This window comes from Clostridium cadaveris (assembly GCF_020911725.1).
In the GTDB taxonomy this organism is placed as follows: domain Bacteria; phylum Bacillota; class Clostridia; order Clostridiales; family Clostridiaceae; genus Clostridium_X; species Clostridium_X cadaveris.
This window is the reverse complement of record NZ_CP076620.1, coordinates 2407993-2465663: the sequence shown is the minus strand read 5'-3', so window position 1 is coordinate 2465663 and position 57671 is coordinate 2407993. Positions and strand designations below refer to the sequence as shown.

58 protein-coding genes (2 of these 58 only partly in view) are annotated in these 57671 nt (G+C 30.7%); 49 read left to right on the top strand and 9 right to left on the bottom strand.

The window, feature by feature from the left end; genetic code table 11:
- Positions 1 to 502 carry the 3' portion of an RluA family pseudouridine synthase gene (locus KQH81_RS11770; RefSeq protein ID WP_027639148.1) on the top strand. Its footprint begins 455 nt before the window's first position, so only the last 502 of its 957 coding nucleotides appear in the window; its start codon lies off the left edge, out of view; the stop codon is at positions 500 to 502.
- Between the two features lie 18 nt (positions 503 to 520).
- Complete coding sequence (locus tag KQH81_RS11765; protein WP_027639147.1) at positions 521 to 2143, top strand: putative polysaccharide biosynthesis protein; 1623 nt, start codon at positions 521 to 523, stop codon at positions 2141 to 2143.
- A 109-nt stretch (positions 2144 to 2252) separates the two neighbouring features.
- Here the strand turns inward: KQH81_RS11765 and spoVB are convergent, their stop codons facing one another.
- Positions 2253 to 3740: a stage V sporulation protein B gene (gene spoVB, locus KQH81_RS11760; RefSeq protein ID WP_035770859.1), complete on the bottom strand. Its 1488-nt coding sequence runs from the start codon at positions 3738 to 3740 to the stop codon at positions 2253 to 2255.
- A gap of 155 nt (positions 3741 to 3895) precedes the next feature.
- On the opposite strand from spoVB, the gene KQH81_RS11755 reads away from it, so the two are divergent.
- The 16 genes from KQH81_RS11755 (at position 3896) to KQH81_RS11680 (ending at position 20148) form a co-directional block, all read left to right on the top strand.
- Entirely contained in the window at positions 3896 to 5194 is a 1299-nt protein-coding gene (locus tag KQH81_RS11755; RefSeq protein WP_027639146.1) for a hypothetical protein, read from the top strand.
- Between the two features lie 66 nt (positions 5195 to 5260).
- Positions 5261 to 5887: a hypothetical protein gene (locus KQH81_RS11750; RefSeq protein ID WP_230028324.1), complete on the top strand. Its 627-nt coding sequence runs from the start codon at positions 5261 to 5263 to the stop codon at positions 5885 to 5887.
- Entirely contained in the window at positions 5811 to 7430 is a 1620-nt protein-coding gene (locus KQH81_RS11745) for a B12-binding domain-containing radical SAM protein (protein WP_230029279.1), read from the top strand. The genes KQH81_RS11750 and KQH81_RS11745 overlap by 77 nt, the downstream gene beginning before the upstream one ends.
- A gap of 146 nt (positions 7431 to 7576) precedes the next feature.
- Positions 7577 to 7903, top strand: a complete 327-nt coding sequence (locus KQH81_RS11740; protein WP_027639144.1) for an ATPase — start codon at positions 7577 to 7579, stop codon at positions 7901 to 7903.
- Complete coding sequence (locus KQH81_RS11735; RefSeq protein WP_027639143.1) at positions 7890 to 9848, top strand: V-type ATP synthase subunit I; 1959 nt, start codon at positions 7890 to 7892, stop codon at positions 9846 to 9848. Before KQH81_RS11740 ends, KQH81_RS11735 begins: the two co-directional genes overlap by 14 nt.
- A gap of 11 nt (positions 9849 to 9859) precedes the next feature.
- Positions 9860 to 10336 carry a V-type ATP synthase subunit K gene (locus KQH81_RS11730; RefSeq protein WP_027639142.1) on the top strand — a complete coding sequence of 159 codons (477 nt, stop codon included), beginning with the start codon at positions 9860 to 9862 and terminating at the stop codon, positions 10334 to 10336.
- A 28-nt stretch (positions 10337 to 10364) separates the two neighbouring features.
- Positions 10365 to 10961 (top strand): V-type ATP synthase subunit E, encoded by a 597-nt coding sequence (locus tag KQH81_RS11725; protein WP_027639141.1) that lies wholly within the window; start codon positions 10365 to 10367, stop codon positions 10959 to 10961.
- Between the two features lie 17 nt (positions 10962 to 10978).
- Entirely contained in the window at positions 10979 to 11983 is a 1005-nt protein-coding gene (locus KQH81_RS11720; protein ID WP_027639140.1) for a V-type ATP synthase subunit C, read from the top strand.
- Positions 11970 to 12284: a V-type ATP synthase subunit F gene (locus tag KQH81_RS11715; protein WP_177192679.1), complete on the top strand. Its 315-nt coding sequence runs from the start codon at positions 11970 to 11972 to the stop codon at positions 12282 to 12284. Before KQH81_RS11720 ends, KQH81_RS11715 begins: the two co-directional genes overlap by 14 nt.
- Positions 12285 to 12301: 17 nt before the next feature.
- Positions 12302 to 14074 (top strand): V-type ATP synthase subunit A, encoded by a 1773-nt coding sequence (locus tag KQH81_RS11710; RefSeq protein WP_027639138.1) that lies wholly within the window; start codon positions 12302 to 12304, stop codon positions 14072 to 14074.
- A complete protein-coding gene (locus KQH81_RS11705) occupies positions 14067 to 15449 on the top strand; it encodes a V-type ATP synthase subunit B (protein ID WP_027639137.1) in 1383 nt (460 codons plus the stop codon). The genes KQH81_RS11710 and KQH81_RS11705 overlap by 8 nt, the downstream gene beginning before the upstream one ends.
- Positions 15450 to 15451: 2 nt before the next feature.
- Positions 15452 to 16111 carry a V-type ATP synthase subunit D gene (locus tag KQH81_RS11700; RefSeq protein ID WP_027639136.1) on the top strand — a complete coding sequence of 220 codons (660 nt, stop codon included), beginning with the start codon at positions 15452 to 15454 and terminating at the stop codon, positions 16109 to 16111.
- A 130-nt stretch (positions 16112 to 16241) separates the two neighbouring features.
- Positions 16242 to 16769 (top strand): hypothetical protein, encoded by a 528-nt coding sequence (locus tag KQH81_RS11695; RefSeq protein ID WP_027639135.1) that lies wholly within the window; start codon positions 16242 to 16244, stop codon positions 16767 to 16769.
- A gap of 239 nt (positions 16770 to 17008) precedes the next feature.
- The gene (gene helD, locus KQH81_RS11690; protein WP_027639134.1) at positions 17009 to 19300 is read left to right on the top strand and encodes an RNA polymerase recycling motor HelD; all 2292 of its coding nucleotides are present in this window, start codon (positions 17009 to 17011) and stop codon (positions 19298 to 19300) included.
- Positions 19301 to 19459: 159 nt separating this feature from the next.
- Positions 19460 to 19735 (top strand): DUF1292 domain-containing protein, encoded by a 276-nt coding sequence (locus tag KQH81_RS11685; RefSeq protein ID WP_027639133.1) that lies wholly within the window; start codon positions 19460 to 19462, stop codon positions 19733 to 19735.
- Positions 19736 to 19749: 14 nt separating this feature from the next.
- Positions 19750 to 20148 carry a hypothetical protein gene (locus tag KQH81_RS11680; RefSeq protein WP_035770855.1) on the top strand — a complete coding sequence of 133 codons (399 nt, stop codon included), beginning with the start codon at positions 19750 to 19752 and terminating at the stop codon, positions 20146 to 20148.
- Positions 20149 to 20201: 53 nt separating this feature from the next.
- Here the strand turns inward: KQH81_RS11680 and KQH81_RS11675 are convergent, their stop codons facing one another.
- The gene (locus KQH81_RS11675) at positions 20202 to 20372 is read right to left on the bottom strand and encodes an aspartyl-phosphate phosphatase Spo0E family protein (protein ID WP_081670306.1); all 171 of its coding nucleotides are present in this window, start codon (positions 20370 to 20372) and stop codon (positions 20202 to 20204) included.
- A gap of 387 nt (positions 20373 to 20759) precedes the next feature.
- Here KQH81_RS11675 and KQH81_RS11670 point away from each other — a divergent pair, with 387 nt between their 5' ends.
- The 5 genes from KQH81_RS11670 to KQH81_RS11650 all read left to right on the top strand — a co-directional run bounded on the left by KQH81_RS11670 (position 20760) and on the right by KQH81_RS11650 (position 24390).
- Positions 20760 to 20933, top strand: coding sequence for a DUF896 domain-containing protein (locus tag KQH81_RS11670; protein WP_074845870.1), 174 nt, complete (start codon positions 20760 to 20762; stop codon positions 20931 to 20933).
- A 30-nt stretch (positions 20934 to 20963) separates the two neighbouring features.
- A complete protein-coding gene (hprK, locus tag KQH81_RS11665; RefSeq protein WP_027639131.1) occupies positions 20964 to 21875 on the top strand; it encodes an HPr(Ser) kinase/phosphatase in 912 nt (303 codons plus the stop codon).
- Complete coding sequence (locus KQH81_RS11660) at positions 21865 to 22416, top strand: 5-formyltetrahydrofolate cyclo-ligase (RefSeq protein ID WP_027639130.1); 552 nt, start codon at positions 21865 to 21867, stop codon at positions 22414 to 22416. The genes hprK and KQH81_RS11660 overlap by 11 nt, the downstream gene beginning before the upstream one ends.
- Positions 22417 to 22500: 84 nt before the next feature.
- The gene (locus tag KQH81_RS11655) at positions 22501 to 23904 is read left to right on the top strand and encodes an aminopeptidase (protein WP_027639129.1); all 1404 of its coding nucleotides are present in this window, start codon (positions 22501 to 22503) and stop codon (positions 23902 to 23904) included.
- Between the two features lie 204 nt (positions 23905 to 24108).
- Complete coding sequence (locus KQH81_RS11650) at positions 24109 to 24390, top strand: hypothetical protein (protein ID WP_027639128.1); 282 nt, start codon at positions 24109 to 24111, stop codon at positions 24388 to 24390.
- A gap of 13 nt (positions 24391 to 24403) precedes the next feature.
- On the opposite strand, the gene KQH81_RS11645 is transcribed toward KQH81_RS11650, so the two are convergent.
- Positions 24404 to 25243 (bottom strand): PHP domain-containing protein, encoded by an 840-nt coding sequence (locus tag KQH81_RS11645; RefSeq protein WP_027639127.1) that lies wholly within the window; start codon positions 25241 to 25243, stop codon positions 24404 to 24406.
- 143 nt (positions 25244 to 25386) lie between these two features.
- Between KQH81_RS11645 and KQH81_RS11640 the strand changes: the two genes are divergently transcribed.
- Positions 25387 to 26298, top strand: coding sequence for a radical SAM protein (locus KQH81_RS11640; RefSeq protein WP_035770851.1), 912 nt, complete (start codon positions 25387 to 25389; stop codon positions 26296 to 26298).
- A gap of 71 nt (positions 26299 to 26369) precedes the next feature.
- On the opposite strand, the gene KQH81_RS11635 is transcribed toward KQH81_RS11640, so the two are convergent.
- A complete protein-coding gene (locus KQH81_RS11635) occupies positions 26370 to 26846 on the bottom strand; it encodes a DUF4883 family protein (RefSeq protein WP_027639125.1) in 477 nt (158 codons plus the stop codon).
- 112 nt (positions 26847 to 26958) lie between these two features.
- On the opposite strand from KQH81_RS11635, the gene KQH81_RS11630 reads away from it, so the two are divergent.
- A complete protein-coding gene (locus KQH81_RS11630) occupies positions 26959 to 27423 on the top strand; it encodes an N-acetylmuramoyl-L-alanine amidase (protein ID WP_027639124.1) in 465 nt (154 codons plus the stop codon).
- Between the two features lie 249 nt (positions 27424 to 27672).
- On the top strand, positions 27673 to 28308 hold the full coding sequence (locus KQH81_RS11625; protein WP_027639123.1) for a M48 family metallopeptidase: 636 nt from the start codon (positions 27673 to 27675) through the stop codon (positions 28306 to 28308).
- A gap of 31 nt (positions 28309 to 28339) precedes the next feature.
- On the opposite strand, the gene KQH81_RS11620 is transcribed toward KQH81_RS11625, so the two are convergent.
- Positions 28340 to 28810: a YbaK/EbsC family protein gene (locus KQH81_RS11620; RefSeq protein WP_027639122.1), complete on the bottom strand. Its 471-nt coding sequence runs from the start codon at positions 28808 to 28810 to the stop codon at positions 28340 to 28342.
- A 487-nt stretch (positions 28811 to 29297) separates the two neighbouring features.
- Here KQH81_RS11620 and KQH81_RS11615 point away from each other — a divergent pair, with 487 nt between their 5' ends.
- From KQH81_RS11615 to KQH81_RS11590, 6 genes are all read left to right on the top strand, one after another.
- A complete protein-coding gene (locus tag KQH81_RS11615) occupies positions 29298 to 30362 on the top strand; it encodes an AEC family transporter (protein ID WP_027639121.1) in 1065 nt (354 codons plus the stop codon).
- 97 nt (positions 30363 to 30459) lie between these two features.
- Complete coding sequence (locus tag KQH81_RS11610; RefSeq protein ID WP_027639120.1) at positions 30460 to 31461, top strand: 2-hydroxyacid dehydrogenase; 1002 nt, start codon at positions 30460 to 30462, stop codon at positions 31459 to 31461.
- 151 nt (positions 31462 to 31612) lie between these two features.
- Positions 31613 to 33166, top strand: a complete 1554-nt coding sequence (locus tag KQH81_RS11605; protein WP_027639119.1) for a sensor histidine kinase — start codon at positions 31613 to 31615, stop codon at positions 33164 to 33166.
- Positions 33167 to 33169: 3 nt separating this feature from the next.
- Positions 33170 to 33850, top strand: coding sequence for a response regulator (locus KQH81_RS11600; RefSeq protein ID WP_027639118.1), 681 nt, complete (start codon positions 33170 to 33172; stop codon positions 33848 to 33850).
- Positions 33851 to 34107: 257 nt separating this feature from the next.
- On the top strand, positions 34108 to 35172 hold the full coding sequence (locus tag KQH81_RS11595; protein ID WP_027639117.1) for an AEC family transporter: 1065 nt from the start codon (positions 34108 to 34110) through the stop codon (positions 35170 to 35172).
- Positions 35173 to 35205: 33 nt separating this feature from the next.
- Positions 35206 to 35643 (top strand): GNAT family N-acetyltransferase, encoded by a 438-nt coding sequence (locus tag KQH81_RS11590; protein WP_027639116.1) that lies wholly within the window; start codon positions 35206 to 35208, stop codon positions 35641 to 35643.
- A gap of 129 nt (positions 35644 to 35772) precedes the next feature.
- Here the strand turns inward: KQH81_RS11590 and KQH81_RS11585 are convergent, their stop codons facing one another.
- Both KQH81_RS11585 and KQH81_RS11580 read right to left on the bottom strand, forming a co-directional pair.
- Complete coding sequence (locus KQH81_RS11585) at positions 35773 to 36249, bottom strand: AAA family ATPase (RefSeq protein ID WP_027639115.1); 477 nt, start codon at positions 36247 to 36249, stop codon at positions 35773 to 35775.
- A 212-nt stretch (positions 36250 to 36461) separates the two neighbouring features.
- The gene (locus KQH81_RS11580; RefSeq protein ID WP_230028322.1) at positions 36462 to 37400 is read right to left on the bottom strand and encodes a (4Fe-4S)-binding protein; all 939 of its coding nucleotides are present in this window, start codon (positions 37398 to 37400) and stop codon (positions 36462 to 36464) included.
- A 211-nt stretch (positions 37401 to 37611) separates the two neighbouring features.
- On the opposite strand from KQH81_RS11580, the gene KQH81_RS11575 reads away from it, so the two are divergent.
- From KQH81_RS11575 to KQH81_RS17680, 5 genes are all read left to right on the top strand, one after another.
- A protein-coding gene (locus tag KQH81_RS11575; protein ID WP_230028321.1) for an IS3 family transposase occupies positions 37612 to 39035 on the top strand; the annotation gives its coding sequence in 2 pieces (ribosomal slippage) (positions 37612 to 38137 and positions 38137 to 39035; 1425 coding nt in all).
- Between the two features lie 356 nt (positions 39036 to 39391).
- Positions 39392 to 40444, top strand: coding sequence for a solute carrier family 23 protein (locus KQH81_RS11570; protein ID WP_035770632.1), 1053 nt, complete (start codon positions 39392 to 39394; stop codon positions 40442 to 40444).
- A 13-nt stretch (positions 40445 to 40457) separates the two neighbouring features.
- On the top strand, positions 40458 to 41024 hold the full coding sequence (locus tag KQH81_RS11565) for a phosphoribosyltransferase family protein (protein ID WP_027638525.1): 567 nt from the start codon (positions 40458 to 40460) through the stop codon (positions 41022 to 41024).
- 133 nt (positions 41025 to 41157) lie between these two features.
- A complete protein-coding gene (locus KQH81_RS11560) occupies positions 41158 to 41736 on the top strand; it encodes a flavodoxin family protein (RefSeq protein ID WP_326839245.1) in 579 nt (192 codons plus the stop codon).
- Complete coding sequence (locus KQH81_RS17680) at positions 41658 to 41978, top strand: 4Fe-4S binding protein (RefSeq protein WP_326839244.1); 321 nt, start codon at positions 41658 to 41660, stop codon at positions 41976 to 41978. The genes KQH81_RS11560 and KQH81_RS17680 overlap by 79 nt, the downstream gene beginning before the upstream one ends.
- Positions 41979 to 42031: 53 nt before the next feature.
- On the opposite strand, the gene KQH81_RS11555 is transcribed toward KQH81_RS17680, so the two are convergent.
- Positions 42032 to 43471, bottom strand: coding sequence for an alanine/glycine:cation symporter family protein (locus tag KQH81_RS11555; protein ID WP_027638527.1), 1440 nt, complete (start codon positions 43469 to 43471; stop codon positions 42032 to 42034).
- Between the two features lie 275 nt (positions 43472 to 43746).
- Here KQH81_RS11555 and KQH81_RS11550 point away from each other — a divergent pair, with 275 nt between their 5' ends.
- The 11 genes from KQH81_RS11550 to KQH81_RS11500 all read left to right on the top strand — a co-directional run bounded on the left by KQH81_RS11550 (position 43747) and on the right by KQH81_RS11500 (position 56391).
- Positions 43747 to 44232: a C-GCAxxG-C-C family (seleno)protein gene (locus KQH81_RS11550; RefSeq protein WP_027638528.1), complete on the top strand. Its 486-nt coding sequence runs from the start codon at positions 43747 to 43749 to the stop codon at positions 44230 to 44232.
- Positions 44225 to 45172 carry a TDT family transporter gene (locus KQH81_RS11545; protein WP_027638529.1) on the top strand — a complete coding sequence of 316 codons (948 nt, stop codon included), beginning with the start codon at positions 44225 to 44227 and terminating at the stop codon, positions 45170 to 45172. Before KQH81_RS11550 ends, KQH81_RS11545 begins: the two co-directional genes overlap by 8 nt.
- Before the next feature lie 292 nt (positions 45173 to 45464).
- Positions 45465 to 46184 carry a LytR/AlgR family response regulator transcription factor gene (locus tag KQH81_RS11540; RefSeq protein ID WP_027638530.1) on the top strand — a complete coding sequence of 240 codons (720 nt, stop codon included), beginning with the start codon at positions 45465 to 45467 and terminating at the stop codon, positions 46182 to 46184.
- A 12-nt stretch (positions 46185 to 46196) separates the two neighbouring features.
- Positions 46197 to 47501, top strand: a complete 1305-nt coding sequence (locus KQH81_RS11535; RefSeq protein ID WP_027638531.1) for a sensor histidine kinase — start codon at positions 46197 to 46199, stop codon at positions 47499 to 47501.
- Between the two features lie 172 nt (positions 47502 to 47673).
- Positions 47674 to 48042: a hypothetical protein gene (locus KQH81_RS11530; protein ID WP_027638532.1), complete on the top strand. Its 369-nt coding sequence runs from the start codon at positions 47674 to 47676 to the stop codon at positions 48040 to 48042.
- Between the two features lie 158 nt (positions 48043 to 48200).
- Positions 48201 to 48932, top strand: a complete 732-nt coding sequence (locus KQH81_RS11525; protein ID WP_035770633.1) for a polyphosphate polymerase domain-containing protein — start codon at positions 48201 to 48203, stop codon at positions 48930 to 48932.
- Between the two features lie 16 nt (positions 48933 to 48948).
- A complete protein-coding gene (locus KQH81_RS11520) occupies positions 48949 to 49617 on the top strand; it encodes a DUF4956 domain-containing protein (RefSeq protein ID WP_081670239.1) in 669 nt (222 codons plus the stop codon).
- A gap of 18 nt (positions 49618 to 49635) precedes the next feature.
- A complete protein-coding gene (locus KQH81_RS11515; protein WP_143081309.1) occupies positions 49636 to 50523 on the top strand; it encodes a ComEC/Rec2 family competence protein in 888 nt (295 codons plus the stop codon).
- A gap of 13 nt (positions 50524 to 50536) precedes the next feature.
- On the top strand, positions 50537 to 51202 hold the full coding sequence (locus KQH81_RS11510; protein WP_027638536.1) for a DUF4956 domain-containing protein: 666 nt from the start codon (positions 50537 to 50539) through the stop codon (positions 51200 to 51202).
- Positions 51203 to 51555: 353 nt separating this feature from the next.
- Entirely contained in the window at positions 51556 to 55968 is a 4413-nt protein-coding gene (locus tag KQH81_RS11505; protein ID WP_051196223.1) for a discoidin domain-containing protein, read from the top strand.
- Positions 55969 to 56025: 57 nt separating this feature from the next.
- Entirely contained in the window at positions 56026 to 56391 is a 366-nt protein-coding gene (locus KQH81_RS11500) for a CoA-binding protein (protein WP_027638537.1), read from the top strand.
- A gap of 153 nt (positions 56392 to 56544) precedes the next feature.
- On the opposite strand, the gene KQH81_RS11495 is transcribed toward KQH81_RS11500, so the two are convergent.
- Entirely contained in the window at positions 56545 to 56889 is a 345-nt protein-coding gene (locus tag KQH81_RS11495; RefSeq protein WP_027638538.1) for a helix-turn-helix domain-containing protein, read from the bottom strand.
- A 286-nt stretch (positions 56890 to 57175) separates the two neighbouring features.
- Here KQH81_RS11495 and KQH81_RS11490 point away from each other — a divergent pair, with 286 nt between their 5' ends.
- Positions 57176 to 57671 carry the 5' portion of a GGDEF domain-containing protein gene (locus KQH81_RS11490; protein ID WP_027638539.1) on the top strand. 395 nt of this gene lie beyond the right edge of the window, so 496 of the gene's 891 nt are visible here — the first part of the coding sequence; its start codon is at positions 57176 to 57178; the stop codon falls past the right edge of the window.

Sequence of the window (57671 nt, the reverse complement as noted above, 5' to 3'; positions counted from 1 at the left end):
AAAGAATTTTGAAAGCTTAAAGCTTTTAAATGAAATGATTAGAGAACGTACTGTAGAAAAGTACTATATGTGTCTTGTGAAAGGTAAAATAAAATCAGGTTTATATAAGGGATATATATGTAAAGATGAAAAGAGCAATATTTCAAGGGTTTATGATAAACCAAAGATAGGTAGTAAAGAAATAGAAATGGAAGTTAATCTTATTGAAACTAACGGATTATTCTCATTGTTAGAAATAAGACTTATAACTGGAAGAAGCCATCAGATAAGAGCTCACTTATCTTCTATGGGAAATCCTATAGTAGGGGATACAAAGTATGGAGATAAAAAACTAAATAGCTTCTTCTTTAATAAATTTGGACTGGATTACCAGTATCTATATGCGTATAAATTAGTATTTAAAGATTGCAAAGGAAGATTGGATTATATGACAAACAAAACCATAGCAGAATCCCTTCCACCTATGTTTAAGAAAATAAAGAAAGATGTCTTTAAATTTTAAAATAAGAAGGAGATAGTTATGAAGGAGCAGTCTACTACCAAGGGATTTGCTGTGCTATCCTTAGCGGGAATAATAGTAAAGATTATATCTTTAGCTTATGTGCCATTTCTTATTAAAGCTATAGGTAAAGAAGGCTACGGCGTATACGCCGCAGCCTATGAAATTTTTACACTTATGTATGTTGTAACTAATTCTGGCATGCAGACCGCCATAAGCAAACAGGTTTCTGAGTTGATAGCTTTAGATAATCCAAAAGATGCACTTAAAACTTTTAAACTCGCCAGATCCATATTGCTTTTAACAGGATTTGCAGTGGCGATGATAATGATAATATTTGCAAAACCATTTGCAGTAATGACTGACAATAATGATGCTGTTATAGCTATAATGAGTCTTGCACCAGCCATAATGATAACATCGGTATTAGCAGCTTATAAGGGGTATTTTCAAGGAAGAAGTATAATGACTCCAACAGCAATTTCACAGATAATAGAACAGCTATTAAATGTGCCAGTGAGTTTATTATTTGCATACGTTTTATATAAACAAGGAGTAGAGTACGGAGCAGCAGGAGGAACAATAGGAACCACTATTGGAGCATTAGCAGCATGTATTTTCCTAATATATGTATACAAAAAGAATAGAATAAAGATTCATAGAAGCAATAATAAAGAATCAGAAGTAAAGGTTGTAAGACATAGCAATAAAGAACTTGTAAAAAGATTATTCAAATATGGAATTCCTATAACTTTAAGCTCAGGACTTCAGTATTTTGGATCAGTCATAGATATGGCTGTGGTAAAAAATCGTCTTAAAGTAGCTGGATTTCTTTTAGATTCAGAAAGAAATATAAAATTTGCAAGTTTAAGCCAATATAGAACGCTTATAAATGTTCCGCTTACTATAATAGCAGCTTTAAGCTCAGCAGTTATTCCTGCTATTTCAAGAGCTGTAGTTTTAAAAGATAAGAAAGAAATGAAAGAAAAGATAACTTTTGCATTCAAAACCAGTTATATGGTTTCAATACCATGTGCAGTAGGCCTTGCGGTTCTAAGCAAAAGTATATATGATTTCATCTACATAGGAGATTCTTCAGGATATGAACTTATGATGTACGGCTCTATAGCTATAGTATTTATGTCAATAGTTCAAATCCAAACGGTAATTCTTCAATGCGTAAACAAGCTTTACGCAGTATTGCTATCTTTAGCAATAGGAATAGGAGCAAAGCTTTTATCAAATTATTTCTTGATAGCAATGCCTTCTGTAAACATAAATGGAGCAATCATAGGAACAATTTTAAGTTATTTAATTCCTATGATTATAAATCATAGGATAATGCAGAACTCATTAAAAATAAGAATTGGAATAATAAGTACTGCTATAAAACCATTTATATCTGCAGCGCTTATGGGTGTTGTGGTGTATATTTGCAACGCAAATCTTTCATGGATTTTCTCGATTATGGGAAATGGATACCTTATGAGAGCTATACCTACCCTAACATCAGTATTCATAGGTGTGGTTGTTTATACTTATGGATTAGTGCTTACTGGAGGAATAACTAGAAAGGATTTAAATTCTTTTTCACCTAGAATTGTAAAGATTATGCCAAAAGGATTAAAAAGGAGATTAAGATAGGGAATAAAAAACACCACTTTCTATTGATGTGATTCCCATAAGTTAGATTTTTAAGTCTAACTTTTGGGGTCGGTACATTCATAAGAGTGGTGTTTTTTTATATTATATTTTAATATTTTTTTGTCTTTAAATTTACCATTGCAAGTGGTGTAAAGGCAAAACCTAAAATTATGAAAAATGGTTTTGGAACTGATGGAAACAATGAAATACATATTCTTAGTGTAAAAAAGCATAATATCCCAAGCAATATTACATATATAAAATTCATTATGCTTATATTTAAAGTTATATTTTTATTTATTTCTTTAAGGTTTAAAATAAGCATCAATATAGCAGAAGCTAATATTGCAATTCCAAAAGCATATACATTTATCTGAGGTATCCCTGCTAATACATATAAAAATACAAGTTCTAAACAAGAAGACATTATGGAGTTTTTCAATACCAAATTTTGTTTGCCAAGTCCATTTAAAATTCCAACTGAGGCATTAGCCACAAATGAGATTGGTGGACATAATGCTGCAAAAGCAATAAACTGTCCTAGGTCTCTTCTCTTAAAAAACATATATCCTAAATCTTCAGGCATATTCCAAGCTACTGCTAGGGTACATAAGCCAAGTATCATAGCAATTTTTAAAACTTCTTTTATTCTATTAGAGGCTAAAAAATAATCCTTTTTATTCATAAGCTTAGAAAGGTTTGGAATAAGGAGGGTTATAAGTGATCCTACCACAAGCATAGGAAATACAACAATATTCATGGACATTCCAGAAAATTTTCCTATGGCATTTAAAGCAGCAGAATATTCTAAACCGGCGGCAACGAGTCTTCGTGGAAGTATTAAAGTTGCTAAAGTGTCTAATACTGTAGTGGATAAACCATTAAGACACAAGGGAAACGATATTATAAGAACATTAAAGGCAAGCTGAACTCTACCTTCTTTGTAAATACAGCCTCCTTTTAAAGGACGTACATACTTTTTGTAGTAAATGTATAAAAAAATAAGACTAACAAATTCGCCTATAACTAATGTTATGTAAGCTAAAGCTACTGAGTTTTCTAATGATTTTACACCGAAGTGAAAAAGGAGTGCTAAAATAACAAAAACTCTTAATGCTTTTTCTCCAATATCTATTATAGCAGGTACTAGAATTTGTGATGTACCATAAAAGAAACCTTTTATTATATTGGATAGACATATGAAAATCATAGCAGGTGTTATGATTCTTAGTGCCAAAATTGTTCTGCTATCTTTTATTAGGTAGTTAGCTATTTGAGGAGCAAATATAAATACTAAAACAGCTACAATTAAAGCCCATATTATATTGAAGGAAAAAGTTGTTCTTATAGTTTTTCTCAAATTATAGTAATCGTGAGTATCATAATAAACAGCAGATAATTTTGAAATAGCTGTTATTACACCTCCACACATGAGACATATAAAAAGATTATATAAGGGCATAACAAGTCCATATAATGCCATACCTTCAGCGCCAAGAAGACGTGAAAGTATTATGGAAAATATAAAGCCTAATATACCTGTTGTGAGGTTTGAAAGAATCAAAAAAAATGAATTCTTATAAAAGTTATCACTCATTAAATCCTCCTTGAAAGTAATACAATAATTAATATTCTTTATATCTAAAGAATATTACAAATAGATTTTTTGCTGCCTTTAGAACATTAAGTAATTATTTTAGAATTATAAAAATATATATAATTAATGTAATAATTGGTGTAAAGGGGTTTACGGTGAAAAAGATATTTTCTAAGATTATAGCGGGTGTCATCATAGTTGGAATGGTATTAGTACTTGGAAAGGCGTATACATCTCCAACAATGAACATAAAAAATAAAGATATGGAATGGAACATAATTTATAAAGGGCTTAAAGATAGTAGGGATTTTACAATTGATGATGAGGATAATACTTTTATAGCTTTTAGAAATAAAATACAAATGATAGATTCTTTAGGACAGAGTAGAATAATATATGAAAACAAAGATTTAGATATATATGATATAGAATATTTTAAAGGTAATATATATATATCTACAGACAATAGAATATTATCATTAAACATTAAAAGTGGAGATATAAAGGAGATACTGAAAGATATACCTAATAAAGGTGATTATAAAAAAATTTCTTTAATTGCATCTGGCAATAAGCTTTATGCATCAATAGGAGCAGCTACTAATTCAGGTGTTGTAGGTGAGGATAATGATTGGATAAAAGATGACCCATATTTCCATGATACAACACCTATAGATATAGTGGTCAGAGGAAAAAATTTTAATAATGGTAACACAGGCGCATATTCATCGTATAATACTAAGGTTAAAGAAGACGACGTTATAAAAGCTTCTATGCCAGCTAATGCTTCATTGATAAGTTATGATTTTTCTACTGAGAAATGGAACCTTTACTGCTATGGAGTAAGAAATATTGATAGCATGGATTATAATTCTAATGGAGAAATATATGGAACAGTAGGTGGAATTGAACCTAGAGGGGTAAGAGGAATAGAAGGAGATAGTGATTATATATATGAGTTTAAAAGTGGAAAGTGGTATGGATGGCCTGATTATAGTGGAGGAGATCCTATAATATCACCAAGGTTTATAAGCAGTACAAATGAAGCTATGGAATATATAATAAAAAAACATCCTACAAAAAATCCAGAGGTGCCATACTATCAACATAGTTCTTTGACTGCGTTAGGAACCATGGCTGTAGATAGAAATGGAATTCTTGGGGAAAAGGACAGTATTTATTTTTATGATAGACAGGATAAAGTTATATATACTTTAGAAAAGAAAGGTACAGCAAAAGAGAAGATAAAGCTTAGTAATGGAGATATAAATGCATTGAAATTTACTGAGGAATCATTAAGAGTTTTAGATGGAGAAACTGGAGTTTTATATGATATAACAAAGGCCAAAAGCAGTATTATAAATCCTATGAATAATTCAACATTGTATGGGAGTATTATTATAATAGTATCTATGATTGTAGCTTTTGCTTGGAAAATAAGGAGAAGAAGATAGAATCAATAGGATAATTCTGGAAGGAATTATCCTGTTTTTATTGAATTAATTAGTAGGGGTGATAGTATGAAAGAATATATAATAGATTTAAGAAACATAAGTTTAAAAGGAAATGTCCTAGATGTTTCAAATAATAATTATGATATAGTATACAGTTTGTTTAAAGAAACTTTTCAAGAGGTATCCGTGGACTATGTTGAGGAAAAGAGTGAACTTGTAGAGGAGGAGTTTTACCATAATGTCATAATGTTTTTTTATCTAGGCAGATTATGGACGAATGGAGACAGAGGTAATATAATCAGAGGTATATTAAAAAATATTAAACCTGAAGGAGAACTGCTTTTATGGGATATAGATAAAAAATATGGAGAAACTTTTAATGGAAAGATAATCACCCTTTTACCAAATGATAAGAAAAAGGAAATTATAGTTAAAGATTATAATCCACTTAAAGAAATCAGAAAGGAAACCGTAGAGAGGCTGATAACTCCATATTTTGATATAGAAGAGCAGAAGTCCTGGGGGGATATATATTATATACGAGCAAAGAAGAAGGGAATTGATTTACATGAAGACATTACTAGTAGGAATAAATTCAAAGTTCATACACAGCAACTTGGCGGTAAGATACTTAAAGGCATACACAAAGAAGCTGAATTACGAATCAGAAATTTTAGAAGTTACAATAAATGATTCCATAGAAAATATAGTTAGAGCTATAATACTAAAAAAGCCTAATATAGTAGGCTTTTCTACATATATATGGAATTTAGAATATGTTGAGAAAATATCTAGAATAATAAAAGAAATAGATAGTAACATAGAGATTTTTTATGGAGGTCCTGAAGTTAGTTATGATAGTTTAAGTTTTCTAAGTAATAGCGCTGGAGATTATGTAATTGAAGGGGAAGGCGAAGAAACATTTTATGAATTTATGAAAAATAAAATAAACGGAGATTCTTTAAATAGTATAAAAGGACTTTATATAAAAAATCAAGATGGAAGTATAAATTATGCAGGTCAAAGGGCTCTTATAGACATGAATTCTATAGTATTTCCATATAATGATAAAGACGACCTAAAAAATAAAATAGTATACTATGAAGCATCAAGAGGATGCCCATTTAGATGCAAGTACTGCCTTTCATCAACAACTCATGGAGTTAGATTTTTGCCCGTTGAAAGAGTGAAAAGAGAACTCAAATTTCTTATAGACCAAGATGTTAAACTAATAAAGTTTGTAGATAGAACTTTCAACTGTAATTCAAAATTTGCCATGGAGATTTGGAGATTTTTAATAGAAGAAGGAAGCAATACATGTTTTCACTTTGAAATATCTGCAGATATATTAAAGCATGAAGAGATAGAACTTTTAGCAAAAGCTAAAAATGGTCAGTTTCAATTTGAAGTTGGAGTGCAAACTACAAACAATGAAGTATTAAAAAATATAAATAGATTTGTGAATTTTGATGACATAAAAGAGAAGGTAATTGAACTTGAATCTATAAAAAATATAAAGCAGCATTTAGATCTTATAGCAGGTCTTCCGGGAGAAGATTTAAACTCTTTCAAAAAATCCTTTGATGATGTATATTCTATAAAGCCTGAAGAGATACAGCTTGGATTCTTAAAACTTTTAAAAGGATCTTCTATGAGAGAAGAAGCTGAAAAATGGGGTATGAAATTTTCTCCGTATCCACCATATGAAATTTTAAGAACAAATGATATAAGCTATGAAGAAATACTTATTTTGAAGAATACTGAAAAGGTAGTTGATAAATACTACAATTCAAGAAAGTTTACTAATATAATAAATTTTCTTATCAAAAAGTGGGATAGTCCTTTTAGATTTTTTTATGAACTAGGACAGTACTTTTATGATAAAGGATATTTTAATATAAACATTTCGAATAATGAATACTATAAAGTATTTTTAGATTTTAATATGGAAATGCTAAGAGAGGATGAAGAACCTTTAAAATCTATAGTTCGTTATGATTATTTAAGTTTTAATAAAAAACGAGGCATACCAGATTTCTTGAAAAGTGATATTACAAAAACCGAAGAGAGAGTGATAAAAGAAAATATAAAAAATGATATAGGCACTTGGGATAATTCGTGGACTATAGACAAATTTGTGATTGACATGGAAGAGTTTGAAAAAAACAAAAAAGTGATTATTAAGAATATTTACACAATTTTTAAAGGAATTGATCGAATCTTTGTAGAATACTAGGAGAGGGTAAAGTTGTTCAAAAAATATTAATTAAATTCTTATTGAACTTAGATTCAAAACGATATATAATATGAATAACTCGTATTCAATACCATATTAAGTATTAATTAATATTGGGGGATTTCAATATAAAGGTGGTGATATATGTGGCATTAGAAGCTATAAAGGACATCAGGCAAACTGAAGAAAAAGCAGAAGAAACTATAAGACTAGCAAGAGAGCAAGCAAAAGACATAATTAAAAATGCTGGAATTAAAGCTAAAGAGAAATATGATGAAATTATATTATCAGGGAAAAATGATGTTAAAGTCATCATAGAATCAAAAGAAGAAGAAGGTATAAAGCAGTCATCGCCTATACTAGAAAAAGGCAATGTTGAAAAAGAAGATATTTTAAATCTTAATGAAGAGAAACTACAGAAAGCTGTAAATTTAGTGGTTGAAAGGATAGTGAATATAAATGGCAATAGTTAAGATGAGCAAATTCACATTATTCACCTTTGAATCACAAAAGGAAGAACTTTTAAGTAAGCTTCAAAACTTTGAAAAGGTTCAGTTCATAGATTTAAGAGAAAAGAGAGAAGATGACTTAAGCTTCTTTAATCCTTTAGATGAGAAAAAAGATCTCTCAGAGGTTCAAGGAGATTTAGCTAAAGTCAAATTCGCACTAGATTCACTTCATCCTTATGCTGAAAAAGAAAATGCATTGAAATCTCTCAAAGAGGGTAAAGAAGAATTTACCTACAATGAATTGAGGGAAAGAGCTGAAAAGAGTAATTGGAAAGATATATATCTTTCTATAAAATCTATGGATGATAGCTTAAATAGTATAAAAAATGAAGTGAGTAAGCTTAAAGGTCAAGGAGAGGAATTACTTCCTTGGGAGAACCTAGATGTATCCTTTGGTGATTTAGGAGCAACAGCAAATATTATTTCCTTTGTTGGAACTATTCCCAAAGCATTTATAGATGGATTTATGGAAAAGTTCGACAGTGAAATTCCTTGCTCATATGTAGAAAAAGTAAGTGAAGTTAAAGGAGAAGGATATCTTATAATAATAGTTCATAAAGACTATGAAAAAGAAGCAAATGAAATCTTAAAAACCTTTAGCTTTAATAAGTCAAGCATATCTGAAAAAGGTGTGCCAAGAGAAATTATAAATGATATAGGGGAGAAGATAAAAAATCTTTACCTAAAAGAAGATGAATTAAAGAATAAACTTAAAGAGGCAAGCTCTAATATAGAGGAATTAGAAGTAGCTTATGAATACTTAAGCAATGAAGAGTTAAAGGTTTCAGCTTCGGAAAATTTCTTAGAGAGTCCAAATGTGGTAGCTATAAGTGGATGGATACCAACAGAAGATAGGGATGAATTTATAAAATCTATCGAAAAGGTAGTTGGAAATAATTATTATATAGAGCTAGAAGAAGCCGAGTATGGTGATACAGAAGTTCCTGTAGCACTAAAAAATAATAAAGTTGTTTCAGCTTTCCAATCAATAACAGAGATGTATAGTACACCAAAATATAGTGAGATGGATCCAACACCTATTATGACACCATTTTATTTATTGTTCTTTGGAATGATGCTTGCAGATGCAGGTTATGGAATATTAATGTTTATAGCATCACTTATAGCTCTTAAAAAGTTTAATTTAGATGAGAAGAAAGCAAATTTTGCTAGATTCTTCATGTATCTTGGAATACCTACTACTGTAGTTGGTATTATATACGGCTCATATTTTGGAGATATATTAAAACCATATGGTGTTAAAGGTCTTGTAGATCCAGCAACTGATATTATGACAATTTTTGCAGCATCATTGGCAATAGGTGTGTTCCAAATATTTGTAGGATTAGGAGCAAAAGCTTATATGCTTATAAAACAGAAGCAATATTTATATGCCTTTTTTGATGTAGGCTCTTGGTACATGACACTTGGTGGAGCATTACTTTTAGCAGGAAGTCTAGTTGGTTTTCCAAGTGGAATAGTATCCTTTGGTAAATGGATTATGATAGCTGGAATGATTATTATCGTTCTAACTCAAGGAAGAGACAATAAAAGTATTGGTGCAAAGTTAGCTGCAGGCTTATATGCATTATATGGATTAAGTGGCTATGTTGGAGATATAATTTCCTATTCAAGACTTATGGCCTTAGGACTTGCAGGTGGGTTCATAGGCTCAGCATTTAACCTTATGATTGGAATGATAGGAAATCCGATTGCAAAAATAATTTTTGGATCTTTGATATTTGTAGGAGGTCATTTATTTAATGTATTGTTGAGTTCATTAGGGGCATATGTTCATACTTGCAGACTACAATATGTTGAATTCTTTGGAAAGTTTTATGAGGGTGGAGGAAAACCTTTTTCACCATTAAAATCTAGAAATAAATTTATAACAGTTAAAAGAGATTAGGAGGAATAGAAATGGAAAATTTATTTAGTTTTTTTGTAGATAACGGTGGGTTAATAATGGCAACATTTGGTATGGCTTTAGCAGTAATAATGCCAGGAATAGGATCAGCAAGAGGTGTTGGTATTGTTGGTGAAGCTGCAGCAGGTTTAATAACAGAAGAACCAGAAAAGTTCGGTAAATCATTAGTTCTTCAATTATTACCAGGTACTCAAGGATTATATGGATTCGTTATAGGACTTATGGTATTTTTAAAACTTGATTTAACTATGAATTTAGGAACTGGATTATATTTATTCTTTGCATGCTTACCAATTGCTTTTGTTGGTTGGAAATCAGCTATAGCACAGGCTAAAACAGCAGCAGCAGGTATATCAATACTTGCCAAAAATCCAGAACACAATACTAAGGGTATCATTTACTCAGCGATGGTTGAGACTTATGCTTTATTAGCATTCCTTATGTCTCTACTTTTAGTATTTAAGTTCTAATAAATTATCTTTTTAAGGATGTGAAGATATGTCAAATTTAAATAACTTAACTTCTAAAATCCTAGAAGATGCTAATTTAAAGGCTGCTGAAATTATAGAGAAAGCCAAGGCTGATGAAACTGCTATAATCAATAAGAGGGCAAAGGAAGCTCAAGATATAAAGAAATCCATGATAGATAAAGCAAACATGGAAGCTGAAATAAGAAAAGAGAGAATTATATCAGGAGCAGAACTTAAAGTTAGAAATGAAAAACTTAGAGCTAAGGGTGAAGTCATAGAAAAAGTATTCATAAAGGCCCTTGAAACTCTAAAAGAAATGCCTTCTGACAAGTTTGTAAATATATTAAAAGGTTATATTACAACTATTGATATAGTTGGAGACGAAGAGCTTATAATTCCAGCAAAATATAAAGAGGCTGTCAGCTTAGCATTAAAGGATATAAATGAAGAATTAAAGAAAAATAATAAATTAGGTGAGATAAAGCTTTATGATGGACATCGTGAAGTTGAAAGTGGATTTATAGTAGCTAAAAACGGAATAGAAGGCAATTATACCTTTGAAAGCCTATTAAATTACTATAGAGATGAGCTTCAAGGAGAAATAGTAAAGACTTTATTTAGCTAATTAAGGAGGATAGCCCTATGGATAGAATGAATTTTACTCAAGCAGTAGCTAGGCTTAGAGTTTTAGAGAAAAGGCTCCTTAATGAACTTAAGTTTGAAAGAATGATAGATGCATCCTCAGCTATGGAGGCTCTAAGAGTACTTCAGGAAACTGAATACAGTGCTTTTATGGGAAATGTGAAAAAGCCAGAGGACTATGATTTGCTACTTAAGGAGGAGCTAAAAAGGGTATATGACCTTATGTACGAGGTGTCTCCAGATAAATCTATAGTAGATATAATGGGTTTAAAATATGATTATCATAATTTAAAAGTACTCCTAAAAGGTAAAATCTTAGGCAAGGATTTAGACTATTTACTTATGGATTCAGGTTCTATAAAAGTAGAAAAGTTAAAGCTTATAATAGCAACGGAAGACTATAAAGCTTTTTCAGAACTTATGAGAGAGGCGTTTTTAGAGGCCGAAAAGTCATTTTCTATAGATAAGGACCCTCAAAAGATTGACATAATAATAGACAGATATATGTATGAGGATTTAGTAAAAAGAGCTCAGTCTTCAGAGTATGAATTTATAAAAGAATATATGAAATCCAACATAGATTTTATAAATGTGAGAACTTATATAAGACTTAAGAAACAGCAAAAACCTTTCAAATTTTTTAGCGAAGTTTATATTGAAGGCGGAGCTATAAAAGAAGAGTTTTTCTTTAAAAATTATGAAAGTTCTTTAGAAAATATTATGGAAGAGATACCTTCATCTATCAAATATAAAGATGTAATAAAGAAGGGAATAGAAGATTATATCTCTACAGGAAGACTTAGTTCTTTTGAAAAGTTATGGGAAGATTACATCATGAAGAAAGCCAAAGAAGCTAAGTATGTTCATTTTGGTCCTGAACCTATAGTATCTTATATTATAGCAAAGGAAACAGAAATAAAGCTTCTACGAATAATTATGGTAGGTAAGATAAATAATCTTCCAATAGATTCCATAAGGGAAAGGCTGCGTGATGTCTATGTATAAAATAGGAGTTGTTGGAGATAAAGATTCTGTTCTAGCATTTAAAGCAATAGGTATAGATGTTTATGATGTAACAGAAAAAGAAGAAGCTAGAAAAACTATAGATAGAATGGCAATGGAAAACTATGCAGTTATTTTCGTTACTGAACAGATTGCTAAGGACTTAGATGAAACTATAGAGAGATACAATAAGGCCATGGTTCCAGCTATCATTTTAATTCCAAGCAATCAAGGTTCGTTGAATATTGGAATTAAAAAAGTTCAAGATAATGTTGAGAAAGCAGTGGGCGTGAATATTTTATAGGAAGCGAGGTAAGTAGCTTGAAGGTTGGAAAGATAGTTAAAGTATCCGGACCATTAGTTGTTGCTGAGGGAATGGATGAAGCTAATGTATATGACGTTGTAAAAGTTAGTGATAGACGTCTTATTGGTGAAATAATAGAAATGAGAGGCGATAAAGCTTCTATTCAGGTATATGAAGAGACAACAAGTGTTGGACCAGGAGAGCCTGTTTATAGTACAGGAGAGCCTTTAAGTGTAGAGCTTGGACCAGGATTATTAGAGGCTATGTTTGATGGAATTCAAAGACCACTAGAAGAATTTCAAAAAATAGCTGGTAATTTCTTGGAAAGAGGTATAGAGGTAACTCCATTAAACAGAGAAAAGAAGTGGCACTTTGTTCCTACTAAAAAAGTAGGAGATTATGTAATTCCTGGAGATATAATCGGAACAGTTCAAGAAACTTCGGTTATAGAACATAGAATAATGGTTCCAGTAGGTATAGAGGGAACAATAAAGTCTTTAAATGAAGGTGACTTTACAATAGTTGAAACTATAGGTACTGTAGAAACAGCATCAGGAGTAAAGGAACTTATGATGATGCAGAAATGGCCTGTAAGAAGAGGTAGAAGATATGCTAGAAAACTGAATCCTATAGAGCCATTAGTTACAGGACAAAGAATAATAGACACTTTCTTCCCAGTTACAAAGGGAGGAACAGCTTGTGTTCCAGGACCTTTTGGTAGTGGAAAGACAGTTGTTCAGCACCAGCTTGCTAAATGGGCAGATGCTGAGATAGTTGTATATGTTGGATGCGGAGAACGTGGAAATGAGATGACAGATGTTCTTATGGAATTCCCAGAGATCAAAGACCCTAAAACTGGTGAATCCTTAATGAAAAGAACAGTTCTTATAGCAAATACTTCAAATATGCCAGTTGCAGCTAGAGAAGCATCAATATACACTGGTATGACAATAGCAGAGTACTTTAGAGATATGGGATATTCCGTAGCACTTATGGGAGACTCTACATCAAGATGGGCAGAGGCCCTTAGAGAAATGTCTGGACGTCTTGAAGAGATGCCAGGTGAAGAAGGATATCCAGCATATTTAGGATCAAGACTTGCTGAGTTCTATGAAAGAGCAGGTAAGGTAATATGTTTAGGATCCGACGAGAGAGAAGGAGCTCTTACAGCAATAGGAGCTGTATCACCTCCAGGAGGAGACTTATCAGAACCAGTTACACAAGGTACTCTTAGAATAGTTAAGGTATTCTGGGGTCTAGATTCATCTCTTGCATATAAGAGACACTTCCCAGCTATACAATGGTTAAACTCTTATTCTCTTTATGTTGATAAGATTGGTGCATGGATGAATGAGAATGTAAATGAAAATTGGAATGATTTAAGAATAAAGGCTATGGCACTTCTTCAGGAAGAAGCCAGTTTAGATGAAATAGTAAGACTTGTAGGTAAGGATTCTTTATCAGAAGACGACAGATTAAAGCTTGATGTAGCAAAGTCTATAAGAGAAGACTATCTAATGCAAAATGCTTTCCATGATGTTGATACTTATGCATCTTTAGAGAAGCAGTATAAGATGTTAGATTTAGTGCTTCAATTCATGGATGAAGCAAGAAGAGCATTAAAGGCAGGAGTATATCTAGATAAGATAATAGATATGCCTATAAGAGAAAAGATCGCTAGAGCAAAATATATCCCAGAAGAAGAAATAGGAAAGATAGATGAAATATCTAAGGAACTTTCTTCTGACATGGATAAATTAATAGCAGAAGGAGGGGTATACGATGCTTAAGGAATATAGAACTGTAAGAGAAGTTGTAGGACCACTTATGCTTATCGAGGGCGTTGAAAATGTAAAATACGACGAACTTGTAGAAATAGAAATACAAAATGGAGACATAAGAAGAGGTAAGGTTCTAGAAATAAATGAAGACAAAGCTCTTGTTCAGTTATTTGAAGGTTCTGCAGGAATAAATCTAAAGAACTCTAAAGCAAAATTCTTAGGCAGACCTCTAGAACTTGGAGTATCTGAAGATATGCTTGGAAGAGTCTTTGATGGACTTGGAAGACCAAAAGATGGTGGTCCAAATATAATACCAGATGAGAGAAAAGATATAAATGGTATTCCTATAAACCCTGTATCAAGAGACTATCCATCAGAGTTTATTCAAACTGGAATATCTGCAATAGATGGGCTTAACACTCTAGTAAGAGGACAAAAGCTGCCTGTTTTCTCAGCATCAGGACTTCCACATGCTGAGCTTGCAGCACAGATTGCAAGACAGGCAAGAGTTTTGAATTCTGACTCAAAGTTTGCAGTAGTATTTGCGGCTATAGGTATAACTTTTGAAGAGGCTCAATTTTTTATAGATGATTTTACTAAAACAGGAGCAATAGACAAGGCTGTTCTATTCATGAACCTTGCAAATGACCCTGCTATAGAAAGAATTGCAACTCCAAGAATGGCACTTACAGCTGCAGAGTATTTAGCATATGAAAAAGGTATGCATGTACTTGTTATAATGACTGATATAACAAATTACTGCGAAGCATTAAGAGAAACTTCTGCTGCAAGAAAGGAAGTTCCAGGAAGAAGAGGATATCCGGGTTACCTATATACTGACCTTGCTACATTATATGAAAGAGCAGGAAAGATAAAGGGACTTCCAGGGTCAATAACTCAAATTCCTATCCTTACAATGCCAGAAGATGATAAGACTCATCCTATTCCTGACCTTACTGGATATATAACAGAAGGACAGATAATCTTATCAAGAGAGCTTTACAAAAAAGGAATTATGCCTCCTATAGATGTATTGCCATCACTATCAAGACTTAAGGATAAAGGTATAGGAAAAGAAAAGACAAGAGAAGATCATGCAGATACTATGAATCAGCTTTTTGCAGGTTATGCTACAGGTAAGCAGGCGAAAGAACTTGCTGTAATTCTTGGAGAGTCAGCTCTTTCTGAATCAGACAAGAAGTTTGCAAAATTTGCAGAAGCGTTTGAAAATGAATATGTATCTCAAGGATTCAATTCAAATAGATCTATAGAGGAGACTTTAGATATTGGCTGGAAGCTATTATCCATCTTACCAAGAATAGAACTTAAGAGAATAAGAGATGAATATTTGGATAAGTACTTGCCTAAAAGAGAGGATGAGTAGCTATGAGATTAAATGTTAATCCTACTCGTATGGAGCTTACCAAGCTTAAGAAGAGGCTGGTAACTGCTACAAGGGGACATAAGCTTTTAAAAGACAAACAAGATGAGCTTATGAGAAGATTTATTGATCTTGTAAAGTATAATAATACTCTTAGAAGAGAAGTAGAAAAAGAATTAAGTGCATCTCTTAAAGAATTTGTAATGGCGAGAGCTGTTATGAATTCGGAAATGTTAGAAGAAGCTATTGTTTATCCAAAGGAGAAGATATCTCTAGAGCTTCATACTAAGAATATAATGAGTGTAAATGTGCCTGTTATGGAATTTAAAAGAGCTTTAGAAGGTGATGAGGGAAGCATATATCCGTATGGCTTTGCATCTACTTCATCAGAGCTTGATGATTCTATATCAAAACTTTACACTATACTACCTAAGCTTTTGGAACTAGCAGAAGTTGAAAAAAGTACTCAGCTTATGGCTGACGAAATTGAAAAGACAAGAAGAAGAGTTAATGCTCTTGAGTATATGACAATACCACAGCTAGAGGAAACAATAAGGTATATAAGAATGAAGCTTGAAGAAAATGAGAGAGGAAATCTTACAAGACTTATGAAGGTTAAGAGTATGATGGAAGAGCAAGCAGCTAAAGCTGCAAATAATAATTAAAAAATATATATACGGGTAGCTGTAATAATGCAGCTGCTCTTTTTTTATAAAAATATTTATAACCTCTTTACAAGTGTATAAAAATATTGTATTCTAGTGTATATACACTAGAATACAGGGGGAAGTACCAATGGGAGATAAAATAAAAAAACTTACTTTTACAGGATTATTTACAGCGCTTGCTATAATCATACCGACTATATTTAAGCCATTTCAAATTGTTATAGGGCCATTTTCATTAACACCAGCATCACACCTGCCAGTGTTTTTGTCCATGCTTATATCACCAACAGCGGCTATGGCAGTAGGACTTGGATCAACATTAGGGTTTTTGATGTCAGGAACGCCTATTCATATAGTTGCTAGAGCTGCAATGCACATAATAGTTGGAGGAGTAGGGGCTTATTTAATAAAAAGAGGGGTATCGTTCACGAAAATGGCTGTGATAACTGCACCATTGCATGCTTTGACAGAAGCTGCAGCTGTGGCTATATTACCAGGATTTGATATAAAGTTTATACTTATGACAGTTGCATTAGGTACTCTAGTCCATCATGGAATTGATGCAGTACTTTCAGGAACTTTAGTAAAAGCATTATCAAAAGCTATGAAAAAAGATATTTCAAAAGGAATGTTTAATTACAATAAGGTAGCTTAATCTAGAAATTATTAAGATAAAATTAATAAAGTAAGATTGATTTTGAAAGCAGTGAAAGAATTTAAAGTTTCTTCACTGTTTTTTATTTGGAATAATTATGTAATAATGTGGGTGGAGTATTTAAAAAAACATGAAACAGTGATATTATATTAAAGTCTATATAATAATGAAAATAAAAATTTATTATATGGATTTTAATATATAAGGTTATTTATAAATTAAGCTTAGGAGGTGGTTGTATGGATAAAATTAAAGAGATGGAATTAGAGAAAGAACATTTAAATGAGACAAGAGAGTGGATACATGAGGAGATAGATAGGATAAATGCTAGAAATGAAGCTTTAAAAACACAGATATCGACTTTAAAGAAATCAGCAAGAGGAAGTTATAGCGAGGAACTCGAAAATTCAAAACTTCTATTTAATATAGTTTCTGAGAGACTTCATAATTATGGTGAAGCTTATCATAAACCATATTTCGCAAGAATAGACTTTAGAGAATACAAAAGAGATAGAGAAAGTTTTTATATAGGGAAATTTGGTATTGGAGATATCGAAAACGGAGATGAAAAAGTAATAGACTGGAGAGCGCCTATTGCTGATCTTTACTACAGTGGAACTCAAGGACCTACAGAATATAGGGCACCAATAGGAATAATAGAAGGTGACTTGTCATTAAAAAGAAAGTTTTTATATAAAGATGAAGAACTTGTAGAGATTTTTGATGAAGGAATAAACGATATAATTTTAAAAAATGTAGGGCAGCAAGAAGAAAATGCGCTTATAGATGACTTTCTAAAAATAACCCTTGAAGAGAGCATAGGGTCTAAGCTTAAAGATGTTGTTGCAACCATTCAAAAGGAGCAGAATGAAATTATAAGATATCCTAAGACCTACGCTGTTTTAGTTCAAGGATCAGCAGGATCTGGAAAGACAACAGTTGCTCTTCATAGGCTTGCATATCTCCTATATAGGTATAGAGAAAACCTTGAAGGAAAAGATATACTTGTATTAGCTCCTAATAAGATTTTTTTAGATTATATAAGTGATGTTCTTCCTAGCTTAGGTGTAGAAGATGTAAGACAAGAGACATTTGAAGATTTTTGTTTAAATATTCTTAAGATAAAGGGTAAATTGTACACAAAGGATATGAAGCTTAGATATATATTAGAAGAGTCGAAAGATGAAGAGTATAAATTTATTATGGGTTCAGCAAAAGTAAAAGGCTCTTTGACTTTTAAAACTATGATGGATAGATATATAAAACTTCTTGAAATAGAAGATGGAAAAATAGAAAGTATAATGGTTGATGACAATGTTCTTGTAGATGCAAAGGAAATAAGAAGATTATTTTTGAAGGATTTAGTTAAATTTTCTGTAAATGCAAGAAAGAGTGAGATAAAGAGGTATCTCTCATTGAAACTTAAAGACAAGATAGAAGCTATGCTTGATAATATAGATTCTCAATATGATTTGGAAATTGTAAAGATAAAGAGAGCAGAAGAGGATAGTAAGCATAGAAGAGGGGTGTTAAGGGGTCTTTATGAAGAGAGAGATAATAAAAAAGAAAGTGCAAAGAAAAACAGCAAAAAGGCTTTCGAAGATTATTTTGAAAAATGGAAAGGCCTAGATGCTAAAGAGCTTTATATGAGATTTTTCTTAGATGAAGATATGTTCTCAATAGCTAGTGATAATAAAATTCCAAAAGAGCTTTCTGATTACATGAGAGAAAAGATACAGGAAAATAAAGAAAAAGGCATAATAGACAGTGAAGATTTAGCACCTATGCTTTATTTAAAACTTAAAATTGAGGACATAGAAGATGAAGTTAAATTTTCTCATGTTATGGTTGATGAAGTTCAAGATTATAGTCCCTTTGAGATAGCTATAATGAGTCTAATAAGCAAAGGAAATTCATTGACATTGGTAGGAGATTTAGGACAGGGTATATATGCATATAAAGGGCTTAAAGATTGGAATAATATAATTCATGGAGTATTTAAAGATGATATGGAATATACTATGCTTACACAAAGTTATAGATCAACCATTGAAATCATAAATTTGGCAAACAGAGTATTGAAGACTCAGGAAAATAGTTTGACTCCAGCTAAACCAGTCCTAAGACATGGAGATGAACCGGAAATCGTAGAATACAGCACCTATAAAGATTTTGCTGATAAAGTAGATAAGATAGTAGATAAAGTACATAATGCTGGCAAAAATTCAATAGCCATAATAGGAAAGAGTAAAGATCAGTGCAAAAAGATAAGTGATAATTTGAAGAAACATAGCAATAGCAGCTGGTCACTTATAAAGGAAAGTGATGATTTAATAAACTTAGAAAACATAATTATTCCATCTTATATGACTAAGGGATTAGAATTTGACTGCTCTATAGTCTTTAATGTAAGTGATGAATTTTATGGCGAAAGTGAGCTTGACAAAAAGCTTTTATATGTTGTGCTTACTAGAGCTCTTCATTATGAATATATATTTTACAAAAATGAAGTGTGTAGTCTTTTAAAATAAAGATGCAATATTTTTATGTTGTTTATGATTAAGAAAATTATATTATAAATGCTTGAAAAACATATATATAACAACTAAAATTAAACTTATAGTTAAGTTATAAGTTTATTAAAAAAACATAGAGCTATGGCAGGTGAAGCCGTGGAGAAGGAGTAATAAATGGTAAATGAAGATATGGAAGTAATGTACTTCAGAGATGAGGAAGGAAATAAAGTAGCTTTTGAACCGATAGCGGAGATATACCTAGATGAAGAAACAGAAAAAGAAAAGCAATATTTAATATTATCTCCGGTAGAAGGAAATAATAATGAAGATGATGCATACATATTTAGAGTGGATATGGTAAATGGTAATAAAGAATTAAATTTTGTAGAAGATGATGAAGAATTTGCAAGAGTAAGCAAAGAGTATAAAAATCTTTTATATAATAAATAAAGGTGGGGATGAATATGATTAACAAGGAAAAATTAATATCATACTTAGAAGAAAACGGAATAGAAGAAATAGAAGAACTAAAAGTTAAAAATGACTTAGTTGTTTTAAGACTTTTTTATGATTTTGATGAAGATGAAATAAAGGCAGCAACAGCTTATGCAAATGATGAAGAGAGCGATGAGGAAAGCGATGAATGGAACGATGAATATTATCTTCCTTATTTAAATGATGTAGCTGTAGATAATGTTGGTTCTATAATAGAAGATTCATTTGAGGAATTTGATATTGAAGGACAATTTGCTTCATATGATGTTGATAAAGAAAATAGTGACTACTGTGAGTTTATAGCAGCTTTCTTTGAAAAGGATAGTGACTACGATTTAGACGAGATTATAGATGAACTTAATTTATAGGAATTAAAAAAAGCTGCTATATTTATATAGCAGCTTTAAAGTTTAGTATGTAATTAAGCATAAGTTGTGCTTTTAATACATTTTTTTTGGTACTTCACAATTAGCTTGTCCAATTCTTTGCTGCATTCAACTACTCGCTGATCAGTAGGATGTTTTTTCCCTAATAGTGTGTACAGCTCATGTCTTAATTCTTCAATATTAATTTGAAGTTCATCGTGGTTCATAAAATCACTCTCCTAATAAAATAAATAATCAACTCTATAGTACTATTTTACCAAATATGACTAATAAATAAAGAAAAAAAATACTCCATATAAATACAAATAATTCTAAAAAACAAAGAAAAAAATTAAAATTATCTCTTTTACAGTTATTGGAAAACCCTTGTAGTTATTGTTATATGTAGAAAGAGAGAATTTGGTAAAAAATAAAAATAAGAATTACGTCGGAAATTAAATTTAATGTTAATAATTATATTTGAAAAAACTTAATTGACTTTAAATTTAAATTGAAAAGCAATATAGATTTATTTTAAATAATGGTAATTTTAATGTTGTTTAAAATCAATGAATAAAGTAAAATTATAGATATAGCTAAGGAGGAAAATTAAGATGGAAATGGATAAAGTTATAGAAAGAATAAATTTTTTATATAAAAAGAGTCAAGAGGAAGGACTTACACCAGAAGAAAAAGAAGAGCAGCAAAAACTTAGAAGACGTTATATAGATTCGGTAAAGAGAAATTTTAGAGCACAGCTTGAGATGGTAGAAAAAAAGAAGAATTAAAATTAGCATAAAGAAAATGGAGGATAGGCTATGGCAGTAAGGGTAAATGAACTTATAGAGCATTTTAAATTAGAAGTATTAGTTGAAGGCGACCCGGAAAATGAAGTTGATATAATAGATTTTAATAGACCAGGACTTCAGCTTGCTGGATTTTATAACTATTTTGCTAATGATAGAATACAGGTTATAGGAAGAGCGGAGTGGAGCTTCTTAGATGACATGCATCCTGATATAAGAAAAAAGAGAATAAAGAAATATATGGAGTTTCATACTCCTTGTATAATTCTAACAAGGGGTCTTGAAGCTCAAGAAGAAATTATACGATATGCTAAAGAAAATAAAAGATGGATATTAAGAACAGATATGATAACAACTAGATTTATAAATAAGTTATCAAATTTCTTAGATGATGCTTTAGCTCCTGAAACAAGGGTTCATGGAGTTTTAGTTGATATATATGGCATTGGAATACTTATAACAGGAGAAAGTGGTATAGGAAAGAGTGAAACTGCATTAGAACTCATAAAGAGAGGACATAGAATAGTAGCAGATGATGCTGTTGACATAAAGCAGATTGATGGTATTTTAAAAGGAACATCTCCTAAAATTACTTTTGGTATGTTAGAAGTTAGAGGAATGGGAATAATAGATATAACTGCACTCTATGGACTTAGCTCAGTACTTCATTCCAAGACTATAAAGATGGTTATTCATCTAGAGCATTGGAGAGATAATGGAGCTTATGACAGACTTGGAATAGATAAAGAATATACAGAAATACTAGGCGTAAAGGTTAGAAGGATGAGAATTCCTATAAGACCAGGAAGAAACGTGGCTGTCATAATTGAAGCAGCAGCAGCAAATTATAGATATAGCACTATGTCACAAATCACTCCCGCGGAGATAATAGATCAAAGGATAGGTGAAATGGGTGGATTCTAAAAGTTATCTTAGAAAAACTTTGATAAAACTTAGAGATGAAATATCAAAAGAACATAGGCAAAATAAAAATGAATCTATATATCATAAGATTATAAATAGTGATTTCTATAAAAAATCACATAATATATTTGTGTTTGTAAGCTATGGAAATGAAGTTGATACTCATAGAATTATAAAGCATTCATTAGAGAGAGGAAAGAGAGTATGTGTTCCAAAGGTTATAAATAAAAATCAGGGGATGAAAGCCGTTGAAATAACATGCTGGTCTGATTTGTCAAAAAGTTATAGAGGGATATTAGAGCCAGAGCTTAAGGAAGATAATGTAATAAGTGAAGAAGAGATAGATCTAGTGCTTGTACCAGGTGTAGCCTTTGACCATAAAGGAGGAAGACTTGGTTATGGTGGAGGATTTTATGATAGATTTTTATTAAAGATTAGTAAGAAATGCAAAATAGTAGCAATAGGATACAAAGAACAAATAGTTAATGAACTTCCAATGGACGAGCATGATGTAAAAATAAACTGTATTATAACAGATTAGTTTGAATTGTGTTTAAATTTCACTTGGAATGAGTTAAAATGGACTTGTTGTTAAAAAAGTTTTTAAGTGATAGGAGGATTTGCAATGGACGTTAAAGAGTTAACTAAAAAATATGAATATGCATGGGAGAAGTATTCTGATGAGGATCTAAAGAAGGTTTTTGATCTTTCTGATAGATATAAAGATTTCATGACTATAGCAAAGACAGAAAGAGAATGCGTTGACGAATTTGTAGCTCTTGCAGAAAAAGAAGGTTATAAAGATTTAAACAAAATCATAGAAAACAATGAGAGCTTAAAGGCTGGAGATAAAGTTTATGTAAATCATATGGGAAAATCTTTAGCATTATTCCTTATAGGAAAAGAAAGCTTACAAAAAGGAATGAGAATTTTAGGAGCTCACATAGACTCACCTAGACTCGACTTAAAGCAAAATCCTTTATATGAAGATACTGATCTAGCTATGATGGAAACTCATTACTATGGTGGAGTAAAGAAATATCAATGGGTTACAATCCCACTAAGTATTCATGGTGTTATGATTAGGAAAGATGGATCATCAGTAAAGGTTGTTATTGGTGAAGATGCAAATGATCCAGTAGTAGGAATTTCAGATCTTTTAGTGCATTTATCAGCAGATCAAATGCAAAAGAAGGTTGCAAATGCAATAGAGGGAGAAGATCTAAATATATTAGTTGGATCTATTCCAATTAAAGATAAGGAAGCTAAAAATAGAGTAAAACTCAACATATTAAAACTTTTAAACGAAAAATACGGAATAGTTGAAGAAGATTTTGTATCAGCAGAATTGGAAGTAGTACCAGCTGGTGCTGCAAGAGATTATGGCTTAGATAGAAGCATGGTTGTAGCATATGGCCATGACGATAGAATATGTGCATATACTTCTTTTGAAGCTATGATGGAGATGACAGAAGCAGACAAGACTTGTGTAACTCTACTTGTTGATAAAGAAGAAGTTGGTAGCATAGGTGCTACTGGAATGCATTCAAAATTCTTTGAAAATGCAGTAGCAGAAATAATGGACAGAATGGGTGACTACAGTGATATAAAGGTTAGAAGAGCCTTATCTAACTCTAAGATGTTATCCTCAGATGTTAGTGCGGCATTTGATCCAAACTATCCAAGTGTAATGGAAAAGAATAATTGCGCATACTTTGGAAAAGGTATAGTATTCAATAAATACACTGGAGCAAGAGGAAAGAGTGGCTGTAATGATGCGAATGCTGAATTTGTAGGTCAAATAAGAAGCATCATGGATAAACATGGAGTAACATGGCAGACTGCAGAGCTTGGAAAGGTTGACCAAGGCGGCGGTGGAACTATAGCATATATTTTAGCTCAATATGGTATGGAAGTAATAGATTGCGGAGTAGCATTACACAATATGCATGCTCCATGGGAAGTTGCATCTAAAGCTGATATATATGAAACTATGAGAGGTTACTACGCATTCTTACAAGAAGCATAAAGTTAAATAATAATATAAAAAATCCTGAGATTTTCATATCTCGGGATTTTTTTTTGTGTAAATCCTAGAAAAACTTAATAGGATTTAAAATTTTAAAAGCCTTAGATAGTTTCTAGAGAATAATTAGTAACTAAATATATATATATGAATATTATGTATTAGAACCAAAGACAATATTTTAAGAAACCAAGGTAGGTGTTTTGTATGAAATATGAAAGATTTAAAAATTATGGATTATGGGTATCTATTTTTTCTTTTATTCCACTATTATTACATGGATTAGGAATAAATATACTTCCAGCTAATTATGAACAGATAGTCACAGCTTTTTTAGGGATATTAGTTATGGCTGGATTATTAAATAATCCTAATACAAATTCTAAGTGGTATGCAGATGATAAAGAATTAAGGGGATCTGATAAAGCTTTAGAAGAAACTTTAAAATCGCCTGATAATGTAAAAGAATCCGAGAAGCCAAAACAATAAAAAATAGGATGCATTAGCATCCTATTTTTAATGCCTCTAAAAATTTGTTTAGATAATCTTCGGTGAACTTTACACTTCCTATAATTCCATGTTTTCCATCTCCATCTATTCCATGGTAGTCAGAACCACAAGTTACAAGTTTATTATAATTGTGAGCTAGAGTTATGAAGTCTGCTTCTTTCTGCTTAGAATTTAAGTAATAAAAAGCTTCTAATCCATCAAAATCAAAAATCCTCATAAGGTCATGAGGAGAATTTTTCTTTAACAGTATAGGATGAGCAAGAACAGCTAAAGCTCCATGTTTATGAAGAAGGGTTATAGCCTCTGAAATTGATACTTTTTTATTTGGAACATAAGCAGGACTTGAATCACTTAGGAATTTATCAAATATATAATTCCAAGAATAATCATAACCAGCATCAATTATTGCCTTGGCAATATGAGGGCGTGCCACAAGACCATTACTGATACTTAAGACTTCATTGTAATCTATTTTTATATTAAAACAAATATTAAGATTTTCTATAAACTTTTCTGCTCTTTTAAGTCTGGCATCTTCCTTGTCCTTAAGAAAATTTATAAGATCCTCATTATGGTATCCATCACCCTTAAAATATCCAAGTATATGCACTGATTCTCCATTATGGAGAGAGGAAAGTTCGATTCCAGGAATCACTTTTACACCAAGTTTGAGACCCTCTGAAATTGCTTCATCTATTCCTTTTAGTGTATCGTGGTCGGTTAAAGCCATTATATGAACATTATTTAATTTGGCTGCTTCTACTAATTCAGATGGAGATTTGCGACCATCAGATGCAGTTGAGTGGGTATGAAAATCAACTTTAAGTTTCATGATTACCTCCATAAAATTGAATTTAAAAATTATAGTACAATTATTATAGCATAGAAAAAACTATTCTAGTGTGATATGATTTTTATTAATAAAACTCAGGAAGAAAATAAAGATTAGTTTTAGCGTAAAGAGGGAGATTGTTTATGGAAAATGAAAATTTAAATTTACTAAAACAGTGTAGAATATGCCCGAAAAACTGTAAAATAGATAGAACTGATGGAGGTTTGGGATTTTGCAAGAGCTCAGACAAAGTAAAAGTCGCAAGGGTATCTCTGCATAAATGGGAAGAACCGTGTATTTCAGGAGAGAAGGGCTCAGGGACTGTATTTTTTTCTGGCTGTAATCTTAATTGCGTGTTTTGTCAAAATCATGATATAAGTCAAGAAGGTGTTGGAAAAGAAATAACTATAGAAAGACTTAGTGATATATTTCTAGAACAGCAGAAGCGTGGAGCCAATAATATAAATTTAGTGACTCCTACTCATTATGCAGTACAAATAGTAGAAGCTTTAAAAATTGCTAAGAAAAAAGGTCTTAAGCTTCCGGTAATATATAATAGCAATGGTTACGAAGCTTTGAATACTTTGGAGATGTTGAAGCGGTATGTGGATGTATTTGTTCCGGATTTAAAGTACTTTAAAGATGAATATGGTATTAGATACTCTAAGGTTCCAAATTATTTTGCTATTGCATCAAAAGCTGTAGAAAAAATGGTGGAGATGACCGGAGAAGTTAAGTTTGATGAAAAAGGAATGATTCAAAAAGGAGTAATAATAAGGCATTTAATGTTGCCTGGATTACTGTTTGACTCGAAAAAGATAGTAGACTATATACATAAAACTTTTGAAAACAAGGTATATATAAGTATTATGAATCAATATACACCTATGTTTAAAGCTTGCAATTATAAAGAAATTGACAGACCACTAAGCAGCAAACATTATGATAGTCTTATAGATTATTGTATTGAGATAGGAGTAAAAAATGCATTTATACAAGAGGAAGGCACCGATGAGAAAAGCTACATACCAGAGTTTGATTTAAGAGGAGTTTAAAACTTAAACATAAAAAGATAAGCTATCTTAGGAAAAGGGGACGGGGAATCCCTGTTCCAAGATAGCTTTTTTTATTTGAAAGTAAAGATATATTTACACAATCCATAAAGATTGTATGCTGCATGAACATCCTTCATAGTGAGAAAGTCTTCTTTAAATATACCATCCCAAGTATGAACTGACAATATGCTGTCATTGTATATGTTAACTACGTATCTAACATTATCTATAGTTATGAATAGTTTATAAGGTGGGATTTCTGGAATACCATTAGGCTTATCTATAAAATCTTCAGCTTTTATATCGTTTATAAAATTCTTTAATACTGGTACAGCTTCTTTGGTGATATCAATCTGTTTATGTAAATCTGATTGAAAAAGAACTACTGAAAAGTCATCAGTTTTATCTATTAAAGAGCATAGATTTTGAGTGTAGTAGTATATATTAGGTTTCTTTTCATTATAGGATATTAGTTGAGCTTTACAACCGCTAAAAATTAGAACCGTAAAAAGTAAAAGCTCAATAAGTATGAATTGCTTTTTTTTCATCTATAAGACCTCCATAATGTACTTACTAAATAAAATATGATAATTTTTATAATTATAGAACATATTATGGAATTATGAATAAAATATTATACAGTACTTTAGGAGGAATTTTATGAAGTATGGTATAGACGCTATGATGAACTGTTTAGAAGAAGAGTTGACGTTAAGTCATTATGTGAAAGAATATATGATAAATAGAATTAATGAGCTAGGGCATATTGCTGTAAATTGTGAAGTTGGTAAAAGCAAAAATTTAGGTGAAAGTCTATATAATAAGGTTAAAATAGCAAATAACGCTAGAGTTGATTTGTTTTTTTCTATAAAAATATCATTAGCTAAAACAAGCAGTGTTGTTTTATATACTAAAGGAGATGCAGCTAAAACTATGGCTGAAGATATTATTAAATCTTTAGATGAACTAAAATTTTCCTCGGGAAACATAGTAAGTGATAGTAAACTTTATTTAATAAAAAATATAAAAGCTGAGGTTTTATTAGCTGAAATAGAAATTAATGACGCCGATGAAGAGATATTAAAGCAGATAAGTGAAAAAATATTGAAAATTATAGTTATTTAAACAATAAAGTTAAATTAAATTTAAAAAAAGTCATAAAAAATTAAAGAAAAATAGTAGCTTTTGTAGAAAAAATGTGTTACAATATGTTTGTAAGTTAATTGGTTTCGAGTTAAGAGCCAAACAATATTTAACCCCTTATTTATATAACCCCTTTTCAGATATTGGTTCCCCCAACCAATATCTTTTTTTGTAAAATAGTTTTGATAGAAGAAGTTTTTAGAATATAATAATTATTAAGGGGGGCGTTACGTGTATAAAATTCAAGTTAAAAGAAAAAAAGTGAAAAACATAACAATAAGAGTTTTAAGCGAAACTCTTGTAACCGTCACTGCACCGATGTATGTAAGTGATGATTATCTTAATAAAGTTATAAAAGAACGATTAAAATGGATAGACGAAAAGATAGAAATTATGAAAACTAAAAACATGGATAAAGAATGTAACTTAAAGTATTTGGGGAGAGTATATGCTATTCATGTAATCTATAGTGAAGATGAAAAAATAATTTTAGAAGACGCAAAGGCGTATATATATGTGAAAAAAATTGATGATATCAAGTATATAAAATATCTTATAAAAGAATGGTATTACAAAGAAGCGAAAAAAATATTTGAAAATCTTATAAGAAGATATGAGGGAATTACAGGTAAAGTAGTATACGCCGTTAGAATAAGGCCTATGAAAACAAGATGGGGGAGCTGTAATACTGTAAAATCGTATATAAATCTAAACTTAAATCTTATAGAAAAGCCTATGGAGTGTATAGAGTACGTTGTTCTTCACGAAATAGCTCATTTGACTTATCCTAATCATAGCAAGGAATTTTGGAATTACGTAGGAACTTATATGAGTGATTTTAAACAGAGAAGACAAAAATTAAAATAAGCATTCACATAATATTGTGAATGCTTATTTTTTACCCCCAAGACTTGCATACATTAATCCATTTAATATAGTTAGAGTATTTTTCAAGTTCAGGTATTGTAAGTTCAATAGCGCTGTTGCTACTTCCGCAAGCAGGAAATACTGTTTCAAAACGCTTTAGAGACTCATCGAGATAAACAAGAACATTTTCATTAATTCCAAATGGACAAACTCCACCAACTGAATGACCTATGAGATTTTCTACTTCATCTGGAGTCAACATCTTTGCTTTACAGCAAAACTCACCTTTGTATTTAGAATTATCAATTTTAGCATCTCCAGCAGTTACTATTAATATAGAATTATCGTTAGCTTTAAAAGAAAGCGTTTTTGCTATACGTTTTGGCTCACAGTGAAGAGCTTTAGAGGCTAATTCTACAGTAGCACTGGAAGCTGCAAATTCTTGAACTCTATTCTCTAGGTTGAATTTTTTAAAGTAGTCTTTAACTTTGTCTATAGACATGTTTTTCTCCTAATAATAAAAATTTTATAAGTTATAGAGCGAGATCATTACTGCTTCTACAGCAATGGAATGTTTTATTAGATGTTCTGTCGTCAGATAATTATGTAAAAGTTCGACTGATGATTTTCTCATATATAATCCTCCTTATGATTTCTGAAAATTATGTATATATTATACAATAAATTTTAAATAGTTCAAAATAAGAATAATTAGAAAATTTCATAAAATTACAAAGTTAGATAAATAACAGTCAATGCTGTTAATTGTATAACATATAAAAAGTAAAATATAAGTGTTATTATCGGGTATATATCAAAAATTACATTGATATTTTACTTAAATAACTTAAATAACTTAAAAAACTTTAATTTATTTTTAATAAATTTAATTAAATTGTAATGAACCTGCCTATTAATTAAAATAATATTAGATAAAAAAATAACAAACTTTTTAAAATGAATATATAAAACGGGAGGAAAGTTTAACGATGTTAGCAATTATACAAAAAACACTAACAGACAACGCTATACTTGGTGCAATATTTTCATCAGTAGCAATTATACTTTTAGGATTTTATTTAAGAAAAAAAGAAATCATTGGATCAAATGCATCAAAGATACTAACTAAAGTAGTTCTTACAGTGTCATTACCAGCATTAGCATTTACATCATTCATGAAAGATATCAACCAAAAAGAATTACAAGAGGGAATAAACATCCTTATATGGGGATTTATTATTTACATAGGAATGATTCTTATAACTAAGTTAATATACGTAAAGGTTAAAGGAGAAAAACAAGATGTTTATAGAGTACTTACAGTATTCGGATCAACTACTTTCTTCGGAACACCAATCGTTAAAGCAGTATATGGTTCAGTTGGAGTTATGTACTCTAATATATTCAATATAGCTTACAGAGTTTTCTTATACTCATACGCATTCATCAAAATGTCTGGCGCAAAGATGGACAAGGAAAACTTTAAAAAGAATATGAAAGAAATATTCTTAAATCCAATAATACTTGCAACTTTCTTCGGATTATTTATATGGATATTCCAAGCTAGTCTTCCACAAGTATCAGTTACAGTTGGAGATAAAGTACAAAGTTTTGCATTCTTAAGAATTGATCAAACTTTACCTTGGTTATATAAACCATTAACTTACTTAGATAAATTAGCATCACCACTAGCTTGGTTAGCAATTGGAGCTACTTTAGCAGAGGTTCCATTTAAGACAGCTATGGCTAAGAAAGATGCTTGGGCATATAGTGCAGTTAAGGTTATGTTAATACCAGCTATCAACTTAGTAGCATTATTTGTATTAACTAAGACTGGAATATTACCAGTATCATTCTTTGGTCTTGCTACAACAGTAATAATGCTTGCAGCACCAACAGCAACAGTTGCGGCATCATATGCAATAAGTTTTGATAAGGAAGCTGTATTTACATCAAACTGTTCTTTATTATCAACAGTAGCTGCAGTAGTTGCAGCTCCAATATGGATAGTAATCCTTGAAATAATAAAGAATATGGGTATATTCGGACTATAATAAGACAATTATATATAAGATGATTTTTAGAAGAGGTCTTCAGCTTTATATTTAAGCTGCAGGTCTCTTCTTATAGAAGGATATGGAGGGTGAAAATATGAGTACAAAAATAGTATGTTATGGTGTTAGAGAAACTGAGGTTCCATACTTCCACCAATTAAATGAAAGATTTGGATATGAACTAGAGTTAATAAGCTCAAATTTAACTCATGAAAATGTAGAAACTGCTATGGGTTCAAAAGCTATAATGGTTAGAGGAAACTGTAAAGCAGACAGACAAAATTTAGAGATATTAAAGAAACATGGACTACAATATGTTCTAACAAGAACAGTTGGATTCGATCACGTGGATTTAGATGCAGCTAAAGAATTAGGATTAGAAGTTGCAAGAGTTCCAGGATATTCTCCAAATGCTATAGGGGAGCTTGCAGTTACATTATCTATGATGCTTTTAAGACATACAGCTTATACTGTAAGCAGAACAAATGAGAGAAACTTTAAAGTTGATCCATTCATGTTCAGCAAGGAAATAAGAAACTGCACAGTTGGAATATTAGGAGCAGGAAGAATAGGTCTTACAGCTGCTAAACTTTTCAAGGGATTAGGTGCAAATGTAATAGCTTATGATGTGTTCCAAAGCGATGCAGCAAAAGAAGTTGTTACATTTATGAGTCTTGAAGAAGTTATGGCAAACTCAGATGTAGTATCTGTACATATGCCATATATTAAAGGACAAAACTATCATATAATCAATAAAGAATTAATTGAAAAAATGAAAGATGGAGCAATCCTTGTAAATACAGCTAGAGGAGAAGTTCAAGATCTAGAAGCTATACTTGATGCTGTAGAAAGCGGAAAACTTGGTGGCTTTGGTACAGACGTAATTGAAGGAGAAGCGGAAATATTCTTTAAAGATTTTGAAGGAGCTGCTTTATCTAATCCAGTATTCGAGAAAATGATGAACCTATATCCAAAGGTTCTTGTAACTCCACATATGGGATCTTATACTGATGAAGCTTTAAGAAATATGGTTGAAATTTCTTATGAGAATTTACAAGAATATTTAACAGAAGGAAAATGCAAGAACGCATTAGTATAATATAAAAAAATGTGTAAAAGAAGTTCGATTTTAAAATTGAACTTCTTTTTTTATGATTTTTAATGTAACATGGCATAAATATTAGGATGATAATAAATATAAAGTGGAATTCAAATTTTACTTATGATATTATTTAAAAGGTGATAGGCAAATGAAGAAAAAAATAAAATTAGAAAATAAATTTATAATCTACGGAATTTTAATAACTTTAATTCCTCTGATATTATCCTATGGTTTTTTCATAGATAATAAGCTTAAAAGTGTAGATGAAAGAATAAAAAATAAACTTAAAGAAGTAGGATTCATAGTAAGTGATACAGAATTCATAAAAGATAAACTTAAAAATAGAGAATTTGACTATTCAATTCAGGGATATACCAAAAAACTTATTGCTCACATTGAAGATGTGGACATAGTAGTTGTTGCAGACATGACTGGAAAAAAATATTCTCATTTAGATGAAAATCAAGTTGGTGCTATTTATGTAAATGATGATAAAAAAGAAGTTTTAGATAAAGGCACAAGTTATTATTCTATTATGGTAGGGTCAATGGGGAAAACATTAAGATGGTTTGAACCTATATATTATCATGGAAAACAAGTTGGATTTGTAATGGTTGGAAAATACTATAAGGATATACAGTATATAAATAACAGCATAAAACTTAATTATGCAGTGCTATTTTTAGTTGTATTTTGTATAACTATAGTCATATCAAAATTGTTTTCAAAAAGGATAAAAAAACTTACTTTAGGCATGGAACCGGAAAATATAACAAGGCTATATATAGAAAAAAAAGCTATATTGGATAGTGTTCAAGAAGGAATAATAGCTCTTGATGAAAAGCATAAGGTAATAGAATTAAATAAAAAATGTGAAGAGATTTTAGAAGATTTTCCATTAGAAAAAGTGCTTAAAAAGTTGAAAAAATATATAGAATTAGAAAAAGATCTTCAAATGAAAGAGTTTATCATAGATAAAACTAGAGTATTTGTTACAATAAATACTATACAGGAAGAGGGGGAATATCTAGGCTGCGTTATTATAATGAATGATAGAAAGAGCATAGATAGAATAGCAAAAGAAATTACAGGAGTAGATGAAATTGTAAAGAACCTCAGAGCGAATGTGCATGAATTTAAAAATAATCTTCATGTCATATTAGGACTGATAAAACTTAAGGAATTTGACGAAGTCACAAAATATATATTGAAGCTGCAAAAAATGCAAGAGTTCAAAACTGTAAAGTTTTCTAATATTGAAGATCATTATGTGAGAAGCATATTAGCAAGTCGTGAGTTAATTGCCAAAGAGAGAAATGTGACTTTCGATCTTAGTAAAGAGTCCTTCCTTTTTAATAATCATGGTTCTGTAGACTCTAATGACATTACAACAATTTTAGGAAATTTGATTGAAAATGCATTTGAAGCTTGTGCAATGAAAGATGATGATGACAAATGGGTTAAAGTTTATCTAACGGAAGATGAAAATCAAATTGATATGAAAGTTGTGGATAATGGTATAGCAATAGATGAAGATATCAAAGATAATATATTTACTTTAGGAATATCAAGCAAGGGAAAAAATAGAGGAACAGGGCTGGCTTTAGTGAAAAACAGAGTAGATCTTTACGATGGAACAATAGAAATAGAGGAAAATGATGGAGACAAGGCTTTCTATATAACTATTTATAAGGGAGAGTAGAAAATGAAGAATGTATTAATTGTAGAAGATGACCCAATGGTTGCTTTAATTAATAAGAGATATCTTGAAAAAGTTGACGGAGTTAATGTACTTGGAATTGTAATGACAGAAGAAGAAATAATAGAATATTTGGATAGAGATGAAGTTGATCTTATACTTTTAGATATATATCTTCCAAAGAAAAATGGCATAGATATACTAAAAAGTCTTAGAAATAAAAATTATCTTGTTGATATAATAATGATTACCGCTGGTAATAGTGTTGAAGAAGTAAAGACTGCTTTTGCTTACGGGGTGGTGGATTATTTAGTTAAACCATTTGACTTAGAGAGATTTGAGGAAGCTATAAAAAGATATATATCCAAAAATAAAATTTTAAAAAACACTGAGAATTTAAATCAAAGAGAGCTAGATAAGCTAAGGAATATAGACAAAAATAATGAGAAGTCAGAGCTTCCTAAAGGTTTGAATGATAGGACGTTAAAAAAGGTTAAAGAACTTTTAAGTATTAATAGACATAGGGTGTGGACGGTTAGAGAAATTTCTAATGAGCTTAATATAAGCAATGTAACCATAAAAAAATATATGGACTTTTTAGAGCAGACAGGTAAGGTAAGAGTAGATAGCACAAGCGGAAATGTAGGAAGACCAGAACTTTTATATGAAATTAATGAAGAATTGTAAGCTGATGAAAAGATGTTCAATATAAGTTGAACATCTTTTGTCATTGAATGATTTTACTGGAAATATAAATTATTAATATGAAAACTTTTATGACTCAAAAAATTAAATTTGATTTATAAAAATAATTACTTTATAATTAGTTATTGTAAAAATCATAAGAATATATATGAAAATGATAATTTATAAAGGTTACTTTAATTATTTTAAAATAATTAAAGGATTTTTATTGTCATAATTAACAAGGGGATGTTTTGTTTATGTTAGAAGTTGTTAAAAGCACATTGACAGATGACGCTATTGTAGGAGCTATATTTTCATCCATAGTGATAATTATTTTAGGAATATATCTTAGAAAAAAAAATTTGCTTGGAGAAAGTATATCTAAAGCACTTAGTGACGTGGTTTTATGTGCATCACTACCAGCCCTTGCTTTCACATCTTTTATGAAAGACATAGATCAAAAGCAGCTGCATGAGGGTATTAGTATACTTATATGGGGATTTGTTGTCTATATAGGACTTATATTTGTAACAAAGATTATGTACATAAGGATGCAGGGCGAGAAACAAGATGTGTATAGAGTGCTTACCATATTTGGATCTACCACATTTTTCGGGATCCCTATAGTAGCATCTATTTATGGAGATGTTGGAGCTATGTACGCGAATATATTTAATATATCATATAGAGTTTTCTTATATTCTTATGCATTTATAAAAATGTCCGGATTAAAAATGGACAGGGAGAATCTAAAACAAAATGTAAAAAACGTAGTACTTAATCCTATAGTTATAGCCACTTTTGTAGGACTGTTTATATGGATATTTCAAGATAAAATGCCTCAAGTAGCAGTTCAAACTGGTGATACGGTACAAAATTATGCATTTTTAAGGATTGATAAAACTGTACCATGGTTATTTAAGCCTTTAACTTATTTGGACAAGTTAGCATCACCGCTTTCATGGTTGTCTATCGGTACAACTTTAGCAGCAGTTCCATTTAAAACTGCAGTAGGAAGAAAAGATGTTTGGGGTTATAGCTTGATTAAAGTTATAGTAGTGCCTATAATATGTTTAGCAGGACTTATGGTGCTTATAAATGTAGGATTAATTAAGGTATCTTTCGTTGGAGTTGCAATGACTGTACTTATGATGTGCTCGCCTACGGCTACAGTTGCAGCTTCTTATGCAATAAGTTTTGACAAAGAAGCGGTATTCACCTCAGAATGTTCTTTCTTGTCTACATTTGTAGCAGTAGTAGCTATGCCTATATTTATAGTAGCATTAGAGGTTATGAAAAATATGGGGTTTATACCTATGTAAAGTTTATAAATAAAAAGAATTTAGGAGTAAATTATGAAATTTAAGGAAATGACTTTAAAAGATATAAAGCTAGTTGCTGAATTGTATGTTAAAACTTTTAATTCAGAACCATGGAATGATAGATGGACTATAGAAACAGCCACGAAAAGACTTACTCAGATGATGGATGCATCAGCAGCATATGGAATAATAGCATATGAAGGTGAAATGATATGTGGAATGATCTTGGGAAGTGAAGAGCAGTATTATAATGGTCCGATGTTTAATATTAAAGAGTTTTGTGTAAGAAATGATATTCGTAAAAGCGGATTTGGGACTAAAATTTTCAAAGAATTTGAATATAGATTAAAGGAAAAAGGAATATCTTCAATAACACTAAACACAGTAGCTGGACATAAAACAGAAGGCTTTTATAACAAGATGGGTATGACAACTTTTTCTGATATGATTGTTATGGAAAAAGAAATATAACATAAAAAGTAGATGATAAGGTTAATTGATATGGTCATGAATGTAAGAAAAGTTTTATTATTTAAACTGTTCTTTACGTTAATACTATCTCAAAAAAGTTTATCATCTGCTTTTATTCTTTTAATAAAATTATTTTATATATTCATCAATTTCTTCTTTTGAAGGTTCTTGGAAAAAACCATCAAATCTTTTTCGCTTTTCTGGAGTCATATAATAACCACGAACACCATCATTTATAGCTTTATTCCTGATTTCAAGATGTTTTGTTATAACTTCATAAGGTGGATTTACATAATGAAGTTTTACTTCTATACCTTTACTTTTAAAGAATCTTTTTGTTTCATCTCTTTCTTCTTTAGACCAAAAACCAAAATCTAATATTACATCTATATTCATCTCTAACATTTCAAGAGCCTGTCCAAATAAAAACTTCTTGCATCTACTAACCATTTCTTGATGTTTAGCAGGACCTATACAATCGTCAAATAAAATGAGCATAAGGTCATCGTAAGATAATATAAAGGTATTTCCTTTAGTTTTTAAACTTTGTGCATAGGTACTTTTTCCACTTCCTACTTTACCACAAAGCATGTGTACTATTGCCATAAATTATCACTTCTTTCATTTATAATTAAGTTATAAAATTGCAAATTATTAATTATATTTATTATACAATGAAATTTAAATAGAGAAAATCTTAGATATGAAAAAAGAACTCCGTGGAGCTCTTTTAAGAATCGATATAAAGTGAAATTTTCTTATTCTTTAAAATTTTAAATTTTGTATTAAAAGATTTTATAAGTTTACTATTAACTAGATTATTTTTGTTCTTTTGGTTTTATAGATAAAGCTAATATTTCATCTTTTCTTTCTATAGTATCATTTGATAAAATCATCTTTTCAATTTTATCATGACCTATTCTTTCTATCATATCCCCAAAACGCTCTTTCTTAAAGGCATTCTCACGGTAAACTAAGATAGCTTTTTCAATTATATCAAGAGCTTCCTCTATACTGTAAATTCCATTTATCTCAGAACCAGGTCTTCCTTGACGACCCCATTTTCCGCCGATTAAAATTTTAACTCCGTGGGCCTTAGAAGATAGACAGTGAAAATAACACTTCTTTATACATTTACCACATCTGTTGCATATATAACGATTTATAGTTATTTTTTTATCTACAACTTTTGGTGCATGCATTAAACAGTTCATCTCAACTGCACATTTAGTGCATCCACGGCATATATCTTCATGTATTTCAGGCATATTTTGTCCAATTAATCCAATATCATTTAAATCAGGTTTTACACAGTTATTAGGACAACCTCCTACTGCAATTTTAAATTTATGAGGAAGTTCTACATTTTTGTATCCAATAAAAAATCTGTCATGAATTCTCTTTGCTATATCAGCAGAATCAACTTGCCCAAATACACAAGTTCCTCCCTTACAAGCTACAACGGGTCTGATTTTATCACCAGTACCTCCAGTTATAAGCCCATGTTCTTTAAGATCAGATATAAGAGCATCGATTCCTTCATACTTTACGCCCTGCATCTCAACTGTCATTCTAGAAGTAAAGGCTACTTTTCCATTGCCGTATTTTCTTGCAGCTTCTGCAATAGTTTCCAAATCTTCGCTGGTAAGAGTACCATTTTCAGTGATAACACGACAATTAAATTCATCTTCTGTACCCCTGTTGTATAAAAATCCTAAAGATTTTACACGCTTGATGTCATCTGGTTTTACTTTCATAAATACAACTCCTTAAATTTATAGCAAGCAATAGGTGTGCTATTTTATTTCCACATACTATTTTATAAAATTCTAATAATAATGTAAAATTATAAATTCTTATTTATATATAAGATTATATTATGGTGGATTTATAGTATAAAAAAGCTGGACTTTGAACCGACCCCCAAAAGTTAGACCAAAAATCTAACGAATTGGAGGTCGATTTTTTATGGCAAAATACAGTTATGAACTTAAGAAAAAGGTTGTTGATGCATATTTAAATGGTGAAGGCGGATATTCGTATCTTGCCAAGACTTATGGTATTCCTGCGTGGAGTAACATTAAGAAGTGGGTATTATCTTATTCCAAAATGGGTGATGAAGGATTAAAGCGCTCAAGAAAAAAAAATAATTATTCTTTTGAATATAAACTTCATGTGGTAGAGTTATATTTATCAAGTGAGGTTTCGTATCAGGATTTAGCTCTCCAAGAGAAAATCAACAACCCAGTACAGATATGTAAATGGGTCAATGATTTTAATATTGCAGGTGTTGATGCATTGAGACCGAAGAAGAAAGGTCGTAAGAAGTCATTGGTATCAAATAATAAGAAAGAAAAAGTACAGTTATCTTCAGAAATTACTCCAGTAGACACAAGTGCTGAACATGTGAGACAACTTGAAGATGAACTTTTAAAGCTTAAAATTGAGAATGCCTATTTAAAAGAACTGAGGAGGCTGCGTTTAGAGGAGGAAACTCTTCTGAAAAAACAGCGAGAATCATCCACAGCCTCCGAGGAGACTTCAAACTAAAAGATATTCTCGCAATTGTTAGCTTTCCGAAGGCAACATATATGTACTGGCAGAAAAGATTTGATAGGAAAAATCCTGACCAGGCAATTGAGGATACAATCTTAGAAATACATAACACAAACAAGGATTATGGCTATCGTAGAATATATGGTGAACTTCGAAATCAGGGCTTTATTGTTAATAAAAAGAAAGTACAGAGAATCATGCAGAAACTAAATCTCCAAGTTACTTCCTTTACTAGAAAAAGTCGTAAATATAGTTCTTACAAAGGCAAGATCGGAACAGTTGCGCCCAACAGAATCAGAAGACGTTTTAATACAAATATCCCTCATCAGAAAATCACAACAGATACTACTGAGTTTAAATACTATGAGGTAGATTCTAAGGGACATATGACGATGCACAAACTATACTTGGATCCGTTTATGGATATATGTAACAGTGAGATTTTAAGTTACGGTATTGATAGGCGGCCTTCTGCCACCAATGTGATAAATGCTCTAAATGAAGCCATTGAAATAACATCTGATTGCCCATATCGAAGAACATTTCATTCTGACCAAGGCTGGGCTTACCAGATGAAGTCATACTCACATCGTCTTAAAGAAGAGCGGATTTTTCAGAGCATGTCCCGCAAGGGAAACTGTCACGATAATTCTGTAATGGAAAACTTCTTTGGACTCTTGAAACAGGAAATATACTATGGTGTTGTTTATTACAGTTATGAGAAATTGAAATCTGAAATAGAAAGATATATAAAGTACTACAATGAACAAAGGATTAAAGAGAAACTAGGATGGATGAGTCCTGTGCAATACAGACTCAAACTCTTGGCTGCATAAAAATAGCGAGGCAGCCGAAACTGTCTCGCTAATAAAGTCTAACTTTTGGGGGTCACATTACTTAAGTTGTCCAGCTTTTTTATACTTTTCTGTGAAATTACTTCATTTATAAGAAAAAACGATTTTTTATCTGTGAATTACGAAATGTGATTTGTGAGTGAATGTTCGTATTGTAATTTTTTTCTAAATTCAATTTTTGACTTATAAATAAATAACAAATTACAAAATACGAAAATAAAAATTGTAAATTCATATAAAATAACGAAATTAACCGTATAATATTTATAAAAATATTGAAAAAGTTCGTAATAAGATGTAATATGGATTTACAGTAATAAAAAGGAGGACCTATATATATGTTTTCAGAATTATTAACTGATGCTATGGCTATAGTTGGAGTTATATTAAACGGATTACCACAAGGACTTTTGGCATTAACGTTCGGATTTGCGTCTATTCCTACGGCATTTGCATTTTTAGTTGGTGCAGTAGGTAACTTTATAACAGGATCTGTTGCGCCTATATCATTTCAAGCGGAAACTATAACTTACGCAGGAACTGCAGGGAAAAACATGCAAGAAAGATTATCAATGATCTTTATCGGAGCACTTATAATGGCACTTATAGGTATGTTTGGCTTTTTAGGAAAGATAGTTGATTTTATTGGACCAATAATAACATCAGGTATGATGGCGGGTGTTGGAATTATGCTTGCTAAAGTTTCTATGGACATGTTTAAGGCGGAGAAAAAGGTGAGTGCAATATCTATAGCTTCAGCAGTTGTAGTTTACTTGATGACAAAGGATTTAGTATGGACAATAACTGTATCAGTTGTGCTATCAAGTATAGCAGCTAATATGTTTAATAAAGATATGAGAAATGTGGAAATACATAAAGAGAAGGTCGAAAAAAAGAAGATAACAGTGAGTTTAAACATATTAAGAGGAGCACTAGGGATGGTATGTTTAAACATAGGATCAAACATAGCATTTGGAGCTATAACTGGAGAAATTGCAAATACAACAGTTAATATAGATCATCTTTCTGTTATAAGCAGTGTTGCTGATATGGGATCATCTTTATTTGGAGGAGCACCAGTTGAATCAATAATCTCAGCCACAGGTAGTGCGCCCCATCCAATTGCAGCAGGCATAATCATGATGCTTATAATGGCTGCTATATTATTTTGTGGTCTATTACCTAAAATAGGAAAATATGTACCGGCACAGTCAATCAGCGGATTTTTATTTGTTCTTGGAATATTTGCTACAGTTCCAGTAAATGCAGCAGCTGCTTTATCTGGATCATCAGGCATGGTTGGTGGAGTTACAATGGCTGTTACGGCAGTTAGTGATCCATTCTTTGGAATGGTTGCAGGAATAATAACAAGATTTGTTTTAGGAATTTAAGGGGGATTTTAAAATGAGTACATATAAATTAAACATTTTGTCACTTGAAAGAAATTTACCTATAATAAAGATTAAAAAAGATTTAGCAATTGCAAGTTTTGTGATCTTAGGGGATACGGAGCTTATACAGGTTACAGCAAAAGAGCTTGTAAAAAAATTAAATAATGTGGATGTTATAGTTACAGCAGAAGCAAAAGGAATACCTTTAGCTTATGAAATATCAAAACTTTTAGGCATGAAAGAATTTATAGTTGCAAGGAAAAGCATAAAGTCATATATGAATAATCCTATTATAGAAGAGGTTCAATCTATAACAACTAAAGGAAAACAATTTTTATGTCTTGATGAAGTTGAAGCAGAAAAAATAAAAGGAAAAAATGTTGCATTAATAGATGATGTGATTTCAACAGGAGAGTCATTAAAGACATTAGAAAGCTTAGTTGAGAAGGCCGGGGGGAATATAAAGAAAAGAGCTTCCATATTAGCAGAAGGTGATGCAGCAAATAGAGAAGATATAATATTTATAGAGAAATTACCTCTTTTCAAAGTTGAAGGTGATGGAAAGCTTGTAGAAATGTAAGATTAATATTGTTTGAGATATTTTAGACACAATACATAGGGATTGTGTCTTTTTTATATAGTTTAAGACAAATTATGTTAATATATAATTAGTACTATGAAAAAAATTAGATGTTGGGAACAGGGGGATATAGATGGAGAGAAGAGTTTGGGCAATTTATTTTAGTGCTACTGGAACAACTGAAAAAGTAGTAAAAACAATAGCTAGAGAACTTGGAAATATGATAGGTGCTCAGGTTAATGAGATAAACTATACACTGCCACATCAAAGGCAAAAAGAATATGAATTCAATGAAAATGATATCGTAATATTTGGATCACCTGTATATGCAGGAAGAATTCCAAATATACTTCTGCCATTTTTAAACTCAGGATTCAGAGGTAATGGGGCTTTAGCTGTACCTATTGTGATGTTTGGTAATAGAAATTATGATGATGCTTTGATTGAACTTAGAAATATTCTTGAAAAGGATGGTTTTTGCATTATTGCAGCTGGAGCTTTTGTAGGAGAACATTCCTTTTCCAAAATTCTAGCATCAGGAAGACCAGATTTCAAAGATTTAAAACTAGCATATAATTTTGCGGATAAAATAGCTGAAAAGTTAAGATGTACAATAATGATTTTAAAATTCCAGTGGAAGTATCAGGTGAAGAACCAATACGTACATATTATAAGCCTCGTGATAGAAAAGGTGTTTTTATTAATATTTTAAAAGTAAAACCAAAAACAAATGAAAAATGTATTAACTGTGGATTATGCTCAAAGATTTGTCCAATGGGTTCTATAGATAAAGATGACCCAAGTAAGGTAGATGGAATATGTATAAAATGTGGTGCTTGTATAAAAAAATGCCCTGCAGAAGCAAAGTATTATGATGATTTCGGATATTTATATCATAAACATGAGTTAGAGGAAGAGTACTCAATGAGGAAAGAACCGGAGATGTTTTTATAATGAATACTAAAAGGAGCCTCGCAATAATTAGTTAGTGCGACAGCTCCTTTAATTTATCCTATTTGTGATTCTTCTTCTGATGAAGGATTAATTTCGTCCCAAAGCTCTGCATTTTTTATGCCTAAAGCCTTAGCAGAGAATACAGGGTCTTTTCCAGCTTTCCTTTGTTCACAGTAGTCATTAAGAACACGGATAGCAGTATTTCCAAGAAGAAGTATAACTGTTATGTTTATAATAGCCATTATTCCCATAAGTACATCTGCAAGATTCCATACAAAATCGTATCCTGCGATACTTCCAAAGAAAACAGCAACGATACATGTTATTCTAAATAAAGTCATAGAGCCGCCCATTTTGTTTTTTATAAACATTACATTTGATTCAGTGTAATAGTAATTTCCTATGATTGAACTAAAGGCAAAGAAGAATATTGAAATTGTTATAAATGTTATTCCCCATTCTCCAACTTGAGAAGCAACTGCCTGCTGAACAAGAGGCATTGCTTTTAAGGCTGTATAGTCAACACCAGAGATAAGTACTATAAATGCTGAAGTACTACATATTAAAAGAGTATCGATAAATACTGATAATGTTTGAACAAGTCCTTGTTTTGCTGGATGAGAAACTTGAGCTGAAGCAGCTGCGTTTGGTGCGCTACCCATTCCGGCTTCATTAGAGAATAAACCTCTTTTTATTCCATGAAGTACACAAGAACCCATAAAGCCTCCAGCAAAACTCTTGAAATTAAATGCACTTGAGAATATAAGTGAGAACATTTCAGGAACTAAGCTGAAATTTTTTCCTATTATAAATAATCCAAGGATCATGTACATTATAGCCATAACAGGAACTATTACTGAGGATATAAATGCTATTGCCTTTTGGCCTTTAAATATTATAAAAGCAGTAAATAAAGAAAGAACTAATCCTATAGAAGCAGGTATAAACATATTTGGAAATTCTCCACCGAAATAGTGTGAAAAAGCTGATACTATGTTGTTTGCTTGAAGAGAATTAAATCCATATGCAAAACACGTTATAAGAGCAACAGAGAATATAACTCCAAGCCATCTTTGTCCAAGGGCTTTTTGTATATAGTAGGAAGGACCTCCTCTAAACTCTTCTCCATTTCTGACCTTATATACTTGAGCTAAAGTGCTTTCGATAAAAGCTGATGATGAACCTAAAATTGCCATAACCCACATCCAAAATACTGCGCCTGGACCACCTGCTGCAATTGCAGTTGCAACACCTGCTATATTACCAACACCAACCCGAGAAGCTGTTGATATCATAAGGGCTTGGAAAGACGATACTGCTGAATCATTGTCATTTTTTTCTAATAGCTGTTTAAAACTGTCTGGTAAAAGTCTAAATTGAACAAACTTTGTTCTTACGGTAAAATAAATTCCAGTTGCAACAAGTAATCCTACTAGGATATACCCATACATAAAATCGTTCACAGCCCCTAAAATTCCATTAAAAAAGTTCATATAAAATCTCCCCATATAAATTAAATTTTTGAAGATCACTGTCTTCAAATGCCATATTAGTCAATATTGTATCATATTATTACGAATATATAAATATAAGTATAGAATATATGTTGAAAAATATGCTAAATTCTTAATATAACATACTATTTGTTGTTCTAATACATAAGTCATCATTTATTGGAATATTTAATTAGACGGATAGAAATGAGAAATATTATAATGTAAATGAATTTATAATAAATTTAAAAATATCATGGTGGAGGGATTTTATAATGGTAAAGGAAGTAAGTGTAAGAAAAATAAAAGAGGAAGCAGAAGAACTATATAGACAAGGAAAGTTTTTTTGTTCAGAAGCGGTTGTAAGCTCTATAAGGAACAACATAGATAAAGATATGCCAGAGGCTCTTGTAGCAGCAGCATCAGGATTTCCAATAGGAATAGGAAGATCAAAATGTACTTGTGGAGCAGTTACTGGTGCTATCTTAGCATTAGGATACTTTTTCGGAAGAACTGAAGGAGGAGATCCAAAAGTTAAACATACTTTAGATCTAGCTTATGAAGTGCAAGATAGTTTTAGAAAAAATCATAAATGCCTATGTTGTTCAGTACAAACAAAGGGAATGGATATGGGTTCAGGAGAACACAAAGAACAATGTATAAGATTTACTGGAGAAATGGCAGAAAAGGTAGCAGAAGTAATAATTAGAGAATTAAATATAAAAAACACTGACGAATTAGTGGGTGAGGCTAATGGTTAATTTTATAAAAAGAATACCTATACCTATAGCAGGACTTGCTTTAGCTTTATTAGCACTAGCAAATTTAGTAACATTTTTAAATCCAGTTATATTAGCAGCCTTCAGAATAATATCAGCAATACTCTTAGTGTTATTAACACTAAAAGTAATAATAGCTCCAAAGTTTGTGGCAGAAGATTTTAAAAATCCAGTTATCCTTAGTGTAGCACCAACGTATTCCATGGCATTTATGCTTTTAGGAGCTTATGTTAAAACTTTGGGACAAGATACATTAGCTGTTACCATATGGGCTTTAGGAATAATTATTCATATGGTGTTTATAGTAATGTACACCTTAAGATTTATAGTAAAATTTGATATAAAGAAAATATTTCCGAGTATATTTATAGTATATGTAGGAATAGGAACTGCAGGAATAACAGCTCCGGCTTTTAAAATGGCTTCTATAGGACAAACCTCTTTTTGGTTTGCTTTTATATCATTACTAATTCTATTGCCAGTAGTTACATATAGATTGATGAAAATAAAAGGGATTCCAGAGCCTGCTTCACCTACTTTTGCGATACTTGCTGCACCAGCAAGCCTTGTATTGGCAGCATATATGAAATCTTTTTCAGATAAGAACGTATATATGGTTGGCTTTTTAACTGTTTTATCCATTGTATTATATGGTGTGGTAATCGTAGCTATGATAAAGCTGCTTGCTTTAAAGTTTTATCCAAGTTTTTCATCGTTTACTTTTCCCATGGTAATAAGTGGTATAGCAACTGGTGGAGCATTCACATTTTTATCAAAGGCAGGTTATAACTTTAATTTTCTAAAGTATATACTAACAGCACAACAGATAATAGCATCTGTAATAGTGCTTTATGTACTTGTAAGATATGTGATGTTTTTATTTAAAGCACCACAGAAATCAGAAAAAGTTATTGCAAAATAAAATATTTTCATTAAAAAGCCTGGATGCTTTAATAGCTATTCAGGCTTTATTTTATATAAAAATTCTTATTTAATAATGTATAAGGTAAACTAAACTTTTACATTATTAAATAAGAAGGATTTAAATTTTATTGGGAAAATAGTAATATATAGGAAATTATGCTTGCGAAAATGTTGAATGGATTTGCTAAATATAATATAATTAAATTTGGCAGTTATATTGTTAATGTTAGGTAATCAGAATAGAGATTTAAATAAGTTAAATTTATATTGTATTAAAAGGGAGAGATAAGATGAGGATAGTTATATGTGATGATTTAAAAGAAGACCGTGAACATTTATCCTCTGCTTTGAAAGAGTATTTCTTTGAAAATGATATGAGCATGGAGCTTGATGCATTTGATAGTGGAGAAGCATTCCTAGAGAAAGCAGATTCGAAAAATTATGATTTGATTTTTTTAGATATATACATGAAAAGTTTAACTGGAGTAGATGTGGCAAGAAAGATTAGAGAAGATAATGCTAAAAGCCAAATTATTTTTACTACAACAAGTCTCGAACACGGTGCTGATTCTTATGAGGTAGATGCTTTTTACTATTTGGTAAAACCAATAGATAAACAAAAGTTTCAACAAGTATTAGACAAGTTTTGTGCTATGATGTTTAAGGTTAGGTCAATTGAAGTAAAAAGTGGACGAACTATGGTAAATATTTTCTTGGCAGATATAATTTATATTGAAGCCGTAGGAAAGAAGAGCAGAATACACACTAAAAGCGGGGAAAATATAGAGGTAAGTATGGGGATTTCAGAAATTTGGAGTATGCTTCCTAAAAATGATTTTTGTAAACCTATCCGCTATGCTATAGTATCTCTTTGGGAAGTAAAAAGCATGCCTAGTGATGAAATTTCTTTGAGCAATGGAGTAACGATTTCTGTTAGCAGAAATGAGAAAGAAACTGTAAGAAATGCATTTGCTGATTTTAAATGGAGAAAACTTCGTGGCAATATTTAGGAGGGGATAGATATGGATATATTTCCATCACTACTTTCAGCTTTAGCTCAGATACCTGGAATTATATTTAGATATATACCTTTTAAGGATAATATAGATAAAAAACAAAGAAGAATATTGTTTATTTTATATGGAATAATGATGATAGTTAATATAGTTATTTTTTATATTTCTCAGAGGATTTTTGGTTTGGATGTACTTTTTTATAAATTTTATTTTATAATGGGTGGATTAATGTATTTTGTTATAAATTGCTATGTCCTTCCTAAAAGACTTCCAGAGCATTTATTTGTATATTGGATGATAGCCATATACATTCTAACAATTCATTCTATAAGTGCTATTATACAAAATTTTTTTTCAGTAGAAACAGAAAATATAATTAGGCTCATTGCGCAGAATATTTTGTTTCTTATAATATCAGTAATTTCCTATCCTATTGTAAAAAAACTTATTGATATTACGATAAAACCATTTTTGCAATACAATAAGGGAGAATATTGGAAAACCTTATGGATTGTTCCAATGTTCATGTTTTGTGCTAGTTTTTTAATGTCAATAAACTATGTATGGATTCAAGACTGGCAACAGATAGCAAGTAGATTGTTTACGTGTTTAGCGATGATTTTTATATGTCAGGGTATTGCTTATGATTTTAAAGAAATGACAGAAAAAATTGCTATAAATGAAAAACTAAAGTTTAGTGAAGAACAAATAAGACTTCAAAAAAATTATTATGCAGCACTAACTAAAAGCATGGATGATGCTAAAAAATCAAGACATGACTTTAAGCATCATAAAGCTGCTATAGAGAGGTTTATACAGACAAATGATAAAAAAGGTCTTGTGGAATATTATAGTATTCTTGAACAAAACGTCAATGAATCTATGTTATATACAGGAAATGCAGCAGTAGATGGAGTTTTATATTATTACCAACAAATGGCTGAGAAAAATGGTATATATATGGATATTGCTTGTAAACTAAGTAATAATTTGAACATAAATGATTTTGACTTATGCTCTTTATTTGGAAACAGTGTTGAAAATGCTATAGAAGCCTGTAAGTATGTAAAAGGTGAAAAACATATAGGAATTAGGTCTCAAATAGATGGAAACCAACTTTTGATTGCTGTAGATAATACTTTTGATGGAAACTTAAAGAAAAAAGATGATGATTTTATTTCTAGAAAGAGAAATAATGAAGTTGGAGTGGGAATAAGTTCTATGAGAGATGTATGCGAAAAATATGATGGCTTTTGTAAATTTGAATCTAAGGGAGATATGTTCATGGCAAGTTTTATCCTGACTATTTAATTTTATTGATAATTTAATAGGTTAAATTGTTAAACGTATTAGTTAAGTTAATGCATTTCATTCCCTATGCATGCATTTGAGTATGTAATTTGCAAGTTTAAGTAATTTATATTGTATAATTTAAATGGAATAAAATACATGAAATTTTGCTTGAAGAAAAAGAGGTGAGAAAATGGTTGTTGCCATATGCAGTGAGGATGGAAAAGAACAAGGGAAGATTAGTGAGGTAGTATATAGTTTTTTTTCTGCATTTGATTTGATTCCTGAAATAATATCATTTACCGAAAAAGAAGAAATCACTAAACGGGTAACTAATCCATTTTATATCGCTATTGTAAGTTACAATGGTATGGAAGGATATAAAGTTTCTCAAAGTTTAAGAATGGCAGATCCAGATTGTAAGATTATCTGGGTAAGTGACGAAAAGAAATTAGGTTTCATGGGTTATGATATTAATCTTACTTATTTTCTAGAAAAACCGATAAATGAAGATAAGATGAACTTAGCGCTTCAAAGGTGCTTAAATAAAATAGTTGTCTGAATTGGAAAGTTAAAGCTTCTTTAGTAGAAAATAAAAATCTGCTGGAGAAGCTTTTTTTATATAAATTTATAAATAAATGAGTATATTTTCAAAAACAGTACCCAAATTATTTTTTTCTCTTGTATTACTATACAGGAAAAGGAAAGGGGATTCTAATTATGAGTACACAAAGGAGAGACTTAAAAACTCAGAAAGTATTATCTGTTTCACGTAGAGAACTGAAATATTTAATTTCTCTTACAGATCGTATTTATTTAATAGAAGCATTGGACAAGCTTCTGACTGCAGATGAGTATGGTGGCTATAATGGTTATACTGTACGTAGTGTTTATTTTGACAGCATTACTAATGAAGATTATAGTGATAAAAGAGAACATGCAGATGAAAAAAAGAGAATTCGTCTTCGAGTTTACAACCCAGACGATAAAAAGGTGAAGTTTGAACTTAAAAGAAAAAGTTTTGGCAGAGAGATTAAGGAGAGTTTAGTTATAACCCGTAATGATGCAATGAAGCTTTTAAATAGAAACTATAGAGTTCTTCTTAAATATGATGGACCTACAGCAAATTATGCTTATAATATTATGACAACACGATTGTATAGGCCTGTTTCAATGGTAGAGTATGATAGAAGAGCATATACTCATGAAAATTTTAATACTCGTATAACTCTAGACAATAACTTGAGATATTGTGATTTTTGCTACGACCTTTTTAGCCACAATTTAAATTTTAAGATGGCTATGCCAAAGGAGCAAACCATTTTAGAAATTAAATATGACCGTTTTCTATTCAAACAAATTCAAGATGCGCTATCTAAATGTGATTTAAACGGAAAACCACCAAGTAAATTTGGAACCTCAAGAAGTATCTTGAAAGAGTATTATTATTAAGGAGATGTATTAAGAAATGAGTAAATTTATTGAATTTTTTACTGGAAGCAGTTTGTCAAACCCATATATTGTTACTCCTATAGCTTTAATGTTTAGTTTAGCATTTACAATGATATTGTCAGGATTCATGCTTATCGTATATAAAAGGTGTCACAATTCTTTAACCTATAATAAAAATTTTAATGTAACACTTTTGATGTTATCTTTTATTTCAACAGTACTTTTGGCTTTAGTACAGAATAATCCATTGCTTTCTTTGGGGGTACTGGGTTCACTATCTATATGTAGAGTACGAACTAATACTAAAGATCCTAGAGATATTGGATTTATTTTTTGGGCACTTACGATAGGTATTTCTTCTGCAGTAGGAGCTTTTGCTATTGGCATTTTGAGTTCACTTACTTTAGGATGTGTCTTAATTGTATTTGATAGAACTGTGAAAAAGAAAAAATCATTGATGATGGTAGTACGTGGTGCAAAATCACAAATAGACAGTGTTCAAGAAATGCTTAGAAAAACTCCTGGAAGCATCATTCAAAGCAAAAATATTTTTATGGATTCCTTTGAACTTGTTTATGAACTTAGAGTAAAGCCTAAGGAAGAGGAGTTTATTATATCTATATTAAATGATATGGAAGGAATTCAAGGAGTTAATATATTAGCACCAGAGACGAAGGTAGCTTAGGGAGGAATTTAATTGAAGATGAGACGTTTAAAGAAAATGTTGTTTATTTTGATTATATCAATTATTACACTAGCTGGATGTGGGGAAGCTAAAACTGTAGAAAATGAAAAGAGTTCTATAAAAGATGGAGAAAAATTAACCTTATCTTTTATTAATATAGGTAAGGGAGATGCTTTTTTGATTGACGTACCAGGAGATGGCTATTACTTATGTGATACAGGAAAGGCTCAGGATTTTCCGCAGATTGCAAGACTATTAAAGGTAAAAGGTGTAGAAAAATTAAATGGAATCTTTTTATCTCATGGACACAAAGATCATGCAGGAGGTTTAGAAGCATTAGTAAAAGCTTTTAAAACAGAGAAAATATATATATCGGCCTTAGACACAGTATCTTATGAAAACATTGATGCCAGAGAAATTGCCAAGGAAAATGGTATAGATTTAGTGGAACTTAAAGGTGGAGAAAAACTGAGTTTAGGAAGTGCCAATGTGGAAGTTTGGATACCTAGTAAAATTGACAAGAAAAATGCTAATAATAATTCGGTAGTATTACGCATAACTTATGGAGATACAGCCTATCTTATGACTGGAGATATGGAGAAGGAAGAGGAAGCAAAGTTTTTAGCAAGTGGAGTAAATCTTCAAGCAGAAGTGTTAAAACTTGGACATCATGGAGAGGATGATGCTACAACAGTAAGTTTATTGCAAAAGGTTAAACCTAAATACGGAATTATATGTGGTAATATGGAAGAAAATCCTGATTCAATGAATCAAGAAATAGCTGAAAGATTGAAAAGTCACAGTGTTGAAGCTTACTATTCAGAAGGAGAGCAATTAGCTGTAGATTTTGTTTCTGACGGAACATCTATAAAAGTTGAAAATATAATTGATAAAAATACTAAATAGTGAGGTAATGATGATGAATGAACAATTTCAAATCAATATGGATCAATTGCTAAATACGATTACAACTAAGCCAGATACATCAGTAATTTTAATAAGTATGGGCACTGCACTGCTATTTGCATTTATAATGTGGGGAGCTTATAGAATTTCTCATACAGATTCAACTTACGAACCTAAATTTGGAATAACCCTAGTGACACTTGCGTTTGTTTCTACAATACTTATGGATTTAATTCAATCAAATTTAGCCTTATCATTAGGGATGCTCGGATCTCTTTCAATAGTTAGATTTCGTACAAACATTAAAGACCCAAGGGATATAGGCTTTATCTTTTGGAGTATGGCAATAGGTATTGCTGCAGCTACTCAAAGCTATGTAATAGGTATAATTGGAAGTATAATACTTGCAGTAGTAATGATATTCACTAAGAAAAGGGGAGAAGGAAATAATTCAATGCTTCTTGTAGTAAGAGGCAGTAATACAGATTTAGACAGCATTCAAACTATCATAGATAAAATTCAAGGTAACAGTTCTGTAAAAGCAAAAAATGTATTAGTGGATTCCTTTGAACTTGTCTACGAAGTAAGAATTCCTCAAAGAGAAGAAAACAATATGATTAATGAAATTTTTCAGCTTGGAGGAATAGATAGCGTTAATCTTTTGAATTCAGCTTCATAGGATTAGAAAACAATATTGACAAATTATAGAAGGTAAGATAATATATAAATATATTTTAATATAATATTATGCGTGTAACCGAGAGTGGCATTAGCTGAAAACAGTATTATTTATGATAATACTGCTTTCAGCTTTTTATTTTTCAAAAATAGTAAGAATATTTGAAATTATTGAATTGGTGCAGCCTTTTATTAAGTGGATTTATAATAGTTCAACTTTTAATATGAAGTTCATGGTGGCATAATTGAGGATTCGTTATGGTAGAAATCAAAATTTCGAATCTTTAATATATAACAATTATATTAATAAAGTAGTATAGAATTTTATACTACTTAAATAAAAGGGGGATGAATATGAACAAAGGACTTAAAAGGTTTTTAGCAAGCAACCTAGCTCTATCAGTAATATTTATTAATTTAAGGATTCCAGTATTTGCAAAAGAACATGTTTCTAATGATAATGTGGCATTAAATTCTACAGTGGTAGAGGGAACGAATGCTGAGAATGGAAGTACCTATGATAATGTAGTAGATGGAGATAAAAGTAATGAATTTAATGCTCGTTTATCATCTAATAGGAATACTAAACCTACAGTAATTTTAGATTTAGGATCAGAAAAGAAAATACAATTTTTACGTCTGTTTTTGGAAGATAGAAAAAACGTACAATATAAAAACAATGTTAAAAAGTATAGGATAACTTTCTCATTAGATAAAAACTTTGAAGAAAACGATTCTAGAGTTGAAAGAGAACTAAATACTGAAACTATCCGTGATGATGTAAAATTATCTAAGGCAGTAAATACTCGTTATATTAAGCTAGAAATAATTGAAACGCATAAGGATAATATGTGGGATAATGCAGGAATAGTTGAGCTTGAATTGTATAAAAATACTCTTAACCAATCTATAGGAGCGAATGCTAGTGGAGAAAATTCAGAAGGTCATGGTAATACTTATGATAAGGCTATAGATGGTGATTATGAAACACGTTTAGCCTCTACTCAAAATACAATGCCTATTTTAAAACTTGATTTAGGAAAAGAAAAGAATATTGATAATTTCCATTTATTTTTAGAAAAGCGTGGACAAGTGCCTCTTAACAACGTAAAGAAATATAAGGTGACAGTATCAAAAGATAATACTTTTGATGAATCAGACCCATCAATTACAAGAGAGTTGGACAATCAAACAACATATGATAGCACAGGTTTTGAAAAGCCAGTTTTAGGACAATATGTAAAATTAGAAGTTTTAGAAACCCATAAAGCAGCGTGGGATAATGGGGGAATAGTTGAATTTGAATTATATGATCATCCATTTACTGTAGTTACTTTGGATGAAGGGCCTACTATTGAGAGTGTACGTCCAGTATATAACGCAGAAACTAATAAAATAGTAGTAAGTGAGGTTCCAGGATACACAATAGAAAACAATGGTGCAGACTTTGAACAGATAGTAGATAATAATTTCAATGTACACAAACCATTGACGAGTAAAACAGTTAAAATATCATTAAAGATAACTAATAATAATACTAAAGAAGTAACTATTACAAATGATTTTGAAGTAGTAATTCCAGGGTTACATGAAGCAAATAAAGGAAATCAAAAGCCAGTTGTATCTCCAGAGTTAGCAGAATGGTATAGCAGTGATAATAAATTATTTACTACAAACGAAAATAGTAAAATTGTAGTAAATCCTGAATATAAGAATAACTTAGAATATGCTGCTAATGAGTTTAAGAAAGATTATGAAGATATGACAGGAAGAAAGATATCTATTAGCTATGATAAAGATAATGTAGGAGTAGGTGATTTCTATTTTACATTAGGAAGTGAAGATAATTTATTGGGTGATGAAGGATATAATATGGAGATCACTGATAAGGTTATAGTAGAAGCAAAACATAAAATAGGTGCTTATTGGTCAACGCGTTCAATTCTTCAAATATTAACTCAAAGCAAGAATAATAATACAATGCCTTGTGGAATAACAAGAGATTATCCTAAGTATAAAGTTCGTGGATTTGTATTAGACGTAGCTCGTAAACCTTTTTCTATGGATATGTTAAAAGACATTACTAAAAATATGGCATGGCACAAAATGAATGATTTCCAAGTTCACTTAAGTGATAATTATATTTGGCTAGAGGATTATGGAGTTGGAGAAACAGAAAATGAAGCTTTTAAAGCATATGATGCTTTCCGTTTAGAATCGAATGTAAAAAATAGTAAAAATGAATCGGCAACAGCAAAGGATTATGCTTATTCTAAAGAGGAATTTAAACAATTTATAAATGAATCAAGAAAAATTGGAGTAAATATAGTACCAGAAATTGATATTCCAGCTCATGCAAACTCGTTTACTAAGGTATTTCCAGAGATTATGGTGAAGAATAAAAGATCACCATTAGCAAACAATAGACCTTTAATTGATCACATAGATGTAAGTAAACCTGAATCAATTAAAAAGGTTAAAGAAATATTTGACGAATATACTAAAGGAGATAATCCAACCTTTGATAGTGAAACTGTAGTTCATATAGGGGCAGATGAGTTTTTAGCAAATTATAAAGCATATCGTAATTTTATTAATGAGTTCGTTCCTTATATAAAAAATACAAATCCAGTTCGTATGTGGGGCGGATTAACATGGATAAAAGATAATCCGGTTACAGAAATAAAGCCTGAAGCTATTGAAAATGTTCAAATGAATTTATGGTCTAGAGATTGGGCTGATGGAAAAGAAATGTATGACATGGGATATAAATTAATAAATACAATAGATTCTTATATGTATATGGTTCCAAATGGAAACGGTGGAAGAGGTGCTTATGGGGATTATCTAAATACAAATAGTCTATATAGTAATTTTGAACCGAATATAGTATCTACAAAATCAGGATGGAAGGCAATTCCTTCTGGAGACGATCAAGCATTAGGAGCTGCTTTTGCAATATGGAATGATAATATTGATAAGCGTGCTAGTGGATTGACTGAGTCTGATATGTATGAGCGTTTTCAGGATGCATTACCAATAGTTGCTGAAAAAACTTGGGCAAATGGTAAAGAGAAGGGAAGCTTAGAAAATTTACAGAATGCAAGCAAAAATGTGGGACTATCACCAAATACAAATCCATTGTTTAAAGAAAATTCTATAAATGATCAATATGCAAATTATACATTTGAGAAGAAAAATGAATTAGAAGATTCAAGTGAAAATAATCGTGATTTATCAAATTTAACTAATGCCTCATTTAAGACAGGAAAAACTTCCAATGCCATATCATTAGAAGGAAACAAAAGTTTTATTGAAATGCCATTAGATAAATTGGGAAAAGGAAATGAACTTTCATTTGATTTAAGATTAGAGGAAGCTGCACCAGGTCAAATTTTATTTGAAAGTGATAGTTCATATGGTACTCACGATATTCGTATAATGGAAAATGGAGTGTTAGGATTTACTAGAGAGTTGTATGATTATACATTTGATTATGTATTGCCAGTTAAAGAATGGGTTAATATAGCTATTAAGACTGAAAACCAAAATACTACTTTATATGTTAATGGTGAGATGGTTGCAAGTGCAAAAGGTAAATTCGTTCATAATAACATGATTAAGAAAAGCAATATTACAAATTCTACATTTGCATTATCATTAGAGAGAATTGGATCTATGACTAACTCTATAAAAGGTAAGATTGATAATATTATTATTAAAAAATCAGGGGAAGATAAAAATAAGATACCTAATAAAGAGATTTCTGTTACTGCATCATCTCAATATACAGGAGAAGGACCAGAAAATCTTTTAGATGGGAATAAAAATACTATATGGCATTCAAATTGGGCTGATAATAATGTTAAATTACCACAAGAATTAATATTTACATTTGAAAAACCTACGGAAATATCAAAATTATCATATATACCAAGACAAAATGGAACTGCAAATGGAAATATAATGGAATTTGACTTATATGCAACAGATGAAAATGGAAAAGAAACAAAAGTTTTAGATGCTAAAGCTTGGTCAGGAGACTCATCGACTAAGTTTGCCAAATTTGATGCAGTAAAAGCTAAGACAATTCGTATGGTTATTAATAAATCTAATGGAGATACAAAGAATAAGTTTGCTTCTGGGGCAGAGATGTCGTTCTATTCACCATCAGGGGATATTGATAGTGGTGTAAATAAAAAAGCATTGCAGGAAGCTATTGATAAAGCAAAGAATATAAATAGTGAAGATTATACAACCTCTTCATTTAATCAAGAAGTTTTAAATAATGCTATAAAGGCTGCTGAAGAATTAGTTAGCAAAGATAATATTGGTCAAGATGATATTGAAAATGCAATTAATGAATTGGAAAATATAATTAGTAAGTTTGTAAAACGTGGTAGTGTTGAGGAGCTGACTGAATACTTAAAGTCATGTGAAAGTGAAACATCAGAGAAGTATACAGAAGAATCATGGACTATATTTGAAAAAGCTTTAGAAAGAGCTAAAGACTTAATATCTTCTGACAATAGGGATTTAACTCAAGAGGATGTAGATTCAGTATTAGAAGCTTTAAAAGCAGCTAAAGAAGGATTAATTGAAAAAATGGAATCAGGTAAAGATGAAAAACCAGGTGAAACTGAAAAACCAACTAAAGGTGAAGATGTTCCTAGGACAGGAGATATAAATAATTTGGGATTGCTTGCTAGTATTTTTACAGCATCTGGATTAGGACTTGTTTTTTTAAGAAATAAGAGAAAAGAGTAACTAGAAATTAATAATATTTTAAAATTTCTCAAATATAAAGAAGAGTAAGGTGATAAAATGGATTTAAAAGAAATCATGCAGGAAAATGTATTTGTTGTAGTAGGTGACACTATCAAGGAAGAAAAATATGCATTTAAGATAAAAAATAAGCTTATTGACCATGGTTATACAGTATATGGAGTGGGAAAAGAGTTGAAATCTATAAATGAAGTTGATGATGATATAGATATAATTGACTTGTGTATTAATCCAATAAGAGGATTGGAGCTTATAAAAGAATGTAATAAAAACTACAAGTGTATAGTAATTCAGCCTGGTGCAGAAAGTGATGAGCTTATTGAATATATGAAAAGAAATAATATTCAATATATAGAAGGGTGTCTGTTAGTTGGATTAAGTTTATTTAGTAAAAATAAAAAGTGATTTTTGCAGGATGTAGAAAATTTATTTATAAAACCTTAAAATCTTTTCAAATTTAAAGATAAAAAATAAAGCCCCCTATGATATGTTAATTTATTATAGAAGGCTTTATTTTTGTTTTGTATTGAAATTAAAAAATTTTAAGCATATTTCAAATTATTTACTTTCTCCTAAAGCAAAGGCTTCAAAAAGTTTATTAAGTATGTCTTCTGCTATTAAGAATTGCTCTAGAGACAAATGATTAAGTCTTTCAGCCAATTCTTGAGAAGGATTATTAAATTGAGCTCCAAAAAGAATTTGGTCACTAGATACAGATAAAATACGGCATATTTTTTTTAATGATGAAAGTGATATACCAACAGTACCTCGTTCAACAGCCGATACATTTTTTGTACCCATTCCGATTAATTCAGCAAATCGTTCTTGAGTCAATCCAGCAGATTCTCGTGCTTCTTTTATTCTACTTCCAATTTCAACATTTAGAGATTTTTTATTTAACATGTCAACACCACCTATTAACATTAGTTTATGTAATGTTAGTATTGACTTAAACGTGCTAATAACATTATAATTTATAATGGAAATAACATTACATCATTAAAACAAGAATTAATAAAATTAAATAATAACATTATAATAGACTAAAAAGCTGCTCAGAAATTATCATAGTAGCTTTTTTTACTACCTTTTTTGATGACTAATTCAGAATTTAAAATTAAGTATTTTTATGTTTAATAACTTTAAGGAATGCTGAAAGTCCTAATTAACTTAGAAGTAAGGGGGAACTATGGATAAATTGAAAATCAATTTTACACAAAAAGAAGCAGAGAATCTTATAGAATGTGAGAAGAGAGAGAATGATATACTGCGTCTTGTTAATCCAATTACTCAACAGATATATTGCAATGATTATTATAAAAAGAGTGGTTCTATATGTAGTAAATTTTGGGGGCGTTGTAAAAGGTGTGAAAATTGCACTTCCCTCCGTGCACTACAGTCAAAAGGACGAGCATATAAAATTGAAATTCTAAATAATAAGACATATTTAGTGACATCTCGTTATTTAAAAATTGAAGGAAAACCTTATGTTATGGAAATTATAAATGATGTTACAAATAATCTTTTAATGGATAGCAACCAAAAAGATGAAATAGGAAAATTAATTCATAGTTATAATAATCTATTAATAACAGATTCTCTGACTGGAGTTTATAATAGACGTTTTTTAGATGAAAAATTTCTTCCATCATTAAAATGTTGTCATGATAAAAAAATAATTATTG

What these genes read in the sequence shown, in the direction of transcription:
- KQH81_RS11765 (WP_027639147.1), top strand. Translation starts at nt 521, where the DNA reads ATGAAGGAGCAGTCTACTACCAAGGGATTTGCTGTGCTATCCTTAGCG.
- spoVB (WP_035770859.1), bottom strand. Translation starts at nt 3,740, where the DNA reads ATGAGTGATAACTTTTATAAGAATTCATTTTTTTTGATTCTTTCAAAC.
- KQH81_RS11750 (WP_230028324.1), top strand. Translation starts at nt 5,261, where the DNA reads ATGAAAGAATATATAATAGATTTAAGAAACATAAGTTTAAAAGGAAAT.
- KQH81_RS11735 (WP_027639143.1), top strand. Translation starts at nt 7,890, where the DNA reads ATGGCAATAGTTAAGATGAGCAAATTCACATTATTCACCTTTGAATCA.
- KQH81_RS11730 (WP_027639142.1), top strand. Translation starts at nt 9,860, where the DNA reads ATGGAAAATTTATTTAGTTTTTTTGTAGATAACGGTGGGTTAATAATG.
- KQH81_RS11725 (WP_027639141.1), top strand. Translation starts at nt 10,365, where the DNA reads ATGTCAAATTTAAATAACTTAACTTCTAAAATCCTAGAAGATGCTAAT.
- KQH81_RS11720 (WP_027639140.1), top strand. Translation starts at nt 10,979, where the DNA reads ATGGATAGAATGAATTTTACTCAAGCAGTAGCTAGGCTTAGAGTTTTA.
- KQH81_RS11715 (WP_177192679.1), top strand. Translation starts at nt 11,970, where the DNA reads ATGTCTATGTATAAAATAGGAGTTGTTGGAGATAAAGATTCTGTTCTA.
- KQH81_RS11705 (WP_027639137.1), top strand. Translation starts at nt 14,067, where the DNA reads ATGCTTAAGGAATATAGAACTGTAAGAGAAGTTGTAGGACCACTTATG.
- KQH81_RS11700 (WP_027639136.1), top strand. Translation starts at nt 15,452, where the DNA reads ATGAGATTAAATGTTAATCCTACTCGTATGGAGCTTACCAAGCTTAAG.
- KQH81_RS11695 (WP_027639135.1), top strand. Translation starts at nt 16,242, where the DNA reads ATGGGAGATAAAATAAAAAAACTTACTTTTACAGGATTATTTACAGCG.
- helD (WP_027639134.1), top strand. Translation starts at nt 17,009, where the DNA reads ATGGATAAAATTAAAGAGATGGAATTAGAGAAAGAACATTTAAATGAG.
- KQH81_RS11685 (WP_027639133.1), top strand. Translation starts at nt 19,460, where the DNA reads ATGGTAAATGAAGATATGGAAGTAATGTACTTCAGAGATGAGGAAGGA.
- KQH81_RS11680 (WP_035770855.1), top strand. Translation starts at nt 19,750, where the DNA reads ATGATTAACAAGGAAAAATTAATATCATACTTAGAAGAAAACGGAATA.
- KQH81_RS11675 (WP_081670306.1), bottom strand. Translation starts at nt 20,372, where the DNA reads ATGAACCACGATGAACTTCAAATTAATATTGAAGAATTAAGACATGAG.
- KQH81_RS11670 (WP_074845870.1), top strand. Translation starts at nt 20,760, where the DNA reads ATGGAAATGGATAAAGTTATAGAAAGAATAAATTTTTTATATAAAAAG.
- hprK (WP_027639131.1), top strand. Translation starts at nt 20,964, where the DNA reads ATGGCAGTAAGGGTAAATGAACTTATAGAGCATTTTAAATTAGAAGTA.
- KQH81_RS11655 (WP_027639129.1), top strand. Translation starts at nt 22,501, where the DNA reads ATGGACGTTAAAGAGTTAACTAAAAAATATGAATATGCATGGGAGAAG.
- KQH81_RS11650 (WP_027639128.1), top strand. Translation starts at nt 24,109, where the DNA reads ATGAAATATGAAAGATTTAAAAATTATGGATTATGGGTATCTATTTTT.
- KQH81_RS11645 (WP_027639127.1), bottom strand. Translation starts at nt 25,243, where the DNA reads ATGAAACTTAAAGTTGATTTTCATACCCACTCAACTGCATCTGATGGT.
- KQH81_RS11640 (WP_035770851.1), top strand. Translation starts at nt 25,387, where the DNA reads ATGGAAAATGAAAATTTAAATTTACTAAAACAGTGTAGAATATGCCCG.
- KQH81_RS11635 (WP_027639125.1), bottom strand. Translation starts at nt 26,846, where the DNA reads ATGAAAAAAAAGCAATTCATACTTATTGAGCTTTTACTTTTTACGGTT.
- KQH81_RS11630 (WP_027639124.1), top strand. Translation starts at nt 26,959, where the DNA reads ATGAAGTATGGTATAGACGCTATGATGAACTGTTTAGAAGAAGAGTTG.
- KQH81_RS11620 (WP_027639122.1), bottom strand. Translation starts at nt 28,810, where the DNA reads ATGTCTATAGACAAAGTTAAAGACTACTTTAAAAAATTCAACCTAGAG.
- KQH81_RS11615 (WP_027639121.1), top strand. Translation starts at nt 29,298, where the DNA reads ATGTTAGCAATTATACAAAAAACACTAACAGACAACGCTATACTTGGT.
- KQH81_RS11610 (WP_027639120.1), top strand. Translation starts at nt 30,460, where the DNA reads ATGAGTACAAAAATAGTATGTTATGGTGTTAGAGAAACTGAGGTTCCA.
- KQH81_RS11605 (WP_027639119.1), top strand. Translation starts at nt 31,613, where the DNA reads ATGAAGAAAAAAATAAAATTAGAAAATAAATTTATAATCTACGGAATT.
- KQH81_RS11600 (WP_027639118.1), top strand. Translation starts at nt 33,170, where the DNA reads ATGAAGAATGTATTAATTGTAGAAGATGACCCAATGGTTGCTTTAATT.
- KQH81_RS11595 (WP_027639117.1), top strand. Translation starts at nt 34,108, where the DNA reads ATGTTAGAAGTTGTTAAAAGCACATTGACAGATGACGCTATTGTAGGA.
- KQH81_RS11590 (WP_027639116.1), top strand. Translation starts at nt 35,206, where the DNA reads ATGAAATTTAAGGAAATGACTTTAAAAGATATAAAGCTAGTTGCTGAA.
- KQH81_RS11585 (WP_027639115.1), bottom strand. Translation starts at nt 36,249, where the DNA reads ATGGCAATAGTACACATGCTTTGTGGTAAAGTAGGAAGTGGAAAAAGT.
- KQH81_RS11580 (WP_230028322.1), bottom strand. Translation starts at nt 37,400, where the DNA reads ATGAAAGTAAAACCAGATGACATCAAGCGTGTAAAATCTTTAGGATTT.
- KQH81_RS11570 (WP_035770632.1), top strand. Translation starts at nt 39,392, where the DNA reads ATGTTTTCAGAATTATTAACTGATGCTATGGCTATAGTTGGAGTTATA.
- KQH81_RS11565 (WP_027638525.1), top strand. Translation starts at nt 40,458, where the DNA reads ATGAGTACATATAAATTAAACATTTTGTCACTTGAAAGAAATTTACCT.
- KQH81_RS11560 (WP_326839245.1), top strand. Translation starts at nt 41,158, where the DNA reads ATGGAGAGAAGAGTTTGGGCAATTTATTTTAGTGCTACTGGAACAACT.
- KQH81_RS11555 (WP_027638527.1), bottom strand. Translation starts at nt 43,471, where the DNA reads ATGAACTTTTTTAATGGAATTTTAGGGGCTGTGAACGATTTTATGTAT.
- KQH81_RS11550 (WP_027638528.1), top strand. Translation starts at nt 43,747, where the DNA reads ATGGTAAAGGAAGTAAGTGTAAGAAAAATAAAAGAGGAAGCAGAAGAA.
- KQH81_RS11545 (WP_027638529.1), top strand. Translation starts at nt 44,225, where the DNA reads ATGGTTAATTTTATAAAAAGAATACCTATACCTATAGCAGGACTTGCT.
- KQH81_RS11540 (WP_027638530.1), top strand. Translation starts at nt 45,465, where the DNA reads ATGAGGATAGTTATATGTGATGATTTAAAAGAAGACCGTGAACATTTA.
- KQH81_RS11535 (WP_027638531.1), top strand. Translation starts at nt 46,197, where the DNA reads ATGGATATATTTCCATCACTACTTTCAGCTTTAGCTCAGATACCTGGA.
- KQH81_RS11530 (WP_027638532.1), top strand. Translation starts at nt 47,674, where the DNA reads ATGGTTGTTGCCATATGCAGTGAGGATGGAAAAGAACAAGGGAAGATT.
- KQH81_RS11525 (WP_035770633.1), top strand. Translation starts at nt 48,201, where the DNA reads ATGAGTACACAAAGGAGAGACTTAAAAACTCAGAAAGTATTATCTGTT.
- KQH81_RS11520 (WP_081670239.1), top strand. Translation starts at nt 48,949, where the DNA reads ATGAGTAAATTTATTGAATTTTTTACTGGAAGCAGTTTGTCAAACCCA.
- KQH81_RS11515 (WP_143081309.1), top strand. Translation starts at nt 49,636, where the DNA reads ATGAGACGTTTAAAGAAAATGTTGTTTATTTTGATTATATCAATTATT.
- KQH81_RS11510 (WP_027638536.1), top strand. Translation starts at nt 50,537, where the DNA reads ATGAATGAACAATTTCAAATCAATATGGATCAATTGCTAAATACGATT.
- KQH81_RS11505 (WP_051196223.1), top strand. Translation starts at nt 51,556, where the DNA reads ATGAACAAAGGACTTAAAAGGTTTTTAGCAAGCAACCTAGCTCTATCA.
- KQH81_RS11500 (WP_027638537.1), top strand. Translation starts at nt 56,026, where the DNA reads ATGGATTTAAAAGAAATCATGCAGGAAAATGTATTTGTTGTAGTAGGT.
- KQH81_RS11495 (WP_027638538.1), bottom strand. Translation starts at nt 56,889, where the DNA reads ATGTTAAATAAAAAATCTCTAAATGTTGAAATTGGAAGTAGAATAAAA.